Below are 57,671 nucleotides of genomic sequence, written 5' to 3'. Positions count from 1 at the left end.
TTTTGTATAATTATATAAGGTGTCGGAGTGGCGGAATCTGGCAGACGCGCTGGACTCAGGATCCAGTGGGTTTTTGCCCATACGGGTTCAAATCCCGTCTCCGACACCACAATTTTCCAAAGAAGGTCTTATTCCTCTTAATTGGCCGCAGGCAGCTTCTATATCGCTTCCTTTTTCTTTTCTTACCTCAGCCTTTATTCCTAATTTGAGTAGCATCTCATGAAACTTCTTAACTTCATCTTCACTTGGTTTTTTAAAAACTCCATTGGAAATTGGGTTATAAGGTATAAGATTTACAAAAGTTTTAAGCCCCTCAAGGAAGTTTCTCAAAGAAAGAGCGTCTTCTTTAAAAGTGTTATATTCCTTAAGAAGGATATACTCTATTGTGATTCTTTTCCCCTTTTTTTCTTGAAAATCTAGCAATGCTTTTTTAAGATCTGTTAGTCTATAACTTTTAGCTATAGGAATTATTTTTTCTCTTTTACTTTGCTGAGCGGAGTGCAGAGAAATTGCCAGTCTGAAAGCTCCAGACACTTTGACGAAATCGTAAATTTTAGGTATTATACCTACTGTTGATATTGTTACATTTCTTGTACTCATATTCAAACCTGCAGGATGAGTGATAATCTTTAGGCTTTTAATTACCTCTTCATAGTTTAAGAAGGGTTCTCCCATTCCCATGTAAACTATCCTGTTTGGATTAATACCAGAGTCCTTCCTTAGTGTTAATATTTGATTTACTATTTCTCCTGATTCAAGATTTCTTTGAAATCCAACCATACCAGTAGCGCAGAATTTACACCCTATAGGACAGCCTACCTGGGTAGATATGCAGTATGTAGTTCTATTAGGGTGAGGAATTATTACACTTTCTATATACATTCCATCTCTAAGCTTTAGTAGATATTTTGTTGTTCCATCTTTTGAAATTCTTTTTTCTGAGACCTCGAGAGGTTGTAAAAGGAAGTTTTCTTTCAAGTACGTTCTTAAAGTTTTACTCAAGTTTGTCATGCTTTCAAAATCGAAAACTTCTTTTTTATATATCCATGAGAAAATTTGGGAAGCCCTATAGCTTTTTTCTCCATTTTCAGTTAGTATTTTTAATAGTTCCACATATGTTAAGTTTAAAATGTCCTTCATTGCAATTAAGATTATATCACAGGAGGTAGGGAAGATTGAAAGTTGGAGTCTTGGATATAGGTAGTAATAGCTTAAGGGGTCTTTGGGGTGATATCGATGAAAACCTGATTTTCAGGAAAATGGGAGAGAGGTTAATTACAACTCGATTAGGAGAAGGGATATATCTTTCCAAGAAACTAAAAGAAGAAGCCATAGATAGAACTTTGGTTGGTCTTAAAAAAATTTATAATGAGCTTAAAGATAACAGTATTAATGAAATTTATGCTTTTGCAACAAGTGCAGTTAGGGAAGCTTCTGACCGGGACCACTTTTTAGATTTGATTCAAGAAAGAGTCGGTTTAAGTGTTGAAATATTAACAGGTGAAGAAGAAGCTTTTCAAAACCTCCTCGGTGTCGAGGTGGGCCTTGGAATTAGAGATGACTATCTTTTGTTTGATATAGGTGGGGGTAGTACTGAAATAGTTTTAAAAGCAGGTGGGTATAAGCTCTTTAGGACGTTTCCTATAGGAGCCCTTAAATTAAAGGATATTTCTTTTAATTCTGTAGGAGAGATAATTTCCTTTTTAGAAAACTATTGGCAAGAAGAGGCTTTTTCTATTAAGTTAAATTCTTGTAGGGCAAAAACTTTTGTGGGGGTCGGAGGAACTATTTCTGCTTTAGCTCTGCTTAAGGAAAAGGCCGCTTTCTATGATATGAAACTTGTTCATGGAAAGAAACTAGATATGAACTGGTTGTATAGTATTCTAGTCTCTCTGAGTAAACTTCCATCAAGGGAAATAGACTCTCTTTTTATCTTTGACCCTGGACGGTCTTATATAATTCTTGAGGGTAGCCTTATACTTTTTTCCCTGATGAGTTTTTTTGCTATTTCGGAAATAATAGTTTCTGAAACTAATCTTCTTTGGGGAGGACTTGTTAAGAAATGGGGGGTTAAAAGCTTCGTTTTTTAAACAAATAGTTTTAATCTAATTGTGTTAAAATAGGAAAGGACCTAAAGGTGAGTTTAAAATTACCTTAAAAAAGAATGTTGAAAGTTTTATGGGAGGTGTATTTTAAAATGTATATATTAACTTTAAACTGTGGTAGTTCTTCCGTTAAATATATGCTTTATGATTGGGAAAAAAAACTGCCTTTAGTGAAGGGTACGGTTGAGCGAGTAACGGTAGGGGGTTCTTTTTGTATTCACTCTCCCCATGGTAAAGAGAGTACCAGAGTTGAGCATGATTGTCCTACCCATAAAGAAGCTATTAAGCTCATTATCGAATTGCTTGTTCACCCCCAATATGGTGTTATTAATAACGTTAAGGAAATAAATGCAGTTGGTCACAGAGTAGTTCATGGAGGAGAAGAGTTTGCGAAGTCTGTTTTAATTGATGATAAAGCTTTAGAAACTTTTAGAAAGCTTTCTGATCTTGCTCCTCTTCATAATCCTCCTAATGTAATGGGGATTGAAGCGGCAAAAGAGCTTTTACCTAATGTTCCTCATGTTGCAGTTATGGATACTGCGTGGCATCAAACTATGCCGCCAAGCTCTTATATATATGCTCTGCCGTATGAGTGGTATCAGAAATATAAAATAAGAAGATATGGCTTTCATGGAACGTCGCTTCTTTATGTAGCTAAAAGGGCTGCAGTTCTCTTAGGAAAAGATCCCTTTGATGTCAATCTTGTTTCGTTGCATATAGGTAATGGAGTAAGTGCTAATGCTGTTAAAAAAGGCCTTTCTTTCGATACAAGCATGGGGTTCACTCCGCTTGAAGGGTTGGTGATGGGAACAAGAGCAGGAGATCACGATGCAGCTATAGACTTATATGTTATGGAGAAAGAGGGAATATCACCTAAGGTTATGAACGATATATTAAATAAAAAGAGTGGTATTTTGGGAATAACTGGCAAATATATAGATAGAAGAGATGTAATGACTGCTTTGGAAGCTGGTGATGAAAGAGCAAAGCTAGCTTTCGAAATAGAGTGTTATAGATTAAGAAAATATGTAGGAGCATACTCTTTTGCTCTTGGAAATATTGATGCTATAGTGTTTACAGCTGGTGTTGGGGAAATGTCTCCTGAGGTGAGAGAAAAAGTTTTAGAGAATCTTGATTTTTGGGGAATAAAGTTAGACTGTAAAAGAAATGCTATAGCTAAAACCAGAAATGCTGAAACCTTTATTCATGAGGATACTTCAAGGGTAAAAATATTTGTTATTCCTACTGATGAAGAACTTGTTTTCGTTGAAGATGTAGTTGCTATTCTTGAGGGAAGGTATGACATTCATACTAATTTTAAGTACTCTTTTGAGGATCCCAATTTTGTTAATCCGTTAAGAGCAGAAGAGTTCAAGAAAGAACTTCAGAAAAAGCCGGAACTTAGAGGAATTATCGCTATTCCACCTGGAGGAAAGTCCATTGTCGGGATTTGAAAAATTCTATGGAAGCTATAGTTTTCCTCTTAGGTTTGATTATTGGTAGTTTTTTGAACTCTTGTATCTACAGATTGCCACGGGGGGTATCTATTATTTACCCCCCTTCTTTTTGCCCTTCTTGCGGACATAAACTTTGCTGGAGCGATCTTGTTCCGATATTTAGTTATTTAGCTTTGAAAGGAAAATGCAGGTATTGTGGTGTTAAGATTCCCTTGCGTTACCCTCTTATTGAATTATTAACAGGCTTTCTTTTTCTTGTATCCTATTATAAGTTTGGTCTTTCTTATGATTTTATTTTTTCAAGCTTTTTTCTATCTCTACTCGAGTTTGTTGCCATTGTTGATTTAAGAAGCTATGAGGTCATGGATTCAACGATTTACCTGGGTATTATTATGGGAATCATTTTTTTTACACTTAAGTCTGGTGCAGAGGGTTTTTTCTTTTCTCTTAAAGGGATCATATATGGTGCTGGGATAATGGCTTTAATATTTTTTGTTGCTAATGGAGGTATGGGAGAGGGGGATATAGGTATAGCTGCTTTTGTTGGTGCTTGGCTTGGAAGTGTTAATACTATAGTTGCATTAGTAGTTGCTTTCATTATAGGTGGGATTTTTGCTGTTCTTTTACTTGCTCTTGGTTTTAAGAAAATGGGAGAAAAAGTCCCATTTGGTCCGTTTTTAGCTATAGGTAGTACAATAGCTTTTTTTAAAGGGGAACTTTTGATAGAATTATATTGGAGGGTTATAAGTTGAAAAGGGGGTTTTCTTTAGTTGAAGCTTTAATAGCTGTTGCAATGGTTGTAATTGGTATTCTTGCTCTTTATTCACTTTTTTATGCTATTGAGTTTAGTGGACAAAAAGAGAAATCAAGATTCGTAATGTTAAAATTGGCTGAAGGTAAACTTGAAGAAGTAATGTACGGTTTAGCTGATACTGATATTCCTGGATCTTTACCAACTCGATTTACTTTCACCGGGACAGAAAATAATTTTGCCCGACTTCCTTCTTATTATCCAAACTCTATTAAAGAGGATAGTGTCTATAATGGAATTTTCTATTGTTGTCTAATAGAATTCATTACATCCTCTGTGAATAATACTGTTCTTATAAAGGTTAAAGTTTGGGAGCGTGACCGTCCTTCTAGATTTGTTGAAATTGTTGGAGCAAGACAAAAATGAATCTTAGAAGAGGATTAACTTTAGTAGAAGCTCTTGTTGTTATAGCAATATTAGCCATTGTTTTCCTGGTTCTTATGGAATCTTTATTGGGTAGCTTGAGAGTCTATAGACATGGCGTAGTTCGTGAAGATATGCTTCAGAATGTTCGTAACGCTCTGGATAGAATAAGGCTTGAAATAGTGAAGGGGGCTATAGGATTAGAATTGATAACGAACGATCCTCGTTTCGTAATTGATGATAATCATAAAGTGCTTAAAATTTACTTTGAAGATGTGGATCCAATGCTAATAGGTTGTTACAGGGGACGCAATTTACCAAATGGAGAGAGTACTTATATATTAGGCATGCTTAGAGGTGTAAGTACTCTTCAACCTTTAACAGATGGTTATGATGGAGGGAAAGATAGCTATTGGATAAGCGTAGAGGAGTTTAAAGTAGAATTGCTTCCTGGAAAAAATACTTTTATTTATGGATCTAATTCTTTTATTAATAATGGGGCTTTTATTTATATTAAAGTAGCTGGTCCAGGAGGACTAGAAACTAGAAAATTTAAAAAAAGCAAGTACCTGGAAGTTTCAACGATAGTTTATTTAAGAAGATGAGAAAAGGGGTTAGTTCTATAGCTTTGTCGTTAGTTATACTAACTGTTTTAGCTGTTATAGGTGGAGGGTTTGCTTTTTTGTATTCCTCTCAGCAAGCTGTTTCGAGAGCTGAGGTAAGAGGAAGTCAGAGTTTTTTTGCTGCTGAGGCAGGTATAAATGAGGCCGTCTCTAAATATAGGTTAGAAAATCCTTCTTTTTCCCTTTCTAACCCGAAGTGGTTTTACGGGAGTGAAGCGAGATCTCTCCTTGTTTCATGGACTCAGCCATATCTTCCAGATCATAATCTTTTTTTAGATGGATTGTTGGCATTCCGTGTAGAAAACTTTAAAATTTGTGAGCAAGGAAACGAAGTTTATTTTTACGTAGAGGGGGTATTAAAGGAAGGGGAGAAAGTTGCTTCTCGTTTTCCACTTGCTCTGAAGCTTACTAAAACATCTATCCCTCAGGGCGAGGGAATTGGTGTAGAGGCTAGCGTAGGTATTGGAGAGGTTTTAATAATAAAGAGGGGAGAAATCTGGAAAAGGCTTTCTGATGATGGATATCGTGGTGGACAAGCTTTAGAACGTGCTTTTACACTTGTTGGAGGAGGAAAGGATTATGAAATAGTTCTTGGTCCTGGCGTCTATGTGGTCCCAATGAAGAGGGCTGGGGATTATTGTTATGGTATTGACGTTGAAGGAAATAAAAGCATAATTTTAAGGTCTGCTAAAGGATGGGGACCTCAATGGGTTAAAGTGGTAGGGATAATTCCTTACAAAGCTTCTTCGCAAATTACCGATGCTAACTATTGGTCTACTATACGAATCAGAAACGGTGCAGAGCTTACTATCAGAGATATATGGCTTTCTCCTCCTTTAGAAAGAATAAACCTTGAAAAGGAAGTTCATCGGAATAAGGATATTTCTGCAGTTTTAGTTGATGATATCAATACGCGCTTAGTTTTGCAAAATTGTATCGTTAAAAATAGGGATCTTGTAGCTTATATGGGAAGCTCTCTTTCTAGCGTTAAGGTTATCCTAAGAAGCAAGGGGTTATCAGAACTTGAGATTTCAAATTCAATATTTGATGCTGGGAATTTTCTTGATTATAAAACCGGTTCTACAAGTTATGCTGTAAGTATCTTGAAAGTTTCTGATAAAGATGCTGCCTTTAATGGGAGGATCAACAGTAGTGTTTTTCTTAATCATAATACTGCTATAGTTAACGGAGTTTCCAACGGTTTTCTTATTGTTGAAAATTCACTTTTTTGGAGAAATATGCATAAAACTTCAGGACTTGTTACATTAGTGAATACGGTAGAGGAAGATCCCAAGTTTAAGGAGTTTTATAGTTTTTCCGCAGGTTTCTATAAAAATATAGAGTGGTTCAGGCATTGGGATGGTTATATTCCTCAAAAAGATTCTGTACTTGAAAGTAGAAACATAGGCCTAACATCATACTACTGGAAAAGGATGTTGCCTGTTCCTAAAGGAGGAGAGATAATCTTGGTTTATAAGATGGGAGACACCTATAGGTATGAAAAATTTTACAGTGCTGATAGTGCCTTTATGGCTCTCAAAAGTTACTATTCCTCTACATCCTTTGGTTCTGCTCTTCTCCTTTTTGGCAGAGGTTTCTGGTATATAACTCAGGGGTATGAGTTTAATAACATAGGTAGTTTCATAATGATTTCTGCATGGGGACCGCTTTTTACACCTTTATTTACCTTTTTACCTGAAGTTTGGCAAGCAGTTTCTTCAACAAAGGGAGTCTTAAGTTTTAATAACGCTTCCGAAATTAGCATATATGGTTTTTACTTTGGTTTAAGCGGAGGTAAAAGTGACCAAGGAGAGAAAGTATTTATGAAATTATCTGGTGTTTCATCTTTAGATATAGCAGATTGTATTTTTAAGAGGATTTACGGAGGTATGGGAAGACTTATAGATATAAAGATCGAAAACTGTTTAGCTGTTAATATTTGCAATAATGTATTTGATCATGAGTACAGGAGAGTAGTAGCTGACCTTTCTGGTGTTCCCAATTTTTACGATAGAAGCTTTCTTAATACATCTGGGCTTCAATATAGTGGAAATATTAACATAAAAGGGAACCTCTTTTGGGGAGAAAATTTCTCTGGTGCTCATAATGATAGTGTTTCCTCTTACGAAGAGGAAAACTTTTTCCCCGATGGAAACGGAAAGGTTATAAAGGCTTTATTTAACCCTCTTTCTTATAGACTTGTCTTCTCTGGTTCTAATAGCTACCTTGAGGGAAACTTTGATGGGGGTGATATGGGTTTAAGGATGGATTTATATCCTTATATTAGGGTATTTTATGGAGAAAACAATATCTCGTTAAGGCTTGAGAACCAAATTGAAAGAATTAGTGGAAGTGATTTGAATTTTGTCTTGATTAACCTTCTTGAAGGGGAGACACTGATTTTAGGAAAGGGTTCTTACTCTCTTAGTTCCAATTTATCGGTATCGAAAATTGGATTAGGAATTTTAGGAATGTGGGGACCTTACTATACAAAAGTTGATATACCTTTTCAGATCTCTATATCAGAAAGAGGCTTTCTCTTATATGGTTTAGGTCTTGAGGTTAGCGGAATCTTTTCCGAAAAGGCTGTAATTTCCCTATCTAAAGGAGATTTTGTCTTTAAAGACTTGTTTTTAAGGTTGAAGAGTAATAACAGTTCTTGGGAATATGGTGTTTATGTAAGTTCTGGAAGCGGACTTGTAAAAAATATCCATATTAATGGTAGCTATTTAGAGGGAAGTAATTGGTTGGCTAAGGGAAATTTCGGTCTTTATATACCTGCAGGGGGGACTGTGATTGACCATGTTAGTAGCTTAAGGCATAGGATTACAGGTATAAAATGGGCAGGGCGACTCTACGGATGTAACTCTTATCTTTCAGGTAGCTTAAATTACGATCCTAGTAATGTAGATTCGAGCAATATAAGCTCCAATCCTGGTAATAATCATGGCTGGGTTTGCTTTCCTCATGATTCGCCTTGTTATTGGTGGAATAACGTGGGAAATGCTAATACTGGTTCTTATAGAGGCATAGACTGGGCTAATCTCCCAATTAGCCCAAGGTAGGGGTGATTTTTAAATGATACCAGAAGAAAAAATGCCAAGAAATTATATGGAGAAAGTTGTTAGAGAAACGCTAGTTAAACTTTTAAAGGATAGAGAAGATGTGTGTAAGTGTGATAAATGTATCGCAGATATGATGGCCTATGCTTTAAATAGACTTCCTCCCAAGTATATGGTTACAGACAGAGGCTATATCTTTTTGAAGCTCAGGGAAATAGAGGCTCAGTTCCAGGTTGATGTTTTAGAAGCCGTTTTGGATGCTATTCAAGTTGTTTCAAGGAGACCGGATCACTCTTGTTAGTGGGGGCATATAAGTTAATGAGTAGAGCCTGGATAGGTATCGATATAGGAACGAGTGGAATCAAATTTGTTAAGTTGAAGGGGAGGGTCCTGGAGGAATGGGGTTTTAAATCTATTCCATTAGGGGTTATTGCTGCTGGTCTTATAAAGGACTATGGTGCAGTTTCAAAGGCTTTAAGTAGTATGTTTGAAAGACTTGATTTTAAGAGAGGAAAAGTAGTGACTTGTATAGGTGGCAGGGATGTTATAATAAGGTTAATAAATATACCCAAAGTTGAAAATAGGGAACTTAAAAAATTTTTGGACTGGGAAATAGGGAGAAATTTACCCTTTAGCCTAGATGAAGCAGTTTATGATTCTTATGTTTTGCGTAGTGTTTTTGATGAAGAAGGAGAAAAGTTAGAAATATTAGTAGTTGCTACAAAGCAGTCTATTGTAGAGGGAATATACAATGTTTTCAAGAATATAGGGATTGAAATTGAGGCTATTGAAGCGAGCCTTTTGCCTATCCTCAGAGTTGATGAACTTGTTGAAGAGAAAGAAAGCTTTATGTTGATTGATATTGGTGCTGGCACAGTAGATATTGCTGTATTACATGAAATGCGTCCTATTCTATTTAGATCTTTACCAACAGGGGGTAATGCTATTACATCTGCGCTTTCAGCTTCGCTCAACCTTGATTTTAATAAAGCCGAGGAGTTAAAGAAAGGCAAGAGTATTATAGATCTTAAGCCTTATATTGAAGATATATTAGCCGATCTTATTGGTGAAATTATGCATTGCTTCGACTATATAATAGGACAATTTAAGGAGAATGTGGTACGCAGTGTTTATATAACTGGAGGTGTTAGCTCCCTAAAAGGGTTGGAAACTTTTTTAGAAGACCAATTAGGTATTCCAGTTAAAAAAATTAATCCTTTAAAGGGTATTCACTTAAAAAAAGAAACAGAAGAAATTCATGTTTTCAGGAACAGGCTTGGACTTGCTATAGGTTTAGCTTTAAGGGGGGTATATTAATTAATGAAAGAGTTTTTAAAATTTAAACCTAATCTATTGCCCAAAGAGGTTAAGAATCTTAGACGAAAGAAGCTATTTTTTTCGCTAATGCGTATATCCCTTGTTCTTGCGTGGGTTATGTCTGTTTTTTTTGCTTTATGGCTTTACTACCAATATAATTATTTTAGTGAGCTTGTTAAAGATAAAGAAAAGACATTTAATGCCTTAGTTAGTCAACTTCAACGAGAAAATCCCCTCAACGCATATAAAGAGGCTGAAAGTTTTGTTAAGCAATTAAAATCATTTACTTCTGAACTTTTACCTATTTATGAATTTTTATTATCTCTTTCTTCTAACTTTCCTGATGGGGTTAAATTGGATAAGATCGAAAGTTTTAAGGAGAGGGAGTTAAGGATCTATGGTCTTGCAACATCTCCAAAGGCTATAGCTGAGCTTTTAAATGTTATTAAAAATATGAAAATAATTCAAGAGGTTTCTCTTCCTAGCTTTGAGGGGGAAAAGGGCGGTGAGTTGCCCTTTAATTTTATATGCAAATTAAAGAGCTGGTGGTAGGATGTTTGTCTACTTAAGAAATGTTCTAAGTGAGAGATTTAAGAAAAAAGACTTTTGGTTTTTTTGGGGATTAGGTCTTATTCTCCTTATTATTTTTCATTTAACTGTAACTGTAAAATTCAATAGTATGTTAACAGATTTGATGGAAAAGGATCAAAAACTTTCAAAGGAAATAAGTATTCTCGAGAGCCAGGTTATAAAATCCAAGGATGTTAAGGAAAAGCTCTATCAGTTGATAGGAATTGTAGAAACCTATAAAGCTTTCCTGCCAAAATCTGAAGATGTAAATAATGTAGCTATACTTTTGGGAAGTTCAGCAAGAAACAGCGGTTTAGAATTGGAAAAGTTAACTTTTAGAAGAGAAAAGGAAAAGATATCTGCTTTTAATATTAAACTTAGTGGAAATTTTTTATCAATAATGGATTTTCTTAATAAAGTTTTGGTTTCTCCTTTTCTAATAGGAGTCAAGGGCTTTAATCTTAGCGTTGCTCAGGATAGTCTTACCTTAAAAATGGACATAGATTTTCTAGTATTGGAGAGATAAAAGTATGAGAAAAGGGTTTTTGTGGGCTTTTATTGCATCCCTTGCTTTTGGAAGTGCATATCTTTACTATTCTGGATTCTTAGAGGATATATTTTCTCCTTCTTCTATGCCTCATGCTAGTATTAGTGCGGAAAGAGTCACTGTTTTAGCTGAAAAGGATATAGATGCTTTGATTGAGACGCTTCGTGAGTTTCCTAAAAGCGAAGATTATTTAAAGAGTATCAAACCTGAAAGTTTGGAGCTTAAAGATCCTTTTCTTTTAGTAACGGACTTTTCAACAAATAAGTTAGAAGTTAAGGTTAATCCTCAGTCTGGATTAGTTGTTGAAATTCCTCCTCCTATTAGGCTCGAAGGAATAGTAGATGTAGGATCGAAAAAAATAGCTGTCTTGCAAATAGGAGACGAAAAAGGAGTAGTGCTCGCTCAAGGAGAGAAAAGGGGTGATGTTAAAGTAATTAAAATAGAGAAGGGTAAAGTCGTTATAAGTTGGAAGAATCAGCTGAAGTTTCTTGAGTTTGAAGAATCGAGGTGAGGAGTAATATGAAACTATTTAAAGTTATGAGTAGTGTGGGTATGGCTTTATTTTTATTGTTTATTTTCTCAAGAGAAGCTATCGCTGCTACTAAAAGGATAGAAAAGGTAGAAGTATACCCAACAGTAGAGTGGGTAAAGCTTGTTATATATTTAAGTCACCCCGCCAAACCAGATATAATTTGGCTTCCTGGCGATAGAGAGAGAATGGTAATATCCTTCGAAAGTTTTAACTATAGGGCTACCTTACGTAAGCTCCCGTTAAGGAGAAGCGATGTTTGGGAGGTTAGAGGTGGACAATACACTAAAAGGGAAGCACGTATAGTAGTTGAGTTTTCTTCAACAAGGCTTCCTTATCGGGCTAGCGAAAGTGAAAATGGAAAAGTATTGGTATATTACTTTTATCCTTCCACACCCAGAGAAAGAATTACGTCCATAGATGCCAAGATTTTTAGTATAGAAGACGTAAAAGCTAGCATAATGGAAAATGGTTTGAAAATTGTGGTTAAGGGTGAGGCACCCTTGAATCCAAGAATTAACTGGATAAAAGGAGATAGAGGAGAAGATCGAATGATATTAGATTTTCAAGGTTTTGTCTTTAGAGATGCTAGCTTTAGTCAGACTTTAAATGCTTTTGGTGTCTCAGGTTTTAGCCTAGAGCAATTTACTCCTCATATAGCTAGGCTAATAGTCAGTCTTGAAGCTGAGAAAGTTAACTACAAACTTGAAAACTTCTTTTCAGGAAGGGAACTTGTAATTAACTTTTTCCCGAAAGCTAAAGAAGAAGTTGTACCTAAAGAAAGGAAAACTGAATCTTATTCAACCGAAGGATGGGCTTCAAGGAAGGTAAGTTTAGAGTTTAGAGATGCAGATATAAGAGATATTTTTAGAGCGCTTGCTAAAGCTGTGGAAATAAATATAATTCTTGATCAGGAAGTATCAGGAAAAATTACGGTTAGCTTTAAAGATATTCCTTTTGCGCAAGCTTTCGATTGGGTGCTTAAAATCTCAGGATTAAGTTATAGAAATCTTGGTAATACGCTTATTGTTGCAAAAGAAGAGAGACTTCGAGAATTATTTGATAAAAAAGATACAAAAGTTTTTTTACTCTCGAACGCTATAGCTTCAGATATAGCAAAAACTGTTTCTTCTATAACTGGTGTAGAAAATATTGTAATTGACTCAAGAATGAACGCACTTATAGTTCAAGGATCCCAAGCAGACATTAAAAAGGTTGAGGATACGATTAAGCTATTAGACAGGGAAGTCCCTCAGGTAATGGTTGAGGCAAAACTTGTGGGAGTTTCCCTAGAAAGCGGTAAAAGCCTTGGCGTTGTTCTGTCTAATATTTCTAAAGGAAAGTTTTATAACATAAGTGTGGATCCTTCTTCTCAGATAACTATAAGCTACAGTAGCGATATGGCAGCGTCTGCTGCTTTTGATGCTACTATAAATGCCTGGATTTCTTCTGGTAAGGCGAAGGTTTTAGCAAGCCCAAGTGTGGCCACTTTAAGTGGTTTAAAGGCAGTAATTAACTTAACGAGAGATTATAAATACTATAGCAGAGTGGAGGAGATACAGAATGGAGAGAGAACGATAACTCAAAAGTGGGAAACAATAACTTATGGACCACAGCTTATTATTACGCCTTACATTGGTGAAGATGATAAAATAACCCTTGATATAGATATAGATGTGAGTATAATAACAAGGTGGGTAGAATATGCTGGTCAAAGAATCCCAGAAATCGGACATAGGAAAGTTACGACAAAACTGAGGGTCAAAGATGGACAGCCTATCATAATTGGAGGTTTAATAACAGAAGAGGATATAAAGAATCTCTTTAAAGTTCCCTTGCTTGGGGATATACCATTTATAGGTATGTTCTTCAGAAGCGAAACACATTCTCGCACAAGAGAGGAAGTTGTTCTTATTGTAACCCCGAGAATATTAAAGGATTAGGTGTTTATCCTTGAAGGAAAGAAAAAGACTAGGAGAGTTGCTTTTAGAAGCAGGAGCTATAACGCGTTCTCAATTAGATAAAGCTCTTGAAGAGCAGAAAAAGACAGGAGAGAGGCTTGGTGTTGTTTTAGCGAAGCAGGGTATTTTAACTGAAAAGGAAATTGCTTCTGTTATTGCTAAGCAACTTAATATACCATTTGTTTCCATTAGGAAAGAGAAGATAGACCCTAAAGTTTTGAGTTTAGTTCCTGAAAGCTTTGCAAGAAGACATGTTTTAATCCCTATTGAGATAAAAAACAATAAACTCTTTGTCGCTATGTCTGATCCTTTGAATGTAGTAGCTAAAGATGAGTTATCCCTTTTAACTGGATATGATATAGAAGTAGCTGTAGCATCAGGGAGTGAGATTAAACAGCTTATAGAAGAGCTTTACGGAATGAAGGGTAAAGTTGATGCTTTGATACGTGAAAAAATAGAAACTAAAGAAGAACCCTCTACAGATATAACAGTTACTGAAGATGAGCTTGCTCCTATAATTCAGGTAGTTAATGGAATTATATCCCAAGCTTTGCTTGAAAGAGCAAGTGATATTCATATAGAACCTCAAGAAGATAATATAGTTATTAGGTTTAGAATTGATGGTGTTTTGCGGAAAGTCATGGTCCTTCATAAAGGTATTCATCCTTTAATAACTACTAGAATAAAAGTTATGGCTGGCATGAATATAGCTGAAAAAAGGTTACCTCAAGACGGTAGGGTGCTCATATCAAATAATGGAAGAGATATAGATTTAAGGGTTTCAAGCCTTCCCACCATTTTTGGTGAAAAGATAGTAATGAGAATCCTTAATCGAGATGATGTTTTAATTGGTTTGGAAAAACTGGGTTTTTGGGAAGATGCGCTTGAAAAGGTGAAAAGTTTGCTTTCTAAACCTTATGGAATGATACTTGTAACTGGTCCTACAGGGAGTGGTAAGACTACTACATTGTATTCTATGCTAAAGGAACTGAACACTGTGGAAAAGAACATCATTACTGTAGAAGAACCCGTAGAGTATCAGCTTGAGGGTATAAATCAGGTTCAAGTTAATGAAAAGATAGGATTGACTTTTTCCAATATACTTAGGCATGTTTTGAGGCAAGACCCAGATGTAATAATGATAGGAGAGATAAGGGATAAAGAAACAGCAGAGATAGCTATAAGATCTGCATTGACTGGTCATCTTGTTCTTTCTACACTCCATACTAATGATGCTCCAAGTAGCATTACAAGACTTGTAGATATGGGAATTGAGCCATACCTTGTTGCTTCTTCCTTAATTGGTGTTATAGCTCAACGTCTTGTTAGAAAAATATGCCCTAGCTGCAAAGAGATTCATGCAGTTGGAGAAAAAAATATTATAATAGCTGAGAAGTTTGAATCTTTGGTATCCTATTATTTAGGTAAGGGATGCGAAGAATGTGGAAATACCGGTTATAAAGGTAGAACTGGAATATTTGAAATAATGTTAGTAAGCGAAGAAACTCAACGTTTGACTATAGAAAGAGCTCCTGCTTCTAAGATAAGGATTCAGGCTATTAAGGAGGGAATGATAACTATTAGAGAAGATGGTATAAGAAAGGTAAAGGCTGGTATCACTACTCCTGAGGAAGTTTTGAGGGTGACGTCCTGATGAGTAGTCTTGTAGATCTCATGTTGAAGATGATAGAACTTGATGCTTCTGATCTGCATCTAGCTTTAGGTATAGAGCCTGTTTATAGAATACATGGTAGACTTCAGCCGGTTAGGGAATGGAATAAGCTTTCCTCAGAGGAAATCGAAAGACTTATAACTGAAATATTAGATCCTTTTAAAAGGAAACTATTTGAAGAAAACAAAGAACTTGATTTTGCTTATGAAATAAAGGATAAGGCTCGTTACCGTGTAAACTTATTTTACCATAGAGGAGCACCAGGCGCATCTATAAGGTTGATTCCTAATAGAATAAGAACCATAGAAGAGTTAAAGCTTCCTCTAATACTTAAAGATTTAGCTATGAAGCTTAGGGGATTAGTACTCGTGACCGGTCCTACTGGTAGTGGGAAAAACACCACTTTAGCTGCTATGATAGATTATATAAACGAGAATACTTCTCGTAAAATAATAACCATAGAAGACCCTATAGAATATGTTCATAAGCACAAAAAAAGCCTTATAGTTCAAAGAGAGGTAGGAGTAGATAGTCAAAGTTTTGCTTCTGCTCTTAGACATGCTTTGAGACAAGATCCTGATGTTATACTAATTGGCGAAATGAGAGATCTTGAGACGATTTCCATAGCTATAACAGCTGCGGAAACGGGTCATCTTGTTATGACTACTCTTCATACTCCTGATACTCCTCAAACTATAGATAGGATAATAGATGTTTTTCCGGCTCATCAGCAGAATCAGGTAAGAGTGCAACTTGCTAATGTCATTCAAGGAATCATCTCACAACAACTTCTTCCTAAAAAAGGAGGAGGTCGGATAGTAGCTGCCGAAGTTATGATAGCAACTCCAGCTGTAAGAAATCTAATAAGAGAAGGGAAAATTGCTCAGATATATTCTGTTATTCAAACAGGAGCTAAGTTTGGAATGCAAACTATGGATCAAGCTATAGCAAAGCTCTATAAAAGCGGTTTAATAGAAAAAGAGATAGCTATGGAATTTGCTCATAATCCAGATATCCTTGAAAAATTAATAAGCATATAAAGGTGATTAAAAGTGCCTCTTTATTTTTATAGAGCTAAAAGTTTTAAAGGAGAAATAGTTGAGGGAAGAAGAGAAACAGAAGATGAAAAAACTCTTTATTATAAGTTAAGGGAAGAAGGTTTATTTCCAATATATATAAAAGAAGAAAAGAGGGCTTCTTCTGATGTTACGAAGAGAAAGACTTTTGTTTCAAGGCGTGTATCTATAAGAGACATTGCTATCTTAAGTAGACAACTTTCAACGATGATAAAAGCTGGCATGACCGTGGTAGCAGCGTTGGATATATTATCTCAACAAACAGCTAATCGAAATCTAAGAATGGCTTTGCGGTTCATAAAAAGAGATGTGGAAGAAGGCAGCTTTCTTGCTGAAGCGATGTCTAAACACGAAGAGCTTTTTGATGAACTTTATGTTAATTTAATTAAAGCTGGAGAAGCGGGTGGTGTGCTAGATGAAGTTTTAGAAAGATTAGCTTCTCACTTGGAAAGAGAAAGTGCTTTAACCATGCGTATTAAAACTGCAATGCGATATCCTGTTTTTGTTCTGTCATTAGCTATAATCATAATCTTTATGCTTGTAACTTTTATAGTACCTAGGTTTGTATCTATACTCGAAAGCATTGGTGTTCCACTTCCTGCTCCTACTAGAATTCTTATGTCTTTTACTCATTGGTTAGAGTTCAATTACTATAAGCTTTTACTTATTCCGCTTTTTTTGTGGATATTGGTAAAACTTCTTAAGAGACATGAAAAAACCTCTTTTTTTATTGATAATATTAAACTTAAGTTACCCATAATTGGTAAATTAACTTACAAAGTTGCAATGGTTAGGTTTTCAAGAACCCTAGCTGTTTTAAGTGCAGCAGCGGTTCCAGTGCTTGATTCTATTGAAATGGTTTCTAAGGTTGTTGGAAATAAAGTTATAAGTAAAGCTGTGGCTTCAGCTAAAGATAGAGTCCAAGAGGGACAGAGCTTGGCCGAATCTATATTAGTAACTGGTATTTTCCCTCCAATGCTAACTCATATGATGGCAGTGGGGGAGGAAACAGGTAACCTCGACGAAATGCTCCATAAAGTAGCTGACTTCTATGATGAGGAAATAGACAACGATATAAAGGGAATATCCTCTTTGATAGAACCGGTTCTCGTAGTTTTTATTGGTTTAGTTGTTGGTTTTATAGCTATTTCTGTATTTATGCCATTATTTCAGCTTATTGGGGGACTCTCAAGGTGAAGAGATGGCAAAAGGCTTTTAATATAGCTGCCTTAAAAGGTTGCGAGGCATATATTATATCTAAACCGGTAAATATAAGGTATCTAACTGGTTATAGAGGAGAAGCAGCTTTAGTACTATTGATGGAGGATTCTATAGAACTTTTTACAGACTTTAGATGTTTAGAAGATGCAGAAAAAGAATCTATAAGAGATTGTAAAGTTTATGAAGTCCCTAACAGCTTTTCCCTTTTAGATTTCGTTATAGATAGGCTTAAGAAAAGGGCTGTCAAAAAAGTTGCAATCGAGTCAAGATTTGTTAGTTATGAATTCTTTGAAAAAATTAGTTCAAGTTTCGGGGTTTGTCCTATTCCAAGCGGAATAGAAGAATTAAGAAAAATTAAAAGTGATGAGGAGATAGAAAAAATTCGCAAGGCTGGAGAAATAGTTTCAAGAGGATATGAATGGCTATTGGAGAAGTTAAAACCAGGTATTTCAGAAAGAGAGATAGAGATTCAACTAGAAGCTTTCCTTAAAAGTATAGGTGGTGAAGATAGAGCTTTTCCATTTATCATAGCTGCTAATGAAAATGCCGCTAAGCCTCATTCTCGTCCTTCACTAAAAACCTTAAATGTGGGAGATTGTATTATTTGCGACTACGGTGTTACATACGATGGCTATAATGTAGATGTAACAAGGACGCTTTTGTTAGGAAAAGTCCCTACTAAACTTATGGAAATCTATAAACTTGTTAAAGAAGTTCAGGAAGAGGTTCTTAGAAGTATTAAAGTTGGCATGGAGGCTAAGAAATTATATGAGCTTTCTCTGAAACTACTTGGAAGCTGGAAGGAGTTTTTCAAACATTCTTTGGGGCATGGGGTTGGGCTTGAGATTCATGAAATGCCGAAACTTTCATTAAATAGTGAAGAAGTTTTAGAGGAAGGAATGGTAATAACTATAGAACCTGGTGTATACTTGAGAGGTGAGTTTGGGATCCGTATAGAAGATACTATAGTGATTAGAAAAGGAGCAGTAGAAATTTTAACGCCAATATCAAAGGAGGGAGTTTTATGTCTTTAAAAGAAAAGGTAGCTTATATTAAGGGTTTTATTAAAGGAGGAGGAGTAAATGAGAAAAATTTTGCAGAAGTTATAGAATTGATAGTAGATGCCTTGGATGAGATGGCTTTCACAGTTGAGGAACTTGAGAAAAACCAACTTGATCTTGAGGAGTATGTGGAATCTATTGATGATGATTTAGCAAATTTAGAGAGGGAAGTTTTAGGAAAAGAAGAAACTTTAGAGGAGGAATTTGAGGAGTTAGAGTGTTCTAATTGTGGAGAGATGTTTTTTGTTCCTGCAGAGGAGCTTTACTCCGAAGAAGAAGTAAGATGTCCTGTTTGCGGTAAGGTGGTAATTTTTAGAGAGGGTGAAGAAAGTGGAAATGGAAAACAAACCCCATGAGATCAGAGGAGAGATTAAGATAAATGAGGATGTTATAGCTACTATCGTTGCTATGGCATTAGCAGAAGTAAGAGGGATAAAACCGGCTACGGGTGGTAGCTTTATAGAAGAGCTTGCTGAGAAGTTTGGCAAAAGACCAGCGCCACGTGGCGTTAAAGTGGAAGTGGAAGAAGGAGAGGTGAGTGTTGATTTATCATTAACTGTTGAATATGGTATGAGAATACCTAATCTAGTTTTAGAAGTTCAGGAAAAAATCAAAAATACCATTGAGGAAATGACAGGTTATAAGGTTAGGGAAGTGAATGTTACTGTTCAGGGTATTCACCTTGGTAAGAAAGAGGAGGAAAGAGAAGGGGAGGTATAAAAAAGAACATTGAAAAGAAGAAGAGGGAGAGAATTGGCCCTACAAATACTCTTTCAGTTCGACTTTAGGTCTAATTTAACCTATGATAAGGCGCTAAAAGGACTTCCTTTAGATTTGGAGCTTCCAGAGGTAAAAACTTTTACAGAAGAGATAGTTAAAGGAGTCCTTGATTTGAAAGCGGAGATAGATCAGCTTATAGAAAAGCATACTGTTGGATGGAAAATAGATAGGATGGCTTCCGTTGATAGAAACATATTGAGGATAGCCATTTATGAAATTCTTAGACGAAGGGAGGATGTTCCACTTTCTGTTGCTATAAATGAAGCTGTAGAGCTTGCTAAAAAATATGGAACCGAAGAATCAGGTAAGTTTATAAATGGAGTTTTGGCTAAAATAGTTCGTGAAGAGGGTTTAGAATGAACAGATATAAAAAAGAATGCTTAGGTAGACTAAGATATAGGTATGATCTTTGGAGACCGTTAGGACAAGCTATGGATGATTATAAAATGATTCTTGATGGTGAAAGAGTGGGAGTTGCTGTTTCTGGCGGAAAAGATAGCTTTGTTCTTTTAGATCTTCTTTGGAAACTTCTTAAATTTGCTCCGATAAAATTTGAACTTTGTTGTCTTACAGTGAACATAGGTTGGGAGGGGTTTAATCCAGAACTAATAGAAAAATTTTGTAAAGAAAGGGAGATACCTTTTTTCTATGTAGAAACGGAGATAGCAAAAATTCTTGAAATTAAAAAGGAAAAAGATCCTTGCTCTTTGTGTAGTTCTATGCGCAGGAAGATCCTATATGAACTTGCTGAAAAAGCAGGTTGTAATAAGATAGCTTTGGGGCACCATCTTGATGACCTTGTTACAGCTTTTATGTTAAGCTTATTTTTTGCAGGTTCTCTTGAAACCAGTAGACCGTGGGTCAGATCTGAATGCGGAAAGTTCATTATAATAAGGCCTCTTTCTTATATAAGAGAGGATGTAATAGCTTTGTACCACAAAGAAATGAAACTCCCCTTAGTTGAAAGTGGGTGTCCTTATGCTAACTTAAACTATAGAGTTAAAATGAAAAAGGTTCTCGAAGAGCTTGAAAAACTAAATCCTAATGTTAAGAGTTGTATACTCAATGCTTTGAGGAAGGGAGGATTGTTAGAGCCGCTTGAGCGTAGAGAGGTTAATTCATGAGGTAAAGGAAACCTTAAATGGATGTGAAGTTGTTGTTGCTCTTTCTGGAGGGATGGACAGTTCATTAGCTCTCCATTTAGTTTCAAAAGCTCTTCCTAAAGATAAGATAAAGGCTGTTACTTTAGATTACGGCATCTATACTTATGATATTTCAAAAGTATCTGCAAAAATGGTGGCAGATGATACAGGAGTTAAACATTTTTTTATAAATGCTAAAGAGATCTTCGAAAGTGTTCATAAAAGAGGACAAGCTTGCAATCGGTGTGTTAGGACAAAGCTCGCTATAATAAGAGAAAGGTTTCCTGGCAGTATAATAGTTACTGGAGCGAATCTGACAGATAGCTGGAGTAGAATAGGAGTTAAACGCTTTAAGGATATATACGCACCGCTTTTGAACTTAAGCAAATCTGAAATAAAAGGCTTTGCAGAAGAGCTTGGTGTAAGGTATTATAGAATAGGAGAAGGAGTTTTAAGAGAAGGGTGTAAAGTGAAACACTTATGGAAGCCTCTTGTTGTTCCAAATTACCACGGAGTAGCAGTTTGCTTAACCAATGATCTCCTTCTAAGCTTTTTAAGAGATAGGAATATCCAATTTGATTTTGCTAATGTTAAAATAATAGGACCTTTAAGTAAAAACATAGCACTTGTTAATGTAAGTCCTTCTTTGCCGAAGGAAGCTAAGGAAGCTTTAAGGAAAGAATTATTGTCTATAAAGGAAATAGATGAAGTTATCTTCTTAGAAGGTAAATATATTTTAAGGGTAAAGGCTAATCCGTCTATTTATCTTGTTGATAGCTCAAAAAGAGATTTAGAACAAGGTAAATTTAAAAAGGAAATTTCTTGCGAAATTAATGTGGATTGGCTTCTTTCTGGTAATAGGAGGCTTTTAACATTTCATGTGGTTGACGCACTAAAGGAGGTGTAAAAACTTTGGTTCCACCTGCTTTAAAGTGGGAGAATAATTCCTTATATATACTTAATCAAAAGTTGCTTCCTCATGTAATAGAATATATAAAGTGTGAGGATTATGAAGATGTTGCTAAAGCTATAAAAGAGATGGTAGTAAGAGGAGCTCCTGCAATAGGTATAGCTGCAGCTTATGGTGTTGCTTTAGGGTTGAAAAAGCATTCCCTCAAAGATTTGGATAACATAGTGAGAGTTCTTTCTGAAACTCGACCAACTGCTGTCAATCTTTTCTGGGCTCTTGAAAGAATTAAGAGAAAAGCGTTACAAGCTTCTTCCTGGGAGGAAATTCTTGAAGAAGCAAAAGCCATTCACGACGAAGATGTAAAAGCTAATGAAATTATGGGAAATCATGGAGCTACGCTTGTACCAGACAGTGCGAGAATTTTAACACATTGTAATGCCGGTGCTCTTGCTACAGGGGGATTAGGAACAGCGCTTGGAGTTATAAGAATGGCCTATCGTCAAGGGAAAAAGGTTAAAGTCTTTGTTAGCGAAACAAGACCAGTTCTTCAAGGAGCTAGACTGACTACTTGGGAACTAATGATGGATGGTATAGATGTGACTCTTATAACTGACAATATGGCTGGATACCTTATGTCTAGAGAAGAGATAGACTTAATCATAGTTGGAGCTGATAGAATAGCTTCTAATGGGGATGTAGCTAATAAAATAGGTACATATTCCTTAGCAGTTTTAGCAAAATTTCATGGTATTCCTTTTTACGTTGCTGCTCCTACTTCCACAATAGATATGAAGGTTTGTTGTGGAAAGTATATTCCTATAGAAGAAAGAGATCCAAGGGAAGTTAAAGAAATAAATGGCGTTAAAATTGCTCCTGTTGAGATCAAAGCTTATAATCCTGCTTTTGATATCACACCAGCAAATCTCATAAGCGCTATAATAACTGAAAAAGGAATTATAAAACCTCCATTTGAAGGAAAACTTTATGAAGTTGTTAAGGGAGGGAGAATTTTTTGAGAAATAAGAAGTATAGTGGGCAAGAACTAAGAAAGATATTTCTTAGTTTTTTTGAAGAACGGGGGCATAAAGTTTATCCTAGTTTTTCTTTAATTCCTGATGATCCAACAATACTCCTTACAATAGCTGGGATGGTTCCCTTTAAGCCTTACTTTCTTGGAGAAAAGGCTCCTCCTGTTAATAGAGCTGTTACATGTCAGAAGTGTGTTAGGACAAACGATATAGAGAATGTAGGATATACAGCAAGACATCACACTTTTTTTGAAATGTTGGGGAATTTCTCTTTTGGAGATTATTTTAAAAAAGAAGCTATAGATTGGGCATGGAAATTCGTCACAGAGGTTTTGGAATTACCTAAAGAAAGACTTTGGGTTACTATTTATAAAGATGACGAAGAAGCCTTCGACATCTGGCATAGGCATGTAGGTCTTTCAGAAGAAAGAATAATAAGAATGGGAGAGGAAGATAACTTTTGGAAAGTTGGGCCTGTGGGGCCGTGTGGACCGTGTTCTGAAATCATAATAGATCAGGGAGAAGAATTTGGTTGTGGTAAAGATACTTGCGGTGTTGGGTGTAATTGTGATAGATATCTTGAGCTCTGGAATCTTGTCTTTATGCAGTATAACAGGAGGGAAGATGGTACTTTAGAACCATTACCTAAAAAAAATATAGATACAGGTATGGGATTAGAAAGGCTTGCTTCTGTAATGCAGGGTGTTAAAAATGATTTTGAAACAGATCTTCTTTTTCCTATCATAAAGAGGACAGAAAGCCTATGTGGAATTAAATATGGAGATAGTATCGAAACTGATAGAGCCATGAAAATCATAGCCGATCATATTAGGGCACTTACCTTTATGATATCTGATGGAATAATGCCTTCTAATGAAGGAAGAGGTTATGTGTTAAGAAGAATACTACGCAGAGCTGTTGTAAGTGGTTTGAAACTTGGCTTTGAAAAACCTTTTCTTCACGAACTTGTTTCTAAAGTTGTAGAAATGATGGGTAAGGATTATCCAGAAATAACTGAAAACCATCGCTTGGTCTCAGAAGTTATTTTGTTAGAAGAGGAAAGATTTAGAAACACGCTATCTTATGGGCTTAGCTTGTTTGAAGAGATGGTCTCAAAAGCTAAGTCTAATAATACTGGTATATTAGCAGGTGAAGATGTTTTTAAGCTTTATGACACTTACGGCTTCCCTTATGAGCTCACAAAAGAAATGGCTCGTGAATATGAACTTGATGTAGATGAAGAAGGGTTCCTGAAGGCTATGGAAGAGCAAAAGGAGAGAGCAAGACGCAGTATTAAGAAAAAGATGGCTGAAGAAGTATATAGAGGGTTTAAAGATGAAATTGGAGAAACCTTTTTCCTTGGATATGATAAGCTTGAATCCCAAGCAAAAGTCTTAAGAGTAATTGAATCGAAAGAGTTTTTTGAAATTATATTAGATAGAACCCCATGTTATCCTGAAAAGGGTGGACAAGTTGGGGATAAAGGACGAATTTTCTCTTTAAACTTTGAGGGGAAAATAGAGGATACTTATTCTCCTATAGAAGGATTAATAGTACATAAGGTCTTTCCGATCAAAGGGAGCATAAGGGAAGGAGATATTATTAATGTGGAAGTGGATGCTCTCTTAAGAAGGGAAACTGCGAAACATCATACAGCAACTCATCTTCTTCATCAAGCTTTACATGATGTCTTAGGTCCTCATGTGAAACAATCAGGATCTTTAGTTGCTCCAGATAAACTTCGTTTCGATTTTTCTCACTTTTCTCCCCTTACAGATGAAGAGCTAGAGAAAGTGGAAAGAATAGTTAATGAAAAGATATGGGAAGACATTAAGGTAGAAGTTCTCAGGCTGGACCTTGAGGAAGCTAAAAGAATGGGTGCTAAGGCTCTTTTTGAAGGCAAATATGGAGAAAAGGTCAGGGTTTTAAAGATAGGGAATTATAGTCTTGAGCTTTGTGGAGGAACCCATCTTGACAGAACAGGTATAATAGGGATTTTTAAAATAATTTCTGAAACAGGTATAGGAGCTAATTTGCGTAGGATAGAAGCTGTTTGCGGAAAAGCTGCTTTCGAATATATCAAATCTCTTGAAAAAGAGCAAAAATCCAAAGTGATTTCTCTTGAAAAAGAATTAGAGGAGCTTAGTAAGGTTCTGAAAGAAAAGAGAATAGAATTAGGAAGACTCTATATCGATAATATTTCTCCTAAATTAATAAAGGGTGTTAATGTATTTTCCTCTTTTGTTGACGATTTAGAAGTCTCTGAGCTTAGGATTCTTGGAGATGAGATTAAGTCTCGATTTAAAAGCTGTGTAATTGTTCTAGGTAGTGGGAATGAGGATAGGACTATTTTAATAGTTATGGTTACACCAGATTTAGTGGAACTCGGTTGGGATGCCTCTAAAATTGTTAGGAACATAGGAGTTTTAATTGGAGGGGGAGGCGGTGGTAAGCCAGGATACGCTCAAGCCGGTGGCAAGAATTTAAATAAATTAAAAGAAATCTTAGCTAATATTGAGGCCTATTTATGAGGTATGTAGGTTTAGATTGGGGAAGTAAAAGAATAGGTATAGCTATTAGTGATCCAGATGGTAAAATTTCTATTCCATTTAAGATCGTTAAAAAGGAAGCTTTAGGTGGTGAACTTGCTAACCTAAAGCAAATGCTAGGAGAATTTGAAATTGTTCTTGGTTTTCCTGCAAGAACCGATGGAGTTTCGGGATCTTCGGAAGAAGAGGTTTTGAAATTTAAACTTGAATTGGAGAATCTTGGATTTAAGGTTAATCTTTGGAAGGAGTGGTTTTCTTCAACAGAGGCGGAGAAAACTATGAAGTTTCACAAAATAAAACTTAGGAAAAAGAAAAATCTTGTGGATAAGATTGCAGCATCTTTAGTACTCGAAGCTTTTTTAAGGAGCACCAGAAATAAATGATTGATAAAGAAGAACTAACTCCAGCTTTAAAACAATATATGGAAATTAAAGAAAAATATCGCGATGCTATTGTTTTTTTTAGGATGGGGGATTTTTATGAAATGTTTTATGAAGATGCTTACATAGCAGCTCGAGAGCTTGGTCTTACTTTGACTTCGAGAGATAGAGAAAAGAAGGTTCCGCTTGCTGGGGTTCCTTATCACTCAGCTAGTATCTATCTTCGAAAGCTTGTCAAAAAAGGCTATAAGGTTGTTATATGTGAGCAGGTAGGAGAATCGGAGAATAAAAAAATAGTAAAGCGAGAAGTAGTTCGTATAGTTACACCTGGAACAATAGAAAGTGAGGAGGGAGAGGCTAATTATATAGCTGCTGTGTTTCCTTGTAGTAATATATTTGGTTTAAGTTACGCTGATCTAATTGATGGAGACTTTTATCTAATGGAAGTTGATGAAAAAGACTTTCTTTCAGAGATAGAACGATTATCTCCCAGCGAACTTCTTTTGCCAGAGAATTTTGATATTGAGGCTGTTTCTGGAAATATTCCTAGGACTTTTTTACCTAAGTCGGACTTTGATTGGAGAAGTGCTGAAAATGTTTTAAAAAAGCACTTTGGAGTAAAGAGTCTTGAAGTTTTTGGTTGTAAAGATAAACATAGTGGTATAGCAGCAGCGGGTGCTTTGCTTTCTTATCTTCAACGGACTCAACTTGTAGATCTTAAACATATAACGCAAATAAAGGTTCAGCATCCTAAGGACTTTGTGGTATTAGATTATACAACACAGAAGAACCTTGAACTTATTCAAGGACTTCATGGAGATGAGGAAGCTACTCTTTTTGGTGTCCTCAATAAAACGGTAACTCCAATGGGTCGAAGGATGCTCAAATTGTGGATTTTAAGGCCTCTTAGATCTAAAGAGAAAATAAAAGAGCGCCTTAATAGAGTGGAATATTTTTATAATGATTTTAATTCTCTTCGTAAGATCAGGGAAAACTTAAGCGGTATATACGATATAGATAGAATCTTAGGAAGGTTAGGTTTAAAGACTTTCAGTGCTAAAGATTTAGCTATGCTTAGAGATTCCTTAAGTAGGCTTCCTGAGATATTAAAGCTGCTAGAAAACATTCCTCTTTTTGAAAAACTACTAGAACCAATCTTTGAGAGCCTGGATGTGTTTGAAATTTTGGACGAAGTTTTAGTTGATCTTCCTCCTCATTCTATAAATGATGAAGATTTTATCAGGATAGGTTATGACGAAGAACTCGATGAGCTTAAAAATCTCTTAATGGAAGGAAGACAATGGATAGTTTCATTTGAGGAGAGAGAGAGAAAAAGAACGGGTATAAAATCTCTAAAAGTTGGTTATAACAAGGTTTTTGGCTATTACATAGAAGTTACTAAAGCAAACGTAAACATGGTTCCTTCTGACTATGAAAGAAAGCAAACTCTAGTTCAGGCGGAAAGATTTATAACCAGAGAATTAAAGGAATATGAGGAGAGAATATTAACGGCAGAAGAAAGAATAATGGAGATAACTTCAAAGATAAAAGAAGAGTTAAGGGAGAAGATTTTGAGAAGAGCTGATTCTTTAAAAAAACTTTCTGATGCTATTGCAGAAATAGATGTTCTTTCATCCTTGGCCTTTGTAGCTCTTAAAAATGGTTATGTTAAACCGGAAATTATAGACTCTAATGTAATTACTATAAAAGATGGTAGACATCCTGTTGTAGAGTGCTTTGTAGGTAGAGAAAGGTTTATCCCGAACGATGTTTATTTGGATCAGTCCAAATGTAGAATTATAATTTTAACTGGGCCTAATATGGCTGGAAAATCAACTTATTTGAGACAAGTAGCTCATATAGTTATAATGGCTCAAATGGGAAGCTTTGTCCCGGCTAAACTAGCTAAAATAGGCTTGGTAGATAGGATATTTACTCGCATAGGTGCTATGGATGATATTTCTAGAGGAGAAAGTACTTTTATGATAGAAATGTCAGAAACTGCAAATATTCTTAGAAATGCTACCCCTAAAAGCCTGGTTATTTTGGATGAGGTAGGGAGAGGAACGAGTACTTATGATGGATTGAGTATTGCTTGGGCTGTTATAGAGTATTTATATAACTTTGTAGGAGCAAAGGTTCTTTTTGCAACTCATTATCATGAACTAACAGAACTCGAGAGGTACTTACCTGCTCTTAAGAATTACCATATGGCAGTTGATGACAAGGGTGAAGGGCTTACCTTCTTATATAAAGTTAGAAGTGGCAAGATGAACAAAAGCTACGGTATAGAAGTTGCAAAAATAGCAGGTCTTCCTTCAGAGGTCGTAAGAAGGGCTAACGAAATTTTAAGAAAGCTAGAAAAGAAAGAAGAGACTTTTTATCCTCCTAAACAGCTGAGTTTATTTGTTAGTTAAGGAGGCGGTTTTTTGGGAAAAATAAAAAGACTTCCTCAAGAAATCGTTTCGAAAATAGCAGCAGGAGAGGTTGTTGAAAGACCTGCTTCTGTAGTTAAAGAGCTTATTGAAAACTCTTTAGACGCTTTTTCTAAGGAAATAAGAATTTATATTGAGGATGGAGGAAGAGAATTAATAAAAGTATCTGACGATGGAATTGGAATACCAATGGATGATGTGGAGCTTGCTTTTGAGAGATACGCTACAAGTAAAATTTCTTCCTTGGATGATCTATATAATCTTAATACATTAGGCTTTCGAGGAGAAGCTTTACCGAGCATCGCCGAAGTTGCAATAGTAGAACTTATAACTCATGCTAAAGGTGAAAACTTAGGAACAAGGATAATTATAAATGGGGGTAAAAAAGTTCACAAAGAGTTAGGGTTTTTTGGCGAAGGGACAACTGTAATAGTTCGTTCTCTGTTTTATAACTTACCTTTAAGAAGAAAACTTTTAAGAAGCTCATCGATAGAATGGAATAAAATACTTAAAATAGTATTATCTTATATTCTAGCTTTTTCTAATGTTAAGTTTTATTTATATAAGAATGAAGACTTGTTTTTAAGCAGTGGTAACACCTTAGAGGATAATATAAAAAATATATTTGGAATTGAATTTTTAAAAGAGATGAAAGAATTAAAATTCAGCAATAACAAATACGAACTTGAAGGTTTTTTATCATTTTCTGGCAAGAGCAGCGGAGAGTTGTTTATTTTTATAAATAACAGACCTGTTAAAAACGATTTAATTAGGAGGGCTATTACAGATTCTCTATCCTTTCCTCCAGGGAAATTTCCGGTTATGGGATTTATTAAACTTGGTGCAAAACCCTTTCTTATTGACCCAAACGTTCATCCCACCAAACTTGAAATAAGGTTTTTAGAAGCAAGTGAGGTTTATACGTTTGTGTACAATGCCATTAGAAAAGCCTTTTCCATAAAAAAGCTTTCTGCAATGGATTTTAGAGCCTCTATTCCTAGAACCCCTCTTTATGTAGAAGAAAAAACAGAAAATTCTATGACCTTGAGAGAGAGCTTATTTGAATATGAATGTAAGGAAAAAGAGTTCTCAAGTTCAATAAAAGTCATCGCTCGTACTGAAAGGGGGTATTTTATAGCTGAAACGCCTATAGGGATAGCAATAATAGATCCTCATGCCTTATTAGAAAGGCTCATTTTTGAAAGACTTAAAAGTTCTAAAGTTACGGTTCAACTTCTTGTTCCTTTTGTTTTACAGTTCGATTCTTATACCTCCTCTACTTTACGTGATAGAATTGCTTTATTTAAAGAACTGGGCTTTGAAATAGAAGAATTTGGTAAAAATGCTTTTTTATTGCGAGGTGTGCCTTCCCCCTTGTCAGATTTGAAAATAAATTGGGGAGAGGCGATAAAGTCGCTACTTAATGAGGGAAGTATAGATCTAATAAAAGCATGGGCTGATCTTGCTTGTCATGCGGCTCCTAAACTTGGTGATATTAAAACTTTAGAAGAATTGCAACTTCTATTGGATGAGCTTGCTCAGTGTGGAAACTTTGATCTCTGCCCGCATGGTAGGCCGATAAAATATCTTTTGACTTATGAAGAAATAGAAAAATGGTTAAGAAAATAGTAATAGTTTTACTCGGACCTACAGCTGTGGGGAAAACAGAAACCTCGATCGAAATCGCTAAAAGGTTTAATTGTGAAATAGTTTCAGTAGATTCTAAGCAGATATACAAACTTATGGATATTGGTACAGCTAAGCCTCCCTTGGAGATAAGGAATAAAATCCCTCACTACCTTATAGATATAGTTTTCCCAAATGAGGTTTACACAGCAGGAGACTTCTGTATTGATGCTAGTAAAATAATTAATGGTATTCTTGAACGCGGAAAGATTCCTCTTATGGTTGGAGGAAGCGCTCTTTACTACTGGCTTTTTCTTAGAAACCCCATATCTTACTTGCCTAAGGCTGATGAAAATTTACGTAAGAGTCTTACTCAACTCGGGAAAGATAGACTTTATGAAGAGTTATCAAAGGTTGATCCTATAAGTGCTAAAAGAATTCACTCTAACGACCTTCACAGAATGGTGCGGGCTTTGGAAGTTTACTATATTACAGGTAAACCTTTAAGTTATTGGCATTCTTGCAAGAGAAAGGACAAAAATGATTATAAAATACTTTGGATAGGTTTGAATAGAGAGAGAAGCGAACTTTATGATCGTATAGATAAAAGAGTAGAAAAGATGATTTCTCAAGGACTTGTAGAAGAAGTTAAAAGTTTGCTTGAGGCAGGGTACTCTCCTGATCTTCCAGCAATGAAAGGACATGGATATAGAGAAATATGTGATTATTTCAGGGGAAAGTATTCATTAAAGGAAGCAATAAATGCTATAAAAAAAGATACAAGACACTATGCGAAAAGACAGATGACATGGTTTGGTAAATGGAAGGACGTAGAGTGGTTTCATCCTGACAACCTCAAGGAAATATTGGAAAGGGTGGAAAGATGGCTAAATACCAGCCTTTAATAATAATAGCCAATTTTGTTTAAATTAAAATATAATATAGGTGTCTCTGTTATGAAAGTTTTATTATCCTCTGAAATAGGTTTTTGTTTTGGAGTTAAAAGAGCTGTCAATATAGTGGAAAAACTTCTTACTGAAGTTAATAGGGTATATGTGATTGGAAACCTGATTCATAACCCCTTAGAAATGAATCGATTAAAAACGAAGGGTTTAATAAGCGTAGAAAGTGTGGAGGATATACCTATAGGATCTTATGTTGTTATAAGATCTCATGGCTTGAGACAAGAAGAGATAGAAGTTCTTTTAAAAAAAGATAGCAAGTTAGTAGATGCTACATGTCCTTTTGTTAAAAGAATTAGAAAGGTTGTCCAATCGCTAGTTGATAAGGGCTATAGTATTTTACTTTATGGTGACTTGAATCATCCTGAAGTTCAGGGAGTTATAAGTTATATTAAGGAAAGAGTTTTTGTAATTGAAAAGGAAAGGGACTTGGATTTTATTTCTATATCTGATAAAATAGGTTTGGTTTCTCAGACTACTCAAGAGTTAAGTGTCTTTATAAAATTGGCTATAGACCTCTCTCAAAGAGTAAAAGAATTAAAATTGGTTAACACAATATGTGATGCTACTATTAGAAGAGAAAAAGCTGTGAAAGATTTAGTTTTAAGAAGCGATGCGATCTTAGTTGTTGGAGGTAAAAACAGTGCTAATACGAAAAGACTTGTGGGATTGTGTCAAGGTTACTTAAAGAATGTTTATCATATAGAATCTCCGAAGGAGATTTCTGGGGGGTGGTTTAAAGGGTTAGAGAATATTGGATTGGCCAGCGGGGCTTCAACCCCAGATTGGCAAATAAAAGCAGTTTTGGCGATTTTAAGAAAATATGGGGGTGAAGTTTGGAATGAACGTAGTTCAAGCCCAGGGAAATGCGACTTATCCTGTTGAAATTTGTCAACCTCAAAAAGGAGATATCTTAGAGGGGAGAATTGTTCAGGTTAAGCCTGAGGAGATAATAGTAGATATAGGAACTAAAACAGAGGGGGTAATACCAAAGGGAGAATGGGCGGCTCCCTTTATAGTTGAAAAGGATAGAAAGCCAGAAATTGGTGATAAAGTTAAAGTTTATGTTTTAGATATTGGTAAGGGAGACGATGGCTTAATACGTCTTTCAAGATGGCGTGCTGTATTTGAAGAAGCTTGGGATCGTATAAGGAGTTTTCAGAGCGAGGACAAAGTGTTAAAGGTGAAGGGAATTAAAAAGGTTAAAGGGGGGTTAATGGTAGATGTTTTTGGATTAGAAGGATTCATCCCTCAGTCACATCTTTCTCTTCCTGAAAAACCTGTTTCTCCCTGGAAGTTTAAAGGTAAAGACATAGAAGTGAAAATTGTTGAAGCTGATAAGAAAAAAAGGAGAATTATACTTTCAAGAAGAGCAGTTCTCGAGGAAGAATTTCAAAAGGAGAAAGAAAAGTTGCTTTCAACTCTTAAAGAAGGTGACATTGTTGAAGGTAAGGTTAGCGGAATAACTAATTTCGGCGTTTTTGTTGATCTTGGACCAGTCGAAGGTTTGATACATTTAAGTGAGCTTTCTTGGAGCAGGGATGTTCAACCAAGAGATGTAGTAAGAAAGGGACAAAAAATCAAAGCTAAGGTTATAGAAGTTAAACCAGATGAAGAAAAAGTGTCTTTAAGTTTAAAGCAACTTCAGCCTAACCCTTGGGATAGTATAGAGGAAAAATATAAAGTAGGAGATATTTGTGAAGGTAAAGTTACAAGAATTACTAATTTTGGAGTTTTTGTTGAGCTTGAACCAGGTGTAGAAGGGCTTATATTTTTAAGAGATTTAGATTGGGTTGATGTAGAAAATCCCAAAAAGATAGTAAGGGAAGGGCAAAAAATTAAAGTAAAAATCCTGAATATTAATGCAGCTGAGAAGAAAATGAGATTAGGAAGGAAACAGCTTTTAGATCCTTGGGAAGGTATTGCTGATGTGTTTAAGGTTGGGGATATTCTTAAAGTTAAAGTTACAAAGCTTGCGGACTTCGGTGCTTTTGTTGAACTTAGACCTGGTGTTGAAGGATTAATACATGTTTCTCATCTTACCAAAGGCAGAATTAGACATCCGAGTGAGTGTGTTAAAGAGGGAGAAGAGTTAGAGGTTAAGGTTCTTGAGGTTAAACCGGAAGAAAGAAGAATAAGGTTAAGTGTTAAGGAGCTTATTCTTGAAAGGGAAAGAGAAGAAAGAAGGAAAAAAGAAGAAGAAAAGAGAGAACAAGAAGAAAAGCTTAAGGAAAGTATGAAAGAAATCCTTGGTGAGGAACCCAGTGTTACTATGGGAGATATTATGAATTGGAAGAAGCTTTTTAAAAAATAAATAAGAGAAGCGGATATGGATAGAAGTAAAATAAGGATATATGGTGATCCCATACTTCGAAAAAGAAGTGAAGAAGTAAATATCTACGATGCTGCTTTAATTTCACTTGTTGAAGAAATGGTGAAAATTATGTTTGAAAATGATGGTTTAGGTTTAGCTGCTCCTCAAATAGGAATTTCCAAAAGAGTAGCTGTGGTATTAAAAGAAAATGAACCACTTGTTATGGTAAATCCAACGATATTAGAGACCAGTACTGAATTGGTTGACGAAAAGGAAGGATGTTTGAGTTTTCCTAATATCTATGAAGTTATTAAAAGGCCTAAATGGGTTAGGATTAAAGCTTTTAATACTGAGGGGAAAGATTATATAGTAGAAGGAGATGGACTTTTAGCAAGGGCAATTTTACATGAAATAGATCATTTAGACGGAAAACTTCTTATAGATTATCTTTCACCCGCTCGGAGAGCTATTATAAAATCTAAAATGAGGAAGTTGTGGGAAAAGTGAGGATAGTCTTAGCTGGAAGTGGAATATTTGGAATCCCATCTTTTGAGAGAATTTCTGAAAAATTTGATGTTATAGGAGTAATAACGCAGATAGATAAACCTAAGGGGAGAGGATATAAGCTTTCTCCCACACCTGTTGCGATTTGGGCAGAACATAAGGGTATAAACGTTTGGAAGCTTTCCTCTATTAAAGATTTTTCCCCGCTAGGTGACCTTATGGTAATTATAGACTGTGGTTTTATAATTCCTCGTAACATCATAGAGAGTTACCCACTGGGAGTTATAGCCCTTCACCCATCTTTGCTTCCAAAGTACCGAGGTCCGGAACCTATAAGACGAGCTTTATTAGCAGGAGAGAAAGAAACTGGTTTAACAACATTTTTTGTTAACGAAAGAGTCGATGCAGGGGATATAATTTTGCAAAAAAGAATTATTATAGGTGAGAAAACTTATTATGGTGAGCTCTTTAGGAAACTTGCAGAAGAGGGAGCTAATTTAGTTGAAGAGACTATAACTTTAATAGGTTTAGGCAAAGCACCTAGGACACCCCAATCCGAGGAGGAAGCTACTTATGCTCCTAAATTCAGCAAGGAAGAACGGATTATAAACTGGTCTTTATCTGCGGAGTATATTGATAAGCTTGTTAGAGCTTTAAGCCCTGAGCCAGGCGCTATAACAAACTTTAGGGGAAAACTTCTTAAGATTTTAGAAGTAGAATTTATAAAAGAACATTATAAATGCTATCCTGGTGAAGTTTTGAGTGTGAGTAGAGAAGGAATTTTAGTTTGCACAGGAGAAAATTCTTTATTAATTAAAAGACTTCAACTAGAGGGGAAAAGAGAAATGAGTGCTATCGAGTTCTGTTGTGGATATAATCCTTTAAGGGGTGAGATATTGGGGAAATGAAAGCAGAGTACATAAATCCATTTGTAAGCGCTTTTTTTAATGTTTTAAAACAAACGACACAAGTTGACGGGAAAAGAGGTCAACTTAGTCTAAGAACTGATATGCTTTCTTCTTATGAGATTGCAGTTTTTGTAAGTCTTATTGGGGATTTAGAAGGACAAATAGTATATACAATGAAGGAAGAAGTGGCTAAAAATCTGGCCTCAGCTATGATGATGGGTTTTCCGGTTGAAGAGTTAAATGATTTAGCTAGAAGTGCAATAAGTGAATTTGCTAATATGGTTACGGGGAATGCTGTTATTCTTCTTGGATCTAAAGGTTTGAAGATTAATATTTCTCCTCCTACACTAGTTAAAGGTAGAGATATAGAAATCACTTTCGAGATTCCTATGCTTAGCATACCGATTTCAACCCCCCTTGGGGATATGGAAATAGATGTGGCCATTAGAGAAAAAACCTAGCTTTTATTACAAGGTAAACTTAAGAGTTAATTATTTTCGCTTTAAGTTTACGGGGGTGAGAGGTGGTGGCAAGTATTATAATCAATGGGGAGAGATGTAAGAGTTGTGGTTTATGCGTTAAAGCCTGTCCGCGGCAGTTAATTGCTATATCAGATAAGCTTAATAGTAAAGGTTATAGGTATGCTATCTTCATAGATGCAAGTGGTAAATGTATAGGATGTGCTTTTTGTGCTGTTTCATGTCCTGATGTGGCCATAGAGGTTTACAGATAAGGGAGGGAATTTGCTATGGCAGAAAAGCTTCTTATGAAAGGCAATGAAGTCTTAGCAGAAGCTGCTGTAAGGGCAGGTTGTAGATTCTTTTTTGGGTATCCAATAACACCACAAAATGAAATACCAGAGTACATGTCTTGGCGTCTACCAGAGGTAGGCGGGGTTTATCTTCAAGCGGAAAGCGAAGTTGCAGCGATTAACATGGTATTTGGTGCTGCTGGAGCAGGAGCAAGGGTTTTAACTTCTTCCTCAGGTCCCGGAATAAGCTTGATGCAAGAAGGAATATCCTATATAGCTGCAGCAGAACTTCCTTGCGTAATTATTAATGTAGCTAGGGGAGGTCCTGGACTAGGAGGAATTTTACCAGCTCAATCGGATTATTTTCAGGCAACCAAAGGTGGAGGACATGGGGATTATCATCTTATTGTTCTAGCACCTCATGATCTTCAAGAAGCTTTTGATTTAACAGTACTTGCTTTCGAGCTTGCTGATAAATATAGAAATCCTGTTATGATATACGTTGATGGTTTTTTAGGACAGATGATGGAACCTGTAGAAATAAGAGATCCTGTGGATCTATCTAATATTCCTCCAAAGCCTTGGGCTATAACTGGAGCAAAAGGTAGAAAAAGAAACCTTATAAAAACTTTATACTTAGAGGGAGAAATGTTAGAAGCTCATAATTTTAAACTTAAAAAGAAATATGAGGAAATAGCCCAAAATGAAGTTAGATATGAGCTCTATATGATGGAAGATGCAGAAATAGCCATCTCTGCATATGGAATAAGTGCAAGGATATCTAAAACGGCAGTGAAAATACTGAGAGAGAAAGGTATCAAAATTGGAATTATAAGACCTATTACTCTCTTCCCCTTTCCCTATAATGTTTATGAAAGTTTTTCCGACAAACTTAAATACGTTCTTGTAGTTGAAATGAGTATGGGACAATTTGTTTATGATGTAGATTACGGGCTTAAAAGAAAGGTACCAGTGGATCTTTTGTCTCATGCAGGGGGTATAGCTCCAACCTATGAAGAAATAGTTTCTTGCATAATGGAGAAATTTGGGAAAGGGGGAAATTAAAGTGAAACTAGTATTTTCCCGTCCAGAGAGTATGTTTGATAAGCAAATGCATTACTGTCCAGGATGCGGCCATGGTATAATCCACCGTATTCTTGCTGAAGTTATAGATGAGCTTAATATAAGAGAGAGGGTAGTTGGAGTTGCTCCTGTAGGATGTTCTGTGCTGATATACGACTATATAAATTGTGATATGTATGAAGCTGCTCACGGGAGAGCCCCAGCTGTGGCTACAGGTTGTAAAAGAGTTCATCCCGATTTGATAGTTTTCACTTATCAAGGAGATGGAGATCTGGCTTCCATTGGCATGTCTGAGATAATTCATGCTGCTAATAGAGGAGAAAAAATTACAACCATATTTGTGAACAATGCCATTTATGGCATGACGGGTGGACAAATGGCTCCTACAACTCTTTTAGGTCAGAAAACAACAACTTCCCCTTTTGGAAGGGCTCCCGAGAGAGAAGGGCATCCTATAAAAGTATGTGAACTTCTTTCTGTTCTCGACGGTTCTGCATATATAGTTAGAGGTTCTCTTTCATCTCCTCAAAAAATAATACAAGTTAAAAAATACATCAAGAAAGCATTTGAAACGCAGATGAAAGGTCTGGGTTTCTCTCTAGTTGAGATTCTATCTATGTGTCCGACTAATTGGGGGATGTCACCAACTAAGGCTCAAGAATGGGTTGCAGAAATGATGGAAAATTTGTATCCTTTAGGAGAGTTCAAACTTCCTAGGGGAGAGTGACAAAAATGAACGAAAAAATAATCTTAGCGGGGTTTGGCGGCCAGGGAATTCTTCTAGCGGGAAGGCTACTTGCTTTAGCTGCTATGAAGGAGGGAAAATATGTTACTTGGATTCCTTCTTACGGCCCTGAAATGAGAGGGGGAACGGCAAACTGCGCTGTAACCATATCAGATGACTTGATAGGTTCCCCAATCATAAGTTTTCCCAATGTGCTTTTCGTATTTAATCAGCCTTCTTTAGAAAAATTTCTTCCAAAACTTCTGTCAAAAGGGCTTTTAATTTATGATAATTCTTTAGTTTATTATGACGATAGGAGGAAAGATATAGATGTTATAGCTATTCCTGCCACTCAACTTTCAGTTGAACTAGGAGATCAAAGAGTTGCTAACCTCATAATGCTTGGAGCGTATATTTCTAAAAGAGGTTTTCCGAGTGAAGGCGCCTTTTTGTCTGCTTTGAAAGAGGTTTTGGGAGATAGAAAAGCATCTATGTTTGAAATTAATGAAAAAGCCTTTAGGAAGGGGCTAGAGTATGGAAAAAGCGCTTAACAAAAAAATTTTGTATAAGGGAAAGATATTAAATCTTAGAGTAGATGAAGTAATATTTGATGATGATAGGACTGCTACAAGAGAAATAATTGAACATAATGAAGCCATAGTAGTGGTACCTGTATTAGATGACAAAAAGATAGTTATGGTTAAACAGTACAGATACGCTGTGGGGGAGGAGTTATTAGAACTCCCTGCTGGAACCCTGGAAAAAGGAGAAACTCCTATTGAATGTGCTAAAAGGGAGCTTCTTGAAGAGACAGGATACAGAGCTCAAAAGGTAGAAGAACTCACAAGCTTTTATTCTAGCCCTGGCTTTTGTACAGAGAAGATCTATTTATTTTTAGCAACAGGACTTGAAAAAAAGGAGCAAAAGCTCGATAGTGATGAACGAATTAAAGTAGAAATACACTCCGTTGAAGATCTGAAAGAGAAAATAAAAACAGGGAACTTAAGAGATGCGAAAAGCGTAGCTGGTATTCTTTACTATATCCTCTTTTGTAGTAATGAGAGAACTTCTTGATAAGTTTAAAGGGTTTCTTAAAACTGAAAGAGGGGTATCTCAAAGGACACTGAACGCTTACTTAAGGGATGTGGTTGGTTTTCTTGAATACGTTGAAACAACCTATATAGAAGCTTGGGAAGAAAAAATAAAGAGTTACATAGAGTATCTTCGAGCTTGTGGTTTTAAAAATTCTACACTAGGTCGAAAATTATCTTCTTTAAAAGCTTTTTTTGAGTTCTTGAGTATCCTGGATCCTCAGTTTGATCTAGGAGGATCCAGGATACCCTCTTTACCTTTAAAGAAACGCCTTCCGCTTTTCCCTTCCAGGGAAGAAGTGGAACACCTTTTTAACGTTATAGATATAGAAAGCCCTTTAGGAATTAGGGATAGGGCTGCACTAGAGCTACTTTATGCTTCTGGTTTAAGAGTTTCTGAGCTTGTTGATTTAAAACTTGATGATATTAATTTTGAAGAAAAGTTTTTAAAATGCAAAGGTAAGGGTAATAAGGAAAGATTAATTCCTATAGGTAGAAAGGCTCTTGATTGGATTAAAAAATATTTAAAAGAAGTTAGACCAAAACTTCTTGGTGAAAGGAAGGATTTTGGTTTTTTGTTTTTAAACTCCTATGGAGCAAAAATTTCAAGAGAAGCATTATGGTACCGTTTTAAAAATTACCTTTTAAAGGCTGGATTGAGTGAAAAATATACTCTGCATTCTTTAAGACATGCATTTGCTACTCATCTACTTGAAGGCGGGGTTGACTTAAGGACTTTACAAGAAATACTCGGACATGCAAGCCTTACTACTACTCAGATATATACTCATGTAAATATAAAACATTTAAAGGAGGTTTATAAAAAATCCCATCCTAGAGCATGATGAAAGGAGGGGAGGGGATTGAAATCACTGTTTGAAAAAGTTGAAGAAAGTTGTATTTTCCTTAAAAAAAGGTTTAAAAATAAAATTCCACATATAGCAATATTATTAGGATCTGGTTTTGGCAGCTTAGCAGAAGAATTAGAAGCTTTAGGGTTTATTTTTTATAAAGATATACCTTACTTTCCTATCCCAACAGTTCCCGGACATGACGGAAAATTATGGTGGGGGGAGAAGAAAGACAAATCTTTCGTTGTTCTTCAAGGGAGGGTGCATTTCTATGAAGGATATAAGATGGAGGAAGTCACCTTCCCTATAAGAGTTTTAGCTTTATGGGGAGTCAAAATTCTTATAGTTACGGCTTCTGTAGGAGGAATATCTGAAGATTTAAATCCGGGAGACTTATTACTCATAAAAGATCATGTAAATTTTATAGGCACAAATCCGTTAATAGGGATTAACGACACCAGATTCGGAGAAAGATTCGTTGATATGTCCGAAGCTTATGATTCTGAGATTAGGGAACTTCTTAAATCCAGGTTTAATTTAAAAGAAGCTGTTTATGCTGGTCTCAGTGGTCCATCCTATGAAACTCCAGCAGAAGTTAAAGCTTTGAAATTTTTAGGAGCAGATGTAGTTGGAATGTCCGTTGTTCCAGAGGTCATTGTAGCAAAACAAATGAAACTCAAAGTTTTAGGTATAGTAGGGGTAGCAAATAAAGCTATAGGCACTGAAGGTGTATCTCCTATTACTCATGAGAAAGTCCTTGAAACTATGAAAACTTGTAAAAACCGTTTAAAAGAAATCCTTTCTTTTTGTCTTGAAGAACTATGATTATTTTTTCTGAAATAATAAAGAAAAAGAGAGATGGTTTTGAACTTAGCAAAAAAGATATAGAGAATTTTATAAGAGGATATATGGAAGGAAAGGTAACTGACTATCAAGTTTCTGCGTTTTGTATGGCAGTATACTTTAAAGGTATGTCTAAGGAGGAAACCAAAGCCTTAACTGAAGCTATAGCATACTCTGGAAAGCTTTTAGATCTAAGTGATTTTTATGGACCTAAGCTTGATAAACACAGTACTGGTGGAGTCGGAGACAAAGTTAGCCTAGTCTTAATTCCTCTAATGGCTTCATGTGGTTTTTTATTCCCTAAGCTATCTGGTAGAGGACTAGGCTTCACTGGGGGTACTCTTGATAAGATAGAGTCTATTCCGGGTTTTAAAACGAATCTTTCCTTAAGGGAAATAAAAAATATTTTAGGAAGTATAGGTCTAGTAATAGCTGGGCAAACTGAAGAGCTTGCCCCTGCTGATAAGAGAATATATGCTTTGAGAGACGTCACAGCCACAGCAGAGTCAATCCCCTTTATAGTTTCCAGTATTCTTGGAAAGAAACTTGCTTCAGGAACGGATATCTGGGTGTTTGACGTAAAACTGGGAAAAGGAGCTTTCCTAAAAAACTTTGATAAAGCTAAAGAACTCGCTGAGCTCTTGGTTTCTATTTCGAAGGAATTTGGTAAGAAATCCTGTGCTATTATAACTGATATGAATCAACCTCTTGGTTATATGGTTGGCAACTCTCTCGAAGTTGAAGAAGCAATAGCTACTTTAAAAGGGAATGGTCCTCCTGATCTCGAGGAAGTTGTTTTATCTTTGGGAGTAGCGCTAAGCGAACTCGCAGGAAGACCATTAAGCCGAGAATTTCTGTGTAAGAAATTAAAACAGGGAGAGGCTCTTGTAAAATTTTTAGAAATGATAGAAGCCCAAGGTGGAAACTCTCAGGTAATAGAAAATCCGAAAGTCATGCCCTTTGCTCCTTATAGTTTTGTAGTCGAATCAAACAGAGAGGGTTTTATTACTTCTCTTGATGCTGAAAAAATAGGTTTAGCAATTCTTGTTTTAGGTGGAGGAAGATTAAGAATGGAAGATGACATAGATAGAGGAGTAGGGATAAAATTATTGAAAAAAGAGGGGGATATGGTTAGCAAAGAGGAACCTTTGGCAGAAATTTTTTATCGGTCAGCAGCCTCTTTAGAAACTGCTATTAAATTAGTTAAAGAGGCTTATAATATTGAAGATAAGCCCATTAGTGGAAGAAAGCTTATATATGAAAAAGTACTTTAGAATTTTTCTGAAAAAAGAGAAAGTAGGCTGGTTTAGAGAAAGCGATACAGATATATATAGAAAATATGGTTTAGTGAGAGAAATATCAGATTACATTTATTCCCTACCCACAAGAAAAAGGTGTTATGCTCTTTATAGAAAAGAACTTCTTGAAAGATTAAAAAAAATTCCTTCTTATCCTTATTTAGTAAAACTTGCCGAGATAGCTTCTAAATTGAATATGAAACTTTATATTGTTGGAGGTGCTGTAAGAGATTTAATATTAAAGAATTTTATTTATAAGGAGCCAGATCTTCTAGTAGAAGGAGACCTTGTTTCTTTTATGAAAGAAGTAGAAAAAGAGGGATTTTCTATAAAGGAGCAAACTCCTTTCTTAACAATGAAGCTTCAAATGGGTTATCACACTTTTGATATAACTCTTTGTAGAAAAGAGTTATATGAAAAACCTGGTTCGTTACCAAAGGTTTTGCCAGCTTTTTTGATTGAGGACTTATATAGGAGAGATTTCACTATAAATGCTATGGCTTTTGGTTTGTCTTGCGAAGAGGCTGGACTACTTTATGATCCGTTTTATGGTTTAGAAGATCTAGAAAGGGGTTTTATTCGCGTTATAAAGCCTTATTCTTTTATAGAGGATCCGACCCGTATAATTCGAGGAATAAGACTAAAGGTAAGATTTTCCTTTGATTTTGATGAAGAAACTCGAAAATTAATTACATTAGCCATAAATAAGGGAGCGCTCTTTTCCATAGGGTGGGTAAGATTTTGGAAAGAGATTGAAGAAGTTTTTAAAGAGGAAAAGGCAGTAGATATTATATTTCTTATGGATGAGTTTGGTATTTGGCAAAGCGTTGATATCAGTCTAGGAGATTTGGAAAGGAAGGTCCTAAATAAAATAGCCCGGGAGTGTCTCTCATCTGAGGAGCAAAAAGAGTTTCTATTATACACCATCTTTGGTTTGCAGGATATAAATAAGTCTAAAGAATGGGGTCTCAGATTCCAACTCTCTAAAGATATTAGAGAATCTCTCTCACTTATCCCATCTTGGAAGTCGTTGAAGTACCTGAGTTTTACTGAAAAATATAAGCTTATGAAAAAGGTAAGAAAAGGTGTTGTTAAATTTTGGTCTTTATGTTTTGATGAGAATGTGGTCCCCCTATGGGAAAAATTTATAGAAGCTAAGCCTATTTTTTCCGAAGAGGAAATAAAAGAAATAGCTTCCAATATGGGAAGTACATATGATAGGATAAAAATGGAGATTCTAAAACTTCAAATTGAGGAAGGTCTAAGATCCCAAAAAGATATATTAGAAAGATTAAGGAAGGAGAGTGCGTAGGTGTGTTAACGTCTTTTTCTGATTTGATATTAAGTTTTCCGGCAGTTGTTATAGCCTTAAGCTTTCATGAATATGCCCATGCATGGCTAGCTGATAAGCTTGGAGATCCTACTCCAAGATTTACCGGGAGATTAACTATAAATCCTCTTGCTCATCTTGATGTTTTAGGAACGATAATGTTACTGTTTTTTAGGTTTGGATGGGCTAAGCCTGTAATGATAAATCCTGCTAATTTTAAAAAGCCACGAAGAGACATGGCCTTAGTAGCTTTATCTGGTCCGGGTATAAATTTCATCCTCGCTTTGTTTTTTGCTCTTCCCTTTAAGTTTGGATTCCATTTAGGTTGGGCTACAGAGAGGTTTTTCTTTAATGCGCTTATTATAAATTTGTCTCTTATGGTCTTTAATTTAATACCCCTTCCTCCTCTTGACGGTTCAAGAATCATAAGTTACTTCTTACCATACAAACTTGAGAGATATTACAGGGAGGTAGAAAAGTATGGTATGATTATACTTTTGCTTCTTATAGGTCTTGGAATAATGAGAAAAATCATGTTGCCTATTATTTTTTCTATATTATATTTTCTAATCTGAGAGGTGTTTAATAAAGTTGAGTAAAGCTCGCTTGAAGGCAAGAGTATATGGAATTGTTCAGGGAGTTGGATTTAGATATTTTGTTAAGCGGGAAGCAAAAAGGCTTGGACTTAAAGGTTGGGTTAAAAATAATGCTGATGGAAGCGTTGAAGTTCTTGCAGAGGGAGAAAAAAAGGCTTTAGAGGAACTTCTTTCTTACCTTTATAGAGGTCCAGCTTTTGCAAGCGTTAAAAGAGTTGACTATACTTGGGAAGAATTTAAGGGAGAGTTTTTTGATTTTGAGATAACTTATTAATTATTAAAGTAGGGAGGTAAAAATATGGCCATTCTTTTAACAAATGACGATGGTATATATTCAGAAGGGCTTATTGCTTTAGCAAAATCTCTTAAAGATCTTGATGAACTTGTAATAGTTGCTCCTGATTCTGAAAGAAGTTCTATAGCTCACGCTATAACTTTGCGTAGGCCCTTAAGGATCCAGCGTGTTAGCGATTTAATATCCATAGATGGTTGTGAAGAAGTTTATGCTTGTGATGGTACTCCTGTTGATTGTGTTATACTAGGAGTGAGTGAGGTTCTTAAGGGGAAAAAGATAAATGCTATTATCTCTGGAATAAACAGAGGTTTAAACTTAGGTATAGATATAATTTATTCTGGAACTGTAGGTGCTGCAATGGAAGGAGCTTTGCTTGGTATAACGTCGATAGCAGTTTCTGCTGATTCAACAGATCCCAATGTTTTTATTGAAGCTGCACTTTTTGTCAAAGAGTTTCTCCCTCGAATTATAGAAAAAGGACTTCCGGAGCATACTTTTTTAAGCATAAATTATCCTCGAAATCCAAGAGGTGTGAGATTTACAAAACAGGGTTATCGAATTTATTCTGGTAAAGTATTAAAGTATAATGATCCTTGGGGAAAGCATTGTTATTGGATAAGTGGGGATGTTATAGAAAAACTTGAGTATGAAAGTGATATATGGGCTGTATCTAATGGATACATTTCTATAACACCTCTTCACATAGAATTAACTAATCATGATTGTTTACGATCCCTCAAGGAGTGGTTTGTATGATAGAGTTTATTGAACACACAGCAGACGTAGGCATAAAGGTTAGATCGGAATCTTTAGAAGGATTGTTTAAAGAAGCAGCTTTTGGGCTATTAAATATAATGTTTTCCTTTAAAAGAAATAATTTTCCCCTTGAAGAGGAGTTTTTAATAGAACTGGAAGCTGGAGATGTAGAAGAGCTTATTGTGATGTGGCTTAACGAACTTATATATCTTTTTGAAAGTAGGGAATATGCTTTTAGAAATGTGGAAATTGTTGAACTAAAAGGATCGAGTTTAAAAGCCAAGATCGAATGCTTTAAAGTGCTAAAGGAAGAAGTGGTTTGTTATGTAAAAGCAGCTACCTATTATAATCTAAGCTTACATAGATCTAATGATGGCTCTTATGAAGCTACCATTATATTTGACATATAAGGAGGTGTTGAATGTGAGTACTAAAGTAGAAATAGGAGTTTTTGGGGGGACAGGATTTTACGAACTAATGAAAGATTACGAAGAAATAAAAATTGAAACTCCTTATGGCGCACCAAGCGACAAAATTGCGATTGGAGAAGTAGCTGGAAAGAAAGTTGCTTTTCTCCCAAGGCATGGTAAAGATCACCGTTATCCTCCTCACATGATTCCCTATAGAGCTAACCTTTATGCATTTAAAAAACTTGGTGTAAAGAGAATTATAGCCCCATGTGCTGCAGGAAGCCTTCAAAGGCATGTTAAGCCTGGTGATTTTGTTGTTTGTGATCAACTTGTTAATAGAACTTTTAGAAGAATAGATACTTTTTATGATGGACCTATTGTAACGCATGTAAGTTTTGCAGATCCCTATTGTCCCGAACTTAGAAGGATAGCTATTGAAGTTATAAAAGAAATAGGTATTTATCTTCACGAGAAAGGAACTGTTGTTGTAATAGAAGGGCCAAGATTTTCAACCAGAGCTGAGAGTAAATGGTATTCTCAGATGGGTTGGGAAGTTATAAATATGACACAGTATCCCGAGGCTGTATTAGCGAGAGAGCTTGAGATGTGCTATGTAAACATATCTCTTATAACTGATTACGATGTAGGCATTGAGGGAGAGGCTGGCCCTGTTACTGCTGAAGATGTTATAAAGATATTTAAAGAAAATATAGATAAAGCTAGAAAAGTAGTTTTAAAAATGATAGAACGTATTCCTATTGAGAGAAATTGTAAATGTGGTGAGGCCTTAAAATATGCAAGAGTTTAGGCAGAAAATAAAGCGCTTAGCTAAATTGTTAGTTGAAAAAAAGCCTGCTGTTATATTTACAGGAGCCGGTATGTCAACAGCCTCAGGTATTCCTGACTTCAGAAGTCCTAATGGTCTTTGGAGTAAAGTTGATCCCTTTAAGGTAGCCTCTATAGATGCTTTAAGAGAAAATCCAAAAGTTTTCTATAAATTTTACAAAGAAAGACTTTCTACTCTCCTAAAAGCTCAACCAAATGAAGGACACAGAATATTAGGCAAACTTGAAAAATTTGGATTTATTCAAGCAGTTATAACCCAGAATATTGATGGACTTCATCAAAAGGGAGGTTCTCTAAAAGTAATAGAGCTTCATGGTAACATAAAAGAAGCACATTGTATGAAATGTGGACATGGAATTTCCTCAACAGAACTTTTAGCTTTGCTAGAAGAAAGTGAGGTCCCCTACTGTAACTGTGGTGGTGTTTACAAAGTAGATGTAGTTTTATTTGGTGAAATTCTTCCGGAAAAAGCTATTTTAGAAGCTACAAAACTTACCTATGGTGGTTATCCCTGGATAGTTCTTGGATCTTCGCTGGTAGTTATGCCGGCTGCAGATTTTCCACGTCAAGCATTACTTCATGGCAGCCAACTTGTTATAGTTAATAAAGAGCCCACTTATCTTGATGAATATGCGACCATTCTGTTTCACGACAACATAGTTGATGTTTTAATAGCATTAGAGGAGGAACTTCATGCGCAGGGTCATATCTCGTGAGGAAGCGATAGATCTCTTAAGTAAGGAAGGAAGTATAGGTTTTAGATCTAAGAGTGTATCTTTAGTTGATACAATAGGCAGGAGGTCTGCTCTTCGAATCACGGCTCCTTTTGATCTTCCAGAGTTGTCTCGTTCCACTCGTGATGGATATGCTGTAAATCATTTAGACTTGAAAGGTGTTTCCGAGTCAATGCCTGCTTACCTAACTCTTATAGGAGAGATTAAGGTCGGAGAAGTTCCTAACATTTTTATTTCTCCGGGAGAAGCAGTGAGAGTCTTTACTGGTTCTTATCTTCCTGAAGGTGCTGATGCAGTAGTAATGAATGAATTCGTAGAGGAGTCTCAAGGAACAGTCCAAGTTTATAAATCGGTAGCACCTGGGGAAAATATCTTTAGAAAGGGTGAGGACTGGTTAGGGGGAACCACTATATTAGATTTTGGTGAAAGAATAAGCATTGGCAAAGTGGGTTTATTAGCTGCTTATGGTTTTAATAAAGTTGAAATCCTTGAGCTTAAAGTGGGCATTGTTTCTACAGGAGACGAAATTGTTTCTCCTGGAGCTAAACCTTCTCTGGGAAAAATCTATGATATAAACTCATTTACTTTATATGCTCTTCTTAGAAGCTGGGGCGCTGATCCATGGATATATGGTGTGGTTCCTGATGATTTAAATATGCTTCTTCAAGCACTTGAGGAAACATTAGAAAAAAGTGATGTAGTTGTATTTTCAGGTGGTAGTTCTATAGGAGCTAGAGATTACACCAAAGAGTTATTTAAGAAGTTTAACGGAAATTTAGTAATAGAAGGTATAAATATATCGCCAGGAAAACCCACAATCGCAGGATGGATAAGAAACAAACCTGTTTTTGGTTTACCTGGTCATCCTGTTTCCAGCATAGTTGCAGCAAGAGTTTTCTTAATTCCGATAATTGAAAGAATGTTAGGAATAGAAGAGGATAAGCCTTTATTTTTGCCACTTCTTACAAATCTCCCTTCTAAACTTGGTGTTGAGGAATTTGTAATAGCTTCCTTAAGTAGTAATGGAGTTGTACCAGTTTTAGGGAAATCTGGGGCAATAGGTAGAATAGCAAAAGGAGGTTTTCTAATAAGAATACCTGAGCATGTCGAGGGATATAATAAAGGAGAGGTGGTAGAAGTTTGGAATATCTGAAAAGAGTTTTACCAAGAGAAGAAGCTTTAAAGTGCTGGTTATCAAGTTTAAATCCATCTCCTATAGGTGAAGAAAAAATATCACTAAAAGAAGCGCTAGGTCGTGTAACCTCAAGAGCTGTATTTGCAACTATATCCTCTCCCCCTCTTAAGCTTTCTGGAATGGATGGGTTTGCTCTAAGGTCCTGTCAAACGGTAAAAGCTACTGAAAACAACCCTGTAATTATAGATGATTATATTCCCGTAAATACAGGTTTTCCAATAACTCAGGAATACGATGCAGTTCTTCCCAAAGAAGAAGCACTTTTTGAAGGCACCAGCTTGAAGATTTTAAGAAGTCTTAGAACAGGTGAAAATATAAGATTTCCTGGTGAAAGCTTTTCTCAGGGGGAGCTACTCTTAGAGTCCTGTAGACGTATAGGTTTTCAAGAACTTCAATTGATTGCTGCTTCTGGTATAAATGAACTTTGGGTTTGGAAAAAACCTAAAGTTTGTTTCATTCCTGTAGGAAATGAACTTGCTCCAATAGGAGAAGAACTTAAAAATAGACTAGCTTATGAAAGTAACTCCTTAATGTTAGAAGCTCTTATTAAAGAATGGGGAGGAGATGTAGTAGTTAAAGATATATTGCATGATGATTATGAAGAAATCCTTAACTCTTTACGGAGGGAGATAGATAGCTACGATATAGTTATAATAGGAGCTGGTTCATCTAAGGGAGAGAAGGATTTTACAGCTGAAGTTATAGCTGCTTTGGGAGAGATCGTAGTTGAGGGAATCGCTTGTAAACCTGGCAAACCCCTCATTCTTGGAAAGGTGAAAGAAAAACCAGTTGTTGGTCTACCAGGGTATCCTGTTTCTGCGTGGGTGGGGTTAAACTTCTTTGTTAACCCTTTAATCTCGGCTTATTTAGGGGTACCTCCTTTTCGTCCAGATAAAATAGAAGCCTATCTTTCTAAAGGATTGGTTTCCACAGAAGGAATAGAGGAAGTTATAAGAGTAAGGTTAGGTAAAGTTTCAGGTAGATGGGTAGCTGTTACTTTGCCTAGAGGAGCTGGTAATATTTCATCTCTAGGAAAAGCGGATGGTTATGCTTTAATCCCAAGAAATGTCATTGAATTGGAAAGAGGCTCTAAGATTGAGGTTAATCTTCTAAGAAAAAGGGAAGAATTAGAAGGAACCATTCTTTTTATAGGTAGTCATGACCTTAGTCTTGATATAATCTCTGACGAAATTAGCAAGCTCTATCCAGGCTTTCGCTTTGTTTCTGTGCATATAGGTAGTTTAGGAGGATTGTTTGCTCTTAAAAACAGAGAGGCTCATATTTCTGGAATTCACCTTTTTGATGATAAAGCCGAAAAGTATAATATTCCTTATATAGAAAAGCATTTAACTGGAGAAGCTGTGGAAATAATTAAATTTCTCTACCGAGAACAGGGATTAATGGTTAAACCTGGTAATCCTAAAAGAATAAAAAGTCTATTAGATCTTACGAGAGAGGATATAGTTTTTGTTAATAGACAGAGAGGTTCAGGCACAAGAATTCTATTTGATTATTTACTTAAGAAAGAAGGCATATCCTCATCATCTATAAAAGGATATGATGATGAAGAATTTACCCACCTTGGCGTAGCTATTAGAGTAGCTTCGGGAAATGCCGATGTGGGAATAGGAATATACTCCGCAGCCAAAATTCTGGGGTTAGATTTCATACCTTTATTCGAGGAGGAATACGATTTAATAACGCTTAAAGAGCACTTAGTTCTGCCGCAAGTTAGGATCCTTCTTGATATCTTAGACAGCCCATCTTTTAAAAATAGGGTCTTATCTTTAGGAGGATATAGATGGGCAAGATAGATTTGGTCGACAGCTTTGGTAGAACTATAAGTTACCTTAGAATTTCTGTAACAGACAGGTGTAATCTAAGATGTAGATACTGTATGCCTTCTAGTGGGGTTGAATTAATTCCTAATTCAGAAATATTAAGATATGAGGAGTTATTAAAAATTATTAATTGTTTCGTCCTGCTTGGCCTTAGAAGGGTGAGATTCACAGGAGGAGAACCTTTAGTAAGAGAAGATTTTGTACCTTTCCTTAAAAAAGTGAAAGAAACGTTTCCATCAGTTAGAGTCTCTTTAACTACCAACGGTATTCTCCTTAAAAACTTCTGTAAAGACCTTTTAAATGTAAACTTAGATTCTTTGAACGTTAGTTTGGACACTCTTGACCCTAGTAAGTATCAGTATATTACGCGCTTTGGAGACATAAGAGATGTTTGGAGTGGTATAGAGATCTTTCTTGAAAACAGCTTTAAAGTGAAACTTAACGTGGTAACTATAAGAGGCTTTAATGATGATGAAATTATGGAATTTGTAAACATAACAAAACATACTAATCTTGTGGTTAGATTTATTGAGTTTATGCCAGTAAGCAGTTCTATTTGGAAGAAAGAGAACTTTATCTCCATAGATGAGATAAAAGAAATTATAGAAAAAAAATATTCCCTTGAGAAATTTGATTTTGAGAGTGGGTCTGGACCAGCTAAGTATTTTAAATTACCTTGGGGAGGAGTAATAGGTTTTATCGGTTCTATCAGCCATCATTTTTGTGGAAGCTGTAATAGAATAAGATTAACAGCCGATGGAAGAATTAAAACATGTTTGTTTGGAGGACCTGAAGTCGATCTTAAAAAAGCAATAAGAGAGGGATCTGATGAGGAAAACATTCTTTTACTAATAAAAAGGGCGATCGAACTTAAACCAAGAGGATGGTTTGATTTGAAAGACAGAAAATTAGGTCCAATGTCAAAAATAGGAGGGTGATGCTTTTGGCCAAAATGATAGATGTTTCTGATAAAGATCTTACAGAAAGAGAAGCTGTAGCTTGTGGAAAAATTGTTTTGGGAGAAAAGGTCTATACCTCTTTATTAGAAGGAAATTTACCTAAAGGAGATCCCAGAGAAGCTGCCCGCATAGCTGGAATAATAGGAGCCAAAAAAGCGCACGAACTTATACCTTTATGTCACCCTATAATTTTGGATCATATTTCCATTGATTTTGAGCTTCTTCCAGAAGAATTTTCTATAGAAATAATAGCAAAGGTAAAAGCTAGGGAAAGAACTGGTGTTGAAATGGAGGCTTTAACAGCTGTGACTTTAGCTGCTTTAACCATTTATGATATGTGTAAAAGTTTAGATAAGGGAATAGTTATAAAGGATGTACATCTTGTAAGCAAAAGAGGAGGAAAAAGCGGTGACTTCTTTAGAGAAAGGTAAAGTTTTATCTCTCAATGTAAGTTCTGTTTCTGGGAAAAAGCTACCAACTTTCGAGCTTGGATTTTTCAAAGGAGAAAAAATAGTTATTTTTTCTATAAATTATCTAAAAGAAGAAAACTTGCATCCTGCTGACCTCAAGGGTTTCGTTGAAGATATAACAATCAAAGGAGATTTGTTTCCCAACGTAGGTGACTTTCTCAAAATCGGTGAGCTTGTGGTTAAAATTAGATCTATTGGTAGTGAAAGTATTATTAATACCCGAGGACGCTACGGTATTGTTAAAAAGTATGGCTTATGGGCTGAGGTTCTGAAAGAGGGAAGGGTAAAAATAGGAGATGAAGTGTTTATATTAGAGCGCCTTAATGTGGGAGTTATTGTTGCGAGTGACAAGGGTTCAAGAGGGGAAAGAAAAGATGTAAGTGGAAAAATTTTAGAAGAGAAAATACTAGAAATTGGAGGAGAAGTTACTCACTATGCTATAGTTCCAGATGAGCTCGAGACTATAACTGAAAAAATAAAGGAGTTTGTGGAAGCTAAATGTGACCTAATTTTAACAAGTGGGGGAACCGGATGGAGCAAGAGAGATGTAACGCCTGAAGCTACACGTAGAGTGATAGAGAGAGAAGTTCCGGGTATACCAGAGATTATGAGGATAGAAGGTTATAAATCTACACCTTTTGCAGCGTTGTCCAGAGCTATTGCCGGTATAGTTGGAGAAACCCTAATCATTAATTTACCTGGCAGTCCGAAAGGAGTTGCTGAAAGTTTAGATATTATAATGCCTCTTCTTTTACATGGCATTAGAGTATTAAAAGGAAGGGATAAGGAATGTGGAAAAATAAAATAAAACTTATAGTTGTGGACTTAGATGGTACCCTTCTTTCTAGAGAAGGTGACATAGAACCACATGTTGTAGAGGAATTTAGGAGAGTAAGAAATCTTGGTATAAGAATTGTTGTTGCTACAGGAAGACTGACAATGGCTGCTCGAGATTTTGCAAAAAAGATCGGGAGCGACCTTCCTATTATATCTTGCAACGGAGCACTAATAGAAAGCCTGAACGGAGATATAATTTTTACAATACCTCTTGATAAGAAAGCTATATTAGAAGTGCTAAGGTTATTACATCTTATCCCTGGATTTTCTCCACATTTTTTTACCCCTCACAGAATGCTAGCTCTTAGAATGTCTGAAGTTTTAAAGTTTTATATGAACTATGTAAAAGAAGAAGTTATGGTAGCAAAAAACTTAAGTGAGATTTTCAAAGAAAAACTAATTCTTAAGATATTGCTGCTTGCTGAAACTTCAAAATTAGTAGATAGATATCTAGCATTCTTTAAAAATTATTTGAATGGAAAAGCTTATGTAGCAAGATCTTTCCCAACCTATATAGAAGTAGTTAACCCCAAAGCCAATAAAGGAGTAGCTTTGGAAAAACTTCTTGAAAGACTTGAGTATGATTTAAGTGAAGTTATGGCTTTTGGCGATAGTGAAAACGATATCGAAGTCTTTAAGAGAGTTGGATTGGCTATAGCTGTTTCAAATGCGGACCCCAACCTAAAAAAATATGCTCACTATATCACAAAAGCTCCTCTTGGAGACGGTGTTGTTGAGGCATTAAGGTTTTTCTTGAGGTGAGAAATGCAACTTATTGTAATAACTGGTTTTTCAGGAGCTGGAAAATCATTAGCATTAAGGAGTCTGGAAGATATAGGTTATTTCTGTATAGATAATCTTCCACCCCTTTTAATACCAAAGCTTGTGGAACTTTCACTTCTCTCCCGTGGTCTTGAGAAAATAGCCTTAGTTATAGATATAAGGGGAAGGGATTTACTTCCTGATTTAAAAGCAAGCTTATCTTTTCTCAGAGAAAGAGGCATAGCTTTCAAAGTAATATTTCTTGAGGCTAGTGACGAAGTCATTATAAGACGGTTTGAGGAAACTCGAAGGCCTCACCCTTTGCAAAATGGGCTAATAAGCTTAAGAGAAGCGATAGAAGAAGAAAAAACCATACTGAAACCACTAAGAGATGTAGCTGACTTAATTATTGATACCTCAAATATGCCTCCTGCGGCTCTTAAAAATACAATTAAGGGAATAGTGGTTAAAGAAAAACTAGGACCATTTGTATTACTAATATCTATATATTCTTTTGGATTCAAGTATGGAATTCCGCTAGAAGCAGATCTTGTCTTTGACCTAAGGTTTTTACCTAATCCTTATTACTCTGAAGAACTTAGAAACTTAAGTGGTTTAGATAAAAAAGTACAATCTTTCATTCTTTCAAGCGAAGTAACCCAAGCATTCCTTAATAAACTTTATGATTTACTTAATTTCCTAATGCCAAAATATTTTGAGGAAGGAAAAAGCTATGTAAATATAGCGTTTGGTTGTACAGGCGGAAAACATCGTTCAGTTGTTGTTGCAGAAGAAGTAGCAGGATACTTACGTAGGGAAGGGTATCCTAACCTCAAGGTGGTGCATAGAGACATAAATAAAGAATGAAAAGTTGGTTTTTACCTGGCCTTGGGCTCAAAAGATGGATAGGTATCCTAATTATAGGTGGTTTTCTATGCGGTTTGAGCATAGGTAAACCTGATGGTTTTTATATAGATGTTCTATTTATTCTATTAGGTATATTTTTAGTCGTTATCAGCTTCTTTAAGCTATTTTTCTCTATTGACTTAGAGCTCCGAAAAAGGGGGCTTTCTGTAGATGAAATTTATCAAGAGATAGAACAAAGAAGAGGTCCTAAAATAGTTGCTATAGGTGGAGGAACAGGACTCTCTACTCTGTTAAAGGGCCTCAGGAAGTATACAGTTAACATAACAGCAGTGGTTACTGTAAGTGATGAAGGAGGTTCAAGCGGAAGAATAAGGAAAGATTGGGGAGGTGTAGCTATAGGTGATATAAGGAATTGTTTGCTTTCCCTTGCCGAGACAAACAATCCGTGGGTGTCTATACTTAAATATAGGTTTGAGAGGGGGGAACTAAAGGGGCATTCGCTAGGAAATCTTGTCCTTTTAGCACTTTCCGAAAGCGAAGGAGATTTTCTAGCAGGGGTTAATAAATTAAGGAAAATCTTAGGAATAGAAGCTGAAGTTCTTCCAGTTACATTAAGTGATGTAAGGCTTAAAGCTTTTTTCGAAGACGGAAGTTTCATTGAAGGAGAGACAGAAATTCCAAAGATTGGAAAAAAGATAACAAAGATTGAAATAATTCCTTACACAGCATCTGTATCTCCGAAAGTTTTAGATGCTATCAAAAAAGCGGATATAATAGTTATAGGACCGGGGAGTCTTTATACAAGTCTTATTCCTAGTTTACTATTTAAGGACGTTGTTGAAGCAATTAGAAATGCATGTGCTATAAAATTCTATATATGCAATATAATGACCCAGCCAGGAGAAACAGAAAGATTTAGCGTTATTGATCATCTAAAGGAAATAAAGAAATACCTGGGAGAGGATGTTATAGACTATGTAATTGTTAATATAGGTTCTATTTCGTCAAGAATGCTCGAAAAATATAAAGCTGAAGGAGCCGAACCTGTAAAGGTTGATATTCCCTTAGATAATAAAAAACCTATCTTCGTATGCTTAGACTTAGTTTGCGAAAAAGATGGAGTAATAAGACATGATTCTTATAAACTCGCTGAAGCTATTTTAAAAATTTTCAGAGAGAGAGGAGTTTGAATGTCTCTTTATACCTCATTAAGAGAAGAAATATTAGAAAAAATTGCTTTAAGCGAGGAAGCTATAAAAGCAGAAATAAGTGGTTTCCTATCAGCAAAAGCGGAGCCCTCTTTTAAGATAAAACTTGATTCACCATCTGAAACGAGAAAACTTTGTAAATACCTTGATATTATAGGGGAGAAGTATTCTTTGAAAGCCAAATATAAAAATGGATATGAAATACTTCTCAGAAAATTTCCAGAATTTGCAAAAGATCCTCTTGCATATTTAAATGATAGTCTTTGGGGAGATTTTATGAGGGGACTTTTTTGGGGATGTGGAAGCATGGTTAAACCCTGGAAAGGCTATCATCTTGAAATAGGTATACCTCAAAGAGATCTTGCTCTTTATATTGAAAGGTTTTTGAGAGAAAAAGGATTAAGTGTTAGTCTTAGAATTAGGAATAATAGGTACTACATAATGTTTAGAAATATGTCGAGTGTAGGCTCTGTTCTTAAAACTATAGGCGCTGAAAGGTTTTTAAAAAAGCTTGAGGACGTACGTACTGTTAAAAGGATACGAGAGAAAGCCAACAGAGAAGCCAACTGCGATGCTGCTAATGCAGAAAGAATTGCTTCCGCTTCTCTTAAAGATAGGATTCTTATAGATCAATTGGGAGATAGAATAAATAAACTTCCCGCCAAATTAAGAGAGATAGCTGAGTTAAGGATAAAGCATCCATCCTTGAGCCTAAAAGAAATTGGTGCATTGATGGATCCCCCATTATCTAAAATGAGCGTATACAGAGCCTTAAGAAAAATAAGAAAAATTTTAGAAATCCGAAAGGAGGGAGAAAATTTTGTTTTTTGGAAAATCGAAAATAAACAGCTTTGAAAAAGGAGTTTCAAAAGAATGGATATTATCTGATGGAAAAGGGGGATTCGCCGCCACTACTTTAATCGAAGTTCCTACAAAGAAATTTCATGGTCTCTTTTTGAAGGATAAAGATCCAATACTAATTAAATTTGAAGAAAAAGTTAAAATTGGGAAAAAAGAATGCTTTATTTCGACAAATAGGTATGCTGGAGTTGTATATCCAGATGGGTATAGATATATAACTGGGGTTGAATTTGACTCCTATCCTACCTATATCTATTCCATAAATGAAGCTTTGTTTAGGAAGCGGATTCTGTTTTGGGAAAAAAAATTGCTTATAAATTATCAAATCCTATGTTGTACAGAATCCATTATTTTTGAGATATCTCCTCTTTTACCGAAAATTTCAGAGGAAATACCTCCTCAACACTTAGTAGAACTTGGAACAATAGTAGATGTTGGTAGGGATAAACTGATGATAAGAGCAAGTTCTGGTGAGTATAAGTCACGCCTCCGTATCTACGAAAACGTTGAATATTTAGAAGACGGTTCAAAGGAAACCTTTTGGAGTCCTGGGTATTTTCTCGTTCATCTTAATGAAGGCGAAAGTGTAACTATAGAAATTTTAACCCAAGCTAATATAACTGATCTTAATTTTGACAGAGTTTGCGGACTAAAGGAAAGACTTCATAAAAACTTATTAGATAACTTACCATATAAGGATCCAGCTTTATCCCTTTTAGTCAAGGTTGGGGATACGCTTCTATCTGACAGAAATGATCTGAAAAACATTCTTTCTGGTTATCCGTCTCGTAAGGAAAGAGCTAGAGAAACATTTGTTTCCTTACCTGGACTTCTACTCTCTACTGGAAGAGTAGATGAAGCAAAATTATGTTTCCTAAGATGGATAGATTATTTTGTTGACGAGGGTCTTCCATGTGAAATAGAAAAGGAAAAACCAATTTACAAGGGGTATGAATCCACGCTCTGGTTTGCATATGCTTTAACTAAATTTTTGGCTTATACAAATGACCTCGAGTTTATAAGAGGCATCCTGCCAAAGCTCAGAAACTTTGTCGAATTTCTAATAGAAAACAAGAAAGTTGACAATGATGGATTACTACTAGAAGAGGATCCTTCAAATAACTGGATGGGATTAAAGATAAATGACGAATATGTTGTAGAAAGGCAAGGAAAATTAATAGAACTTAATGCTCTGTGGTATAATATGCTCTTTCTTATGTCTAAAGTTTCAGATGCTTTAAATATTAAACATCAATATGAAACATTGTTAGATAAGATCAGAAAGAATTTCATTTTAACATTTTGGATTGAAGAGGAAGGCTATTTCAAAGATACAGATGAGAAAAAAGAACTTCGACCTAATCAAATCTTTGGTATGTCCCTTCCCTTCAGTGTTGTTCCGAAAGACTTAGGTAGATTGGCTCTTAATAATATATGGAGACATCTCTATACTACATATGGGTTGAGAACACTGGCTCCTTTGGATAAGAAGTATAAGGGAAAAGAAGAAGGTCATGAAGTCCAAAAATTTAAGGCTCGCTTTAGAGGAATGGCTTGGCCTTGGCTTCTAGGGCACTTTTTCACTGCCTTAAGAACGTATTTTCCGGAAAAAACGGAATTTTTAGAGTTGATGTGGATGCCCTTTATAGCTCATTTGGAAGAAGGATGCATAGGGGGGATAGCTGAAGTTTTTGACGGAAGTATGCCTTATGAACCTCATGGAGATATAATATATGCTCCAAGCCAGGGAGAAATAATAAGAAGCTTAATTGAAGATGTTAAAGGTGTTAGACCTCCATATGAAAGCTTATGGTCTGATCGTCTCATTTAAGCGCTTTTCTGTTAAGAACTGTTTCCACAAATAGCTTATCAACAAAGCCGTTGGGAGGCAAAAAATAGATAATATTTTGAAGGAAAAGCTTATATCTTTTACATGAGACGTAATTCCTATGATTATCGGAGATAAGACATAACCAAAGTCCATTGTTAACCAAGCAAGAGCTGATGCCTTAGGACGAAGACTTAAAACTGTTATATCAGAGGCTATTGCTAAGAGGAATGGAAAGCTTATAGCCATACCGCTTCCGTAAGTAATAGAAAGTAAAATAAAGTGAACGCTTTTTGAAGAATGTCCCATTAAAAATGTGGAAAAGATCATTATTAGTAGAGACAATCCTAACCATCTATATCTGTTAAGCTGGTTTAACATCCTGTTACCCACTATCCTTATGATCATAGCAACAGAAGCGTTTATACTTAAGAAAAGAGAAGGATGAAGTCCCTTTTCGTAAAGTAAAGTTGTCGCATACATAAGTATAGTTCCATTAATTATTGAGAATGTAAGGATAGAAATAATATATGTAAAGATACCTTTTGTTTTTAGTAATTCTCTATATGTTCCCCAAGATGGTGCATTATTATTATAGGAATTACATTCTTCTAAATTTATATCCTTGATTTCATTTAAGAATTGAGACGCTAATATAAATAGAACAGAGAAAATCAAGAACATTGAAAGGTAAGCCATATAATGACCAATTTTTATAAAGTGGCTTGCTATTGGGACGAAAAGAAGTTGAGGAGAAACATAACATACAGAAATCCAAGCAAAGGAGCTACCTCTAATCCTTTCCGGTACTATTATAGATTGATATGCAGTTAAAGAAACGGTTCCTATACCGTAACCCAACCCCCCTAATAAACGCCATAAAGCTATAATTTTCGGACTTAATGAAAATATCAAACCTATTGCACTTATGAATAAAAAGAAAAATGCTAAAAAAGAAGCCTTTTTCATACTCAATCGTTCAAGAACCATACTTCCTATAGGTCTTATTGCCATGTTAGCAACATAAAATAACCCCATGAGAAATCCGATTTTAATGGAATCAATTCCTACTATCTTAAGATAGATTGGATATACTAAAAACATGCCTAAATAGGAATTAAGCATCAATGTAGATATTAAAGATATTAAGAAAGGTTTTTTCCAACCTACAGAGTAAGAAATAACTCTCATAACGTTTAAGATTATACCTTAAGGGTAGCCACAATGTAAAACTTAAGCATAACAAGGAGGTAAGCCATATGAAAAAACAGGCTGACTTTTACAAGCTTCCTATTGAAGAAGTGTTTTCCCTTTTAGAAAGC

At 35.7% G+C, this 57,671-nt stretch carries 59 protein-coding genes and 1 tRNA gene; 58 read left to right on the top strand and 2 right to left on the bottom strand.

Annotated elements, in window-relative coordinates; translation table 11 throughout:
• Positions 1 to 21: 21 nt before the first annotated feature.
• Positions 22 to 109, top strand: a tRNA-Leu gene (locus NZ900_07175).
• On the opposite strand, the gene rlmN is transcribed toward NZ900_07175, so the two are convergent.
• Complete coding sequence (gene rlmN, locus NZ900_07170) at positions 88 to 1,140, bottom strand: 23S rRNA (adenine(2503)-C(2))-methyltransferase RlmN (GenBank protein ID MCS7233872.1); 1,053 nt, start codon at positions 1,138 to 1,140, stop codon at positions 88 to 90. The two genes, NZ900_07175 and rlmN, sit on opposite strands and share 22 nt — an antisense overlap.
• Positions 1,141 to 1,175: 35 nt before the next feature.
• Here rlmN and NZ900_07165 point away from each other — a divergent pair, with 35 nt between their 5' ends.
• From NZ900_07165 to NZ900_06885, 57 genes are all read left to right on the top strand, one after another.
• Positions 1,176 to 2,090: a hypothetical protein gene (locus tag NZ900_07165; GenBank protein MCS7233871.1), complete on the top strand. Its 915-nt coding sequence runs from the start codon at positions 1,176 to 1,178 to the stop codon at positions 2,088 to 2,090.
• Between the two features lie 107 nt (positions 2,091 to 2,197).
• On the top strand, positions 2,198 to 3,559 hold the full coding sequence (locus NZ900_07160; protein MCS7233870.1) for an acetate kinase: 1,362 nt from the start codon (positions 2,198 to 2,200) through the stop codon (positions 3,557 to 3,559).
• An 8-nt stretch (positions 3,560 to 3,567) separates the two neighbouring features.
• Positions 3,568 to 4,314: a prepilin peptidase gene (locus tag NZ900_07155; protein ID MCS7233869.1), complete on the top strand. Its 747-nt coding sequence runs from the start codon at positions 3,568 to 3,570 to the stop codon at positions 4,312 to 4,314.
• Positions 4,311 to 4,739 carry a type II secretion system GspH family protein gene (locus tag NZ900_07150; GenBank protein MCS7233868.1) on the top strand — a complete coding sequence of 143 codons (429 nt, stop codon included), beginning with the start codon at positions 4,311 to 4,313 and terminating at the stop codon, positions 4,737 to 4,739. Before NZ900_07155 ends, NZ900_07150 begins: the two co-directional genes overlap by 4 nt.
• Positions 4,736 to 5,341 carry a type II secretion system GspH family protein gene (locus tag NZ900_07145; protein ID MCS7233867.1) on the top strand — a complete coding sequence of 202 codons (606 nt, stop codon included), beginning with the start codon at positions 4,736 to 4,738 and terminating at the stop codon, positions 5,339 to 5,341. The genes NZ900_07150 and NZ900_07145 overlap by 4 nt, the downstream gene beginning before the upstream one ends.
• Positions 5,342 to 5,364: 23 nt before the next feature.
• The gene (locus tag NZ900_07140; GenBank protein MCS7233866.1) at positions 5,365 to 8,424 is read left to right on the top strand and encodes a pilus assembly PilX N-terminal domain-containing protein; all 3,060 of its coding nucleotides are present in this window, start codon (positions 5,365 to 5,367) and stop codon (positions 8,422 to 8,424) included.
• 13 nt (positions 8,425 to 8,437) lie between these two features.
• Complete coding sequence (locus NZ900_07135) at positions 8,438 to 8,722, top strand: late competence development ComFB family protein (protein ID MCS7233865.1); 285 nt, start codon at positions 8,438 to 8,440, stop codon at positions 8,720 to 8,722.
• Positions 8,723 to 8,739: 17 nt separating this feature from the next.
• The gene (gene pilM, locus NZ900_07130; protein MCS7233864.1) at positions 8,740 to 9,738 is read left to right on the top strand and encodes a type IV pilus assembly protein PilM; all 999 of its coding nucleotides are present in this window, start codon (positions 8,740 to 8,742) and stop codon (positions 9,736 to 9,738) included.
• A 3-nt stretch (positions 9,739 to 9,741) separates the two neighbouring features.
• On the top strand, positions 9,742 to 10,290 hold the full coding sequence (locus NZ900_07125; protein ID MCS7233863.1) for a PilN domain-containing protein: 549 nt from the start codon (positions 9,742 to 9,744) through the stop codon (positions 10,288 to 10,290).
• A gap of 1 nt (position 10,291) precedes the next feature.
• Positions 10,292 to 10,834: a type 4a pilus biogenesis protein PilO gene (pilO, locus tag NZ900_07120; protein ID MCS7233862.1), complete on the top strand. Its 543-nt coding sequence runs from the start codon at positions 10,292 to 10,294 to the stop codon at positions 10,832 to 10,834.
• A 4-nt stretch (positions 10,835 to 10,838) separates the two neighbouring features.
• Complete coding sequence (locus NZ900_07115) at positions 10,839 to 11,366, top strand: hypothetical protein (GenBank protein MCS7233861.1); 528 nt, start codon at positions 10,839 to 10,841, stop codon at positions 11,364 to 11,366.
• Between the two features lie 8 nt (positions 11,367 to 11,374).
• The gene (locus tag NZ900_07110) at positions 11,375 to 13,327 is read left to right on the top strand and encodes a secretin and TonB N-terminal domain-containing protein (protein MCS7233860.1); all 1,953 of its coding nucleotides are present in this window, start codon (positions 11,375 to 11,377) and stop codon (positions 13,325 to 13,327) included.
• Between the two features lie 10 nt (positions 13,328 to 13,337).
• The gene (locus tag NZ900_07105) at positions 13,338 to 14,999 is read left to right on the top strand and encodes a GspE/PulE family protein (GenBank protein ID MCS7233859.1); all 1,662 of its coding nucleotides are present in this window, start codon (positions 13,338 to 13,340) and stop codon (positions 14,997 to 14,999) included.
• Positions 14,999 to 16,057, top strand: coding sequence for a type IV pilus twitching motility protein PilT (locus NZ900_07100; protein MCS7233858.1), 1,059 nt, complete (start codon positions 14,999 to 15,001; stop codon positions 16,055 to 16,057). Before NZ900_07105 ends, NZ900_07100 begins: the two co-directional genes overlap by 1 nt.
• 12 nt (positions 16,058 to 16,069) lie before the next feature.
• Positions 16,070 to 17,290 (top strand): type II secretion system F family protein, encoded by a 1,221-nt coding sequence (locus NZ900_07095; protein MCS7233857.1) that lies wholly within the window; start codon positions 16,070 to 16,072, stop codon positions 17,288 to 17,290.
• Positions 17,287 to 18,348, top strand: a complete 1,062-nt coding sequence (locus tag NZ900_07090) for a Xaa-Pro peptidase family protein (GenBank protein MCS7233856.1) — start codon at positions 17,287 to 17,289, stop codon at positions 18,346 to 18,348. Before NZ900_07095 ends, NZ900_07090 begins: the two co-directional genes overlap by 4 nt.
• Positions 18,339 to 18,731: an AraC family transcriptional regulator gene (locus NZ900_07085; protein ID MCS7233855.1), complete on the top strand. Its 393-nt coding sequence runs from the start codon at positions 18,339 to 18,341 to the stop codon at positions 18,729 to 18,731. The genes NZ900_07090 and NZ900_07085 overlap by 10 nt, the downstream gene beginning before the upstream one ends.
• Positions 18,697 to 19,095, top strand: a complete 399-nt coding sequence (locus NZ900_07080) for an Asp23/Gls24 family envelope stress response protein (protein ID MCS7233854.1) — start codon at positions 18,697 to 18,699, stop codon at positions 19,093 to 19,095. Before NZ900_07085 ends, NZ900_07080 begins: the two co-directional genes overlap by 35 nt.
• Positions 19,096 to 19,104: 9 nt before the next feature.
• Positions 19,105 to 19,515, top strand: a complete 411-nt coding sequence (gene nusB / locus NZ900_07075) for a transcription antitermination factor NusB (GenBank protein ID MCS7233853.1) — start codon at positions 19,105 to 19,107, stop codon at positions 19,513 to 19,515.
• The gene (locus tag NZ900_07070) at positions 19,512 to 20,279 is read left to right on the top strand and encodes a tRNA 2-thiocytidine(32) synthetase TtcA (protein MCS7233852.1); all 768 of its coding nucleotides are present in this window, start codon (positions 19,512 to 19,514) and stop codon (positions 20,277 to 20,279) included. The genes nusB and NZ900_07070 overlap by 4 nt, the downstream gene beginning before the upstream one ends.
• Positions 20,254 to 21,204 (top strand): 7-cyano-7-deazaguanine synthase, encoded by a 951-nt coding sequence (locus NZ900_07065; GenBank protein ID MCS7233851.1) that lies wholly within the window; start codon positions 20,254 to 20,256, stop codon positions 21,202 to 21,204. Before NZ900_07070 ends, NZ900_07065 begins: the two co-directional genes overlap by 26 nt.
• Before the next feature lie 5 nt (positions 21,205 to 21,209).
• On the top strand, positions 21,210 to 22,223 hold the full coding sequence (mtnA, locus tag NZ900_07060) for an S-methyl-5-thioribose-1-phosphate isomerase (GenBank protein ID MCS7233850.1): 1,014 nt from the start codon (positions 21,210 to 21,212) through the stop codon (positions 22,221 to 22,223).
• On the top strand, positions 22,220 to 24,766 hold the full coding sequence (gene alaS, locus NZ900_07055; GenBank protein ID MCS7233849.1) for an alanine--tRNA ligase: 2,547 nt from the start codon (positions 22,220 to 22,222) through the stop codon (positions 24,764 to 24,766). The genes mtnA and alaS overlap by 4 nt, the downstream gene beginning before the upstream one ends.
• Positions 24,763 to 25,167, top strand: coding sequence for a Holliday junction resolvase RuvX (gene ruvX / locus NZ900_07050; protein ID MCS7233848.1), 405 nt, complete (start codon positions 24,763 to 24,765; stop codon positions 25,165 to 25,167). The genes alaS and ruvX overlap by 4 nt, the downstream gene beginning before the upstream one ends.
• A complete protein-coding gene (gene mutS / locus NZ900_07045) occupies positions 25,164 to 27,581 on the top strand; it encodes a DNA mismatch repair protein MutS (protein ID MCS7233847.1) in 2,418 nt (805 codons plus the stop codon). Before ruvX ends, mutS begins: the two co-directional genes overlap by 4 nt.
• A 12-nt stretch (positions 27,582 to 27,593) precedes the next feature.
• A complete protein-coding gene (gene mutL, locus NZ900_07040) occupies positions 27,594 to 29,228 on the top strand; it encodes a DNA mismatch repair endonuclease MutL (protein MCS7233846.1) in 1,635 nt (544 codons plus the stop codon).
• Positions 29,213 to 30,130 carry a tRNA (adenosine(37)-N6)-dimethylallyltransferase MiaA gene (miaA, locus tag NZ900_07035; GenBank protein MCS7233845.1) on the top strand — a complete coding sequence of 306 codons (918 nt, stop codon included), beginning with the start codon at positions 29,213 to 29,215 and terminating at the stop codon, positions 30,128 to 30,130. Before mutL ends, miaA begins: the two co-directional genes overlap by 16 nt.
• A 51-nt stretch (positions 30,131 to 30,181) precedes the next feature.
• A complete protein-coding gene (gene ispH, locus NZ900_07030; GenBank protein MCS7233844.1) occupies positions 30,182 to 31,072 on the top strand; it encodes a 4-hydroxy-3-methylbut-2-enyl diphosphate reductase in 891 nt (296 codons plus the stop codon).
• Positions 31,029 to 32,501 (top strand): S1 RNA-binding domain-containing protein, encoded by a 1,473-nt coding sequence (locus tag NZ900_07025; protein ID MCS7233843.1) that lies wholly within the window; start codon positions 31,029 to 31,031, stop codon positions 32,499 to 32,501. The genes ispH and NZ900_07025 overlap by 44 nt, the downstream gene beginning before the upstream one ends.
• Before the next feature lie 15 nt (positions 32,502 to 32,516).
• A complete protein-coding gene (def, locus tag NZ900_07020) occupies positions 32,517 to 33,008 on the top strand; it encodes a peptide deformylase (protein ID MCS7233842.1) in 492 nt (163 codons plus the stop codon).
• Positions 33,005 to 33,913, top strand: coding sequence for a methionyl-tRNA formyltransferase (gene fmt / locus NZ900_07015; protein ID MCS7233841.1), 909 nt, complete (start codon positions 33,005 to 33,007; stop codon positions 33,911 to 33,913). The genes def and fmt overlap by 4 nt, the downstream gene beginning before the upstream one ends.
• Positions 33,910 to 34,374 (top strand): chemotaxis protein CheX, encoded by a 465-nt coding sequence (locus NZ900_07010; protein MCS7233840.1) that lies wholly within the window; start codon positions 33,910 to 33,912, stop codon positions 34,372 to 34,374. The genes fmt and NZ900_07010 overlap by 4 nt, the downstream gene beginning before the upstream one ends.
• 65 nt (positions 34,375 to 34,439) lie before the next feature.
• Positions 34,440 to 34,646 (top strand): 4Fe-4S binding protein, encoded by a 207-nt coding sequence (locus NZ900_07005; GenBank protein ID MCS7233839.1) that lies wholly within the window; start codon positions 34,440 to 34,442, stop codon positions 34,644 to 34,646.
• A 15-nt stretch (positions 34,647 to 34,661) separates the two neighbouring features.
• Complete coding sequence (gene vorB, locus NZ900_07000; GenBank protein MCS7233838.1) at positions 34,662 to 35,729, top strand: 3-methyl-2-oxobutanoate dehydrogenase subunit VorB; 1,068 nt, start codon at positions 34,662 to 34,664, stop codon at positions 35,727 to 35,729.
• Position 35,730: 1 nt separating this feature from the next.
• Positions 35,731 to 36,474, top strand: coding sequence for a thiamine pyrophosphate-dependent enzyme (locus NZ900_06995; GenBank protein MCS7233837.1), 744 nt, complete (start codon positions 35,731 to 35,733; stop codon positions 36,472 to 36,474).
• Between the two features lie 5 nt (positions 36,475 to 36,479).
• Positions 36,480 to 37,022 (top strand): 2-oxoacid:acceptor oxidoreductase family protein, encoded by a 543-nt coding sequence (locus NZ900_06990; protein MCS7233836.1) that lies wholly within the window; start codon positions 36,480 to 36,482, stop codon positions 37,020 to 37,022.
• On the top strand, positions 37,006 to 37,545 hold the full coding sequence (locus NZ900_06985; protein ID MCS7233835.1) for an NUDIX hydrolase: 540 nt from the start codon (positions 37,006 to 37,008) through the stop codon (positions 37,543 to 37,545). Before NZ900_06990 ends, NZ900_06985 begins: the two co-directional genes overlap by 17 nt.
• Positions 37,529 to 38,407, top strand: coding sequence for a tyrosine recombinase (locus NZ900_06980; protein ID MCS7233834.1), 879 nt, complete (start codon positions 37,529 to 37,531; stop codon positions 38,405 to 38,407). Before NZ900_06985 ends, NZ900_06980 begins: the two co-directional genes overlap by 17 nt.
• A gap of 18 nt (positions 38,408 to 38,425) precedes the next feature.
• Complete coding sequence (locus NZ900_06975; protein ID MCS7233833.1) at positions 38,426 to 39,238, top strand: purine-nucleoside phosphorylase; 813 nt, start codon at positions 38,426 to 38,428, stop codon at positions 39,236 to 39,238.
• Positions 39,235 to 40,530 (top strand): thymidine phosphorylase, encoded by a 1,296-nt coding sequence (locus tag NZ900_06970; GenBank protein ID MCS7233832.1) that lies wholly within the window; start codon positions 39,235 to 39,237, stop codon positions 40,528 to 40,530. Before NZ900_06975 ends, NZ900_06970 begins: the two co-directional genes overlap by 4 nt.
• Positions 40,478 to 41,866 carry a hypothetical protein gene (locus tag NZ900_06965; protein MCS7233831.1) on the top strand — a complete coding sequence of 463 codons (1,389 nt, stop codon included), beginning with the start codon at positions 40,478 to 40,480 and terminating at the stop codon, positions 41,864 to 41,866. The genes NZ900_06970 and NZ900_06965 overlap by 53 nt, the downstream gene beginning before the upstream one ends.
• Before the next feature lie 2 nt (positions 41,867 to 41,868).
• On the top strand, positions 41,869 to 42,459 hold the full coding sequence (locus tag NZ900_06960) for a site-2 protease family protein (GenBank protein MCS7233830.1): 591 nt from the start codon (positions 41,869 to 41,871) through the stop codon (positions 42,457 to 42,459).
• 16 nt (positions 42,460 to 42,475) lie between these two features.
• Positions 42,476 to 42,754 carry an acylphosphatase gene (locus tag NZ900_06955; GenBank protein ID MCS7233829.1) on the top strand — a complete coding sequence of 93 codons (279 nt, stop codon included), beginning with the start codon at positions 42,476 to 42,478 and terminating at the stop codon, positions 42,752 to 42,754.
• Between the two features lie 24 nt (positions 42,755 to 42,778).
• Positions 42,779 to 43,531: a 5'/3'-nucleotidase SurE gene (surE, locus tag NZ900_06950; GenBank protein ID MCS7233828.1), complete on the top strand. Its 753-nt coding sequence runs from the start codon at positions 42,779 to 42,781 to the stop codon at positions 43,529 to 43,531.
• On the top strand, positions 43,528 to 43,941 hold the full coding sequence (locus NZ900_06945; GenBank protein ID MCS7233827.1) for an archease: 414 nt from the start codon (positions 43,528 to 43,530) through the stop codon (positions 43,939 to 43,941). Before surE ends, NZ900_06945 begins: the two co-directional genes overlap by 4 nt.
• Positions 43,942 to 43,954: 13 nt before the next feature.
• Positions 43,955 to 44,749 carry an S-methyl-5'-thioadenosine phosphorylase gene (locus tag NZ900_06940; protein MCS7233826.1) on the top strand — a complete coding sequence of 265 codons (795 nt, stop codon included), beginning with the start codon at positions 43,955 to 43,957 and terminating at the stop codon, positions 44,747 to 44,749.
• Positions 44,736 to 45,503 (top strand): NAD-dependent deacylase, encoded by a 768-nt coding sequence (locus tag NZ900_06935; protein MCS7233825.1) that lies wholly within the window; start codon positions 44,736 to 44,738, stop codon positions 45,501 to 45,503. The genes NZ900_06940 and NZ900_06935 overlap by 14 nt, the downstream gene beginning before the upstream one ends.
• Entirely contained in the window at positions 45,481 to 46,674 is a 1,194-nt protein-coding gene (locus NZ900_06930; GenBank protein ID MCS7233824.1) for a molybdopterin molybdotransferase MoeA, read from the top strand. The genes NZ900_06935 and NZ900_06930 overlap by 23 nt, the downstream gene beginning before the upstream one ends.
• Positions 46,662 to 48,530 carry a molybdopterin biosynthesis protein gene (locus NZ900_06925; protein ID MCS7233823.1) on the top strand — a complete coding sequence of 623 codons (1,869 nt, stop codon included), beginning with the start codon at positions 46,662 to 46,664 and terminating at the stop codon, positions 48,528 to 48,530. The genes NZ900_06930 and NZ900_06925 overlap by 13 nt, the downstream gene beginning before the upstream one ends.
• A complete protein-coding gene (gene moaA, locus NZ900_06920) occupies positions 48,518 to 49,495 on the top strand; it encodes a GTP 3',8-cyclase MoaA (GenBank protein MCS7233822.1) in 978 nt (325 codons plus the stop codon). The genes NZ900_06925 and moaA overlap by 13 nt, the downstream gene beginning before the upstream one ends.
• A gap of 14 nt (positions 49,496 to 49,509) precedes the next feature.
• Positions 49,510 to 49,947: a cyclic pyranopterin monophosphate synthase MoaC gene (gene moaC / locus NZ900_06915; GenBank protein MCS7233821.1), complete on the top strand. Its 438-nt coding sequence runs from the start codon at positions 49,510 to 49,512 to the stop codon at positions 49,945 to 49,947.
• On the top strand, positions 49,925 to 50,794 hold the full coding sequence (locus NZ900_06910; GenBank protein ID MCS7233820.1) for a molybdopterin-binding protein: 870 nt from the start codon (positions 49,925 to 49,927) through the stop codon (positions 50,792 to 50,794). Before moaC ends, NZ900_06910 begins: the two co-directional genes overlap by 23 nt.
• A complete protein-coding gene (locus NZ900_06905) occupies positions 50,776 to 51,585 on the top strand; it encodes a Cof-type HAD-IIB family hydrolase (protein ID MCS7233819.1) in 810 nt (269 codons plus the stop codon). Before NZ900_06910 ends, NZ900_06905 begins: the two co-directional genes overlap by 19 nt.
• A gap of 3 nt (positions 51,586 to 51,588) precedes the next feature.
• A complete protein-coding gene (rapZ, locus tag NZ900_06900) occupies positions 51,589 to 52,452 on the top strand; it encodes an RNase adapter RapZ (protein MCS7233818.1) in 864 nt (287 codons plus the stop codon).
• A complete protein-coding gene (locus tag NZ900_06895) occupies positions 52,449 to 53,642 on the top strand; it encodes a YvcK family protein (protein ID MCS7233817.1) in 1,194 nt (397 codons plus the stop codon). The genes rapZ and NZ900_06895 overlap by 4 nt, the downstream gene beginning before the upstream one ends.
• Complete coding sequence (gene whiA, locus NZ900_06890) at positions 53,643 to 54,515, top strand: DNA-binding protein WhiA (GenBank protein ID MCS7233816.1); 873 nt, start codon at positions 53,643 to 53,645, stop codon at positions 54,513 to 54,515.
• Complete coding sequence (locus tag NZ900_06885; GenBank protein ID MCS7233815.1) at positions 54,481 to 56,352, top strand: amylo-alpha-1,6-glucosidase; 1,872 nt, start codon at positions 54,481 to 54,483, stop codon at positions 56,350 to 56,352. The genes whiA and NZ900_06885 overlap by 35 nt, the downstream gene beginning before the upstream one ends.
• Here the strand turns inward: NZ900_06885 and NZ900_06880 are convergent.
• Positions 56,329 to 57,540, bottom strand: coding sequence for an MFS transporter (locus NZ900_06880; GenBank protein MCS7233814.1), 1,212 nt, complete (start codon positions 57,538 to 57,540; stop codon positions 56,329 to 56,331). The two genes, NZ900_06885 and NZ900_06880, sit on opposite strands and share 24 nt — an antisense overlap.
• Positions 57,541 to 57,671: the final 131 nt, after the last annotated feature.

Source organism: Synergistota bacterium, assembly GCA_025060595.1.
Lineage (GTDB): Bacteria > Synergistota > GBS-1 > GBS-1 > GBS-1 > 42-11.
Note: the sequence above shows the minus strand (reverse complement) of the source record. Positions and strands in the feature narration are given on the sequence as shown.

Bases quoted from the DNA above. Each gene is read 5' to 3' on its own strand.
- rlmN (MCS7233872.1), bottom strand. From the start codon at position 1,140: ATGAAGGACATTTTAAACTTAACATATGTGGAACTATTAAAAATACTA.
- NZ900_07160 (MCS7233870.1), top strand. From the start codon at position 2,198: ATGTATATATTAACTTTAAACTGTGGTAGTTCTTCCGTTAAATATATG.
- NZ900_07155 (MCS7233869.1), top strand. From the start codon at position 3,568: ATGGAAGCTATAGTTTTCCTCTTAGGTTTGATTATTGGTAGTTTTTTG.
- NZ900_07145 (MCS7233867.1), top strand. From the start codon at position 4,736: ATGAATCTTAGAAGAGGATTAACTTTAGTAGAAGCTCTTGTTGTTATA.
- NZ900_07135 (MCS7233865.1), top strand. From the start codon at position 8,438: ATGATACCAGAAGAAAAAATGCCAAGAAATTATATGGAGAAAGTTGTT.
- pilM (MCS7233864.1), top strand. From the start codon at position 8,740: ATGAGTAGAGCCTGGATAGGTATCGATATAGGAACGAGTGGAATCAAA.
- NZ900_07125 (MCS7233863.1), top strand. From the start codon at position 9,742: ATGAAAGAGTTTTTAAAATTTAAACCTAATCTATTGCCCAAAGAGGTT.
- pilO (MCS7233862.1), top strand. From the start codon at position 10,292: ATGTTTGTCTACTTAAGAAATGTTCTAAGTGAGAGATTTAAGAAAAAA.
- NZ900_07115 (MCS7233861.1), top strand. From the start codon at position 10,839: ATGAGAAAAGGGTTTTTGTGGGCTTTTATTGCATCCCTTGCTTTTGGA.
- NZ900_07110 (MCS7233860.1), top strand. From the start codon at position 11,375: ATGAAACTATTTAAAGTTATGAGTAGTGTGGGTATGGCTTTATTTTTA.
- NZ900_07100 (MCS7233858.1), top strand. From the start codon at position 14,999: ATGAGTAGTCTTGTAGATCTCATGTTGAAGATGATAGAACTTGATGCT.
- NZ900_07085 (MCS7233855.1), top strand. From the start codon at position 18,339: ATGTCTTTAAAAGAAAAGGTAGCTTATATTAAGGGTTTTATTAAAGGA.
- NZ900_07070 (MCS7233852.1), top strand. From the start codon at position 19,512: ATGAACAGATATAAAAAAGAATGCTTAGGTAGACTAAGATATAGGTAT.
- ruvX (MCS7233848.1), top strand. From the start codon at position 24,763: ATGAGGTATGTAGGTTTAGATTGGGGAAGTAAAAGAATAGGTATAGCT.
- mutS (MCS7233847.1), top strand. From the start codon at position 25,164: ATGATTGATAAAGAAGAACTAACTCCAGCTTTAAAACAATATATGGAA.
- miaA (MCS7233845.1), top strand. From the start codon at position 29,213: ATGGTTAAGAAAATAGTAATAGTTTTACTCGGACCTACAGCTGTGGGG.
- ispH (MCS7233844.1), top strand. From the start codon at position 30,182: ATGAAAGTTTTATTATCCTCTGAAATAGGTTTTTGTTTTGGAGTTAAA.
- NZ900_07025 (MCS7233843.1), top strand. From the start codon at position 31,029: ATGAACGTAGTTCAAGCCCAGGGAAATGCGACTTATCCTGTTGAAATT.
- def (MCS7233842.1), top strand. From the start codon at position 32,517: ATGGATAGAAGTAAAATAAGGATATATGGTGATCCCATACTTCGAAAA.
- NZ900_07010 (MCS7233840.1), top strand. From the start codon at position 33,910: ATGAAAGCAGAGTACATAAATCCATTTGTAAGCGCTTTTTTTAATGTT.
- vorB (MCS7233838.1), top strand. From the start codon at position 34,662: ATGGCAGAAAAGCTTCTTATGAAAGGCAATGAAGTCTTAGCAGAAGCT.
- NZ900_06990 (MCS7233836.1), top strand. From the start codon at position 36,480: ATGAACGAAAAAATAATCTTAGCGGGGTTTGGCGGCCAGGGAATTCTT.
- NZ900_06985 (MCS7233835.1), top strand. From the start codon at position 37,006: ATGGAAAAAGCGCTTAACAAAAAAATTTTGTATAAGGGAAAGATATTA.
- NZ900_06980 (MCS7233834.1), top strand. From the start codon at position 37,529: ATGAGAGAACTTCTTGATAAGTTTAAAGGGTTTCTTAAAACTGAAAGA.
- NZ900_06970 (MCS7233832.1), top strand. From the start codon at position 39,235: ATGATTATTTTTTCTGAAATAATAAAGAAAAAGAGAGATGGTTTTGAA.
- surE (MCS7233828.1), top strand. From the start codon at position 42,779: ATGGCCATTCTTTTAACAAATGACGATGGTATATATTCAGAAGGGCTT.
- NZ900_06945 (MCS7233827.1), top strand. From the start codon at position 43,528: ATGATAGAGTTTATTGAACACACAGCAGACGTAGGCATAAAGGTTAGA.
- NZ900_06935 (MCS7233825.1), top strand. From the start codon at position 44,736: ATGCAAGAGTTTAGGCAGAAAATAAAGCGCTTAGCTAAATTGTTAGTT.
- NZ900_06930 (MCS7233824.1), top strand. From the start codon at position 45,481: ATGCGCAGGGTCATATCTCGTGAGGAAGCGATAGATCTCTTAAGTAAG.
- moaA (MCS7233822.1), top strand. From the start codon at position 48,518: ATGGGCAAGATAGATTTGGTCGACAGCTTTGGTAGAACTATAAGTTAC.
- moaC (MCS7233821.1), top strand. From the start codon at position 49,510: ATGATAGATGTTTCTGATAAAGATCTTACAGAAAGAGAAGCTGTAGCT.
- NZ900_06905 (MCS7233819.1), top strand. From the start codon at position 50,776: ATGTGGAAAAATAAAATAAAACTTATAGTTGTGGACTTAGATGGTACC.
- rapZ (MCS7233818.1), top strand. From the start codon at position 51,589: ATGCAACTTATTGTAATAACTGGTTTTTCAGGAGCTGGAAAATCATTA.
- NZ900_06895 (MCS7233817.1), top strand. From the start codon at position 52,449: ATGAAAAGTTGGTTTTTACCTGGCCTTGGGCTCAAAAGATGGATAGGT.
- whiA (MCS7233816.1), top strand. From the start codon at position 53,643: ATGTCTCTTTATACCTCATTAAGAGAAGAAATATTAGAAAAAATTGCT.
- NZ900_06880 (MCS7233814.1), bottom strand. From the start codon at position 57,540: ATGAGAGTTATTTCTTACTCTGTAGGTTGGAAAAAACCTTTCTTAATA.